The organism is Nocardia sp. NPDC002869 (assembly GCF_046764065.1).
Taxonomy (GTDB): Bacteria; Actinomycetota; Actinomycetes; order Mycobacteriales; family Mycobacteriaceae; genus Nocardia; species Nocardia rhamnosiphila.
This window is the reverse complement of sequence record NZ_JBKOOL010000021.1, coordinates 1-52961: the sequence shown is the minus strand read 5'-3', so window position 1 is coordinate 52961 and position 52961 is coordinate 1. Positions and strand designations below refer to the sequence as shown.

At 70.3% G+C, this 52961-nt stretch carries 49 protein-coding genes and 6 pseudogenes; 22 read left to right on the top strand and 33 right to left on the bottom strand.

What is annotated here, in order from left to right; translation table 11 throughout:
- Positions 1-261 precede the first annotated feature (261 nt).
- Positions 262-732 (bottom strand): DUF6194 family protein, encoded by a 471-nt coding sequence (locus tag ACLML9_RS06605; RefSeq protein ID WP_411944638.1) that lies wholly within the window; start codon positions 730-732, stop codon positions 262-264.
- A 27-nt stretch (positions 733-759) separates the two neighbouring features.
- On the opposite strand from ACLML9_RS06605, the gene ACLML9_RS06600 reads away from it, so the two are divergent.
- Positions 760-1512, top strand: a complete 753-nt coding sequence (locus ACLML9_RS06600; RefSeq protein WP_411944637.1) for a MerR family transcriptional regulator — start codon at positions 760-762, stop codon at positions 1510-1512.
- A gap of 89 nt (positions 1513-1601) precedes the next feature.
- On the opposite strand, the pseudogene ACLML9_RS06595 reads toward ACLML9_RS06600, so the two are convergent.
- Positions 1602-1984: pseudogene (locus ACLML9_RS06595) on the bottom strand (globin domain-containing protein); the annotation flags it as partial.
- 265 nt (positions 1985-2249) lie between these two features.
- Between ACLML9_RS06595 and ACLML9_RS06590 the strand changes: the two are divergent.
- The 6 genes from ACLML9_RS06590 (at position 2250) to ACLML9_RS06565 (ending at position 11182) form a co-directional block, all read left to right on the top strand.
- Entirely contained in the window at positions 2250-2861 is a 612-nt protein-coding gene (locus ACLML9_RS06590) for a LysE family translocator (RefSeq protein WP_411944636.1), read from the top strand.
- A 169-nt stretch (positions 2862-3030) separates the two neighbouring features.
- Positions 3031-5181 (top strand): catalase, encoded by a 2151-nt coding sequence (locus ACLML9_RS06585; RefSeq protein WP_411944635.1) that lies wholly within the window; start codon positions 3031-3033, stop codon positions 5179-5181.
- A 218-nt stretch (positions 5182-5399) separates the two neighbouring features.
- Positions 5400-7424 (top strand): CocE/NonD family hydrolase, encoded by a 2025-nt coding sequence (locus ACLML9_RS06580; protein WP_411944634.1) that lies wholly within the window; start codon positions 5400-5402, stop codon positions 7422-7424.
- Positions 7411-8358, top strand: a complete 948-nt coding sequence (locus ACLML9_RS06575; RefSeq protein WP_411944633.1) for an alpha/beta hydrolase fold domain-containing protein — start codon at positions 7411-7413, stop codon at positions 8356-8358. Before ACLML9_RS06580 ends, ACLML9_RS06575 begins: the two co-directional genes overlap by 14 nt.
- Positions 8359-8468: 110 nt before the next feature.
- Positions 8469-9755: a hypothetical protein gene (locus tag ACLML9_RS06570; RefSeq protein WP_411944632.1), complete on the top strand. Its 1287-nt coding sequence runs from the start codon at positions 8469-8471 to the stop codon at positions 9753-9755.
- A gap of 89 nt (positions 9756-9844) precedes the next feature.
- Positions 9845-11182 (top strand): NAD(P)/FAD-dependent oxidoreductase, encoded by a 1338-nt coding sequence (locus ACLML9_RS06565; RefSeq protein WP_411944643.1) that lies wholly within the window; start codon positions 9845-9847, stop codon positions 11180-11182.
- 209 nt (positions 11183-11391) lie between these two features.
- Here ACLML9_RS06565 and ACLML9_RS06560 read toward each other — a convergent pair.
- From ACLML9_RS06560 to ACLML9_RS06545, 4 genes and pseudogenes are all read right to left on the bottom strand, one after another.
- Positions 11392-11670, bottom strand: a pseudogene (locus ACLML9_RS06560) (thiolase C-terminal domain-containing protein); the annotation flags it as partial.
- 20 nt (positions 11671-11690) lie between these two features.
- On the bottom strand, positions 11691-12188 hold the full coding sequence (locus ACLML9_RS06555) for a cupin domain-containing protein (RefSeq protein WP_411944631.1): 498 nt from the start codon (positions 12186-12188) through the stop codon (positions 11691-11693).
- Positions 12189-12516: 328 nt separating this feature from the next.
- The gene (locus ACLML9_RS06550; protein ID WP_411944630.1) at positions 12517-13368 is read right to left on the bottom strand and encodes an alpha/beta fold hydrolase; all 852 of its coding nucleotides are present in this window, start codon (positions 13366-13368) and stop codon (positions 12517-12519) included.
- An 84-nt stretch (positions 13369-13452) separates the two neighbouring features.
- Positions 13453-14400 (bottom strand): TIGR03564 family F420-dependent LLM class oxidoreductase, encoded by a 948-nt coding sequence (locus ACLML9_RS06545; RefSeq protein WP_411944629.1) that lies wholly within the window; start codon positions 14398-14400, stop codon positions 13453-13455.
- Positions 14401-14462: 62 nt separating this feature from the next.
- On the opposite strand from ACLML9_RS06545, the gene ACLML9_RS06540 reads away from it, so the two are divergent.
- Both ACLML9_RS06540 and ACLML9_RS06535 read left to right on the top strand, forming a co-directional pair.
- Positions 14463-15098 carry a TetR family transcriptional regulator gene (locus ACLML9_RS06540; protein ID WP_411944628.1) on the top strand — a complete coding sequence of 212 codons (636 nt, stop codon included), beginning with the start codon at positions 14463-14465 and terminating at the stop codon, positions 15096-15098.
- Positions 15099-15366: 268 nt separating this feature from the next.
- Positions 15367-16110 (top strand): hypothetical protein, encoded by a 744-nt coding sequence (locus tag ACLML9_RS06535; RefSeq protein WP_411944627.1) that lies wholly within the window; start codon positions 15367-15369, stop codon positions 16108-16110.
- 79 nt (positions 16111-16189) lie between these two features.
- Here ACLML9_RS06535 and ACLML9_RS06530 read toward each other — a convergent pair whose 3' ends face one another.
- Both ACLML9_RS06530 and ACLML9_RS06525 read right to left on the bottom strand, forming a co-directional pair.
- The gene (locus tag ACLML9_RS06530; protein WP_411944626.1) at positions 16190-17062 is read right to left on the bottom strand and encodes a P1 family peptidase; all 873 of its coding nucleotides are present in this window, start codon (positions 17060-17062) and stop codon (positions 16190-16192) included.
- On the bottom strand, positions 17038-17787 hold the full coding sequence (locus ACLML9_RS06525) for an SDR family NAD(P)-dependent oxidoreductase (protein ID WP_411944625.1): 750 nt from the start codon (positions 17785-17787) through the stop codon (positions 17038-17040). The genes ACLML9_RS06530 and ACLML9_RS06525 overlap by 25 nt, the downstream gene beginning before the upstream one ends.
- Before the next feature lie 266 nt (positions 17788-18053).
- Here ACLML9_RS06525 and ACLML9_RS06520 point away from each other — a divergent pair, with 266 nt between their 5' ends.
- Complete coding sequence (locus ACLML9_RS06520) at positions 18054-18674, top strand: TetR family transcriptional regulator (protein WP_411944624.1); 621 nt, start codon at positions 18054-18056, stop codon at positions 18672-18674.
- Here the strand turns inward: ACLML9_RS06520 and ACLML9_RS06515 are convergent.
- The gene (locus ACLML9_RS06515; RefSeq protein ID WP_411944623.1) at positions 18664-20328 is read right to left on the bottom strand and encodes a class I adenylate-forming enzyme family protein; all 1665 of its coding nucleotides are present in this window, start codon (positions 20326-20328) and stop codon (positions 18664-18666) included. The genes ACLML9_RS06520 and ACLML9_RS06515 overlap by 11 nt on opposite strands.
- Positions 20329-20512: 184 nt before the next feature.
- Between ACLML9_RS06515 and ACLML9_RS06510 the strand changes: the two are divergent.
- The 4 genes and pseudogenes from ACLML9_RS06510 to ACLML9_RS06495 form a co-directional block, all read left to right on the top strand.
- Positions 20513-20990: pseudogene (locus ACLML9_RS06510) on the top strand (SDR family NAD(P)-dependent oxidoreductase); the annotation flags it as partial.
- Between the two features lie 195 nt (positions 20991-21185).
- On the top strand, positions 21186-22028 hold the full coding sequence (locus ACLML9_RS06505; protein WP_411944622.1) for an IclR family transcriptional regulator: 843 nt from the start codon (positions 21186-21188) through the stop codon (positions 22026-22028).
- A 27-nt stretch (positions 22029-22055) separates the two neighbouring features.
- Positions 22056-22497: pseudogene (locus ACLML9_RS06500) on the top strand (hypothetical protein); the annotation flags it as partial.
- Positions 22498-22729: 232 nt separating this feature from the next.
- Positions 22730-22975 (top strand): annotated as a pseudogene (locus ACLML9_RS06495) (TetR/AcrR family transcriptional regulator); the annotation flags it as partial.
- A 66-nt stretch (positions 22976-23041) separates the two neighbouring features.
- On the opposite strand, the gene ACLML9_RS06490 reads toward ACLML9_RS06495, so the two are convergent.
- The gene (locus ACLML9_RS06490) at positions 23042-23863 is read right to left on the bottom strand and encodes a SigB/SigF/SigG family RNA polymerase sigma factor (protein ID WP_411944621.1); all 822 of its coding nucleotides are present in this window, start codon (positions 23861-23863) and stop codon (positions 23042-23044) included.
- 467 nt (positions 23864-24330) lie between these two features.
- On the opposite strand from ACLML9_RS06490, the gene ACLML9_RS06485 reads away from it, so the two are divergent.
- Complete coding sequence (locus ACLML9_RS06485) at positions 24331-25278, top strand: helix-turn-helix transcriptional regulator (protein WP_411944620.1); 948 nt, start codon at positions 24331-24333, stop codon at positions 25276-25278.
- 116 nt (positions 25279-25394) lie between these two features.
- Positions 25395-25801 (top strand): annotated as a pseudogene (locus ACLML9_RS06480) (four-helix bundle copper-binding protein).
- Between the two features lie 51 nt (positions 25802-25852).
- On the opposite strand, the gene ACLML9_RS06475 reads toward ACLML9_RS06480, so the two are convergent.
- Positions 25853-27226, bottom strand: a complete 1374-nt coding sequence (locus ACLML9_RS06475) for a cytochrome P450 (RefSeq protein ID WP_411944619.1) — start codon at positions 27224-27226, stop codon at positions 25853-25855.
- 263 nt (positions 27227-27489) lie between these two features.
- Between ACLML9_RS06475 and ACLML9_RS06470 the strand changes: the two genes are divergently transcribed.
- Complete coding sequence (locus ACLML9_RS06470) at positions 27490-27843, top strand: UBP-type zinc finger domain-containing protein (RefSeq protein WP_411944642.1); 354 nt, start codon at positions 27490-27492, stop codon at positions 27841-27843.
- Between the two features lie 84 nt (positions 27844-27927).
- On the opposite strand, the gene ACLML9_RS06465 is transcribed toward ACLML9_RS06470, so the two are convergent.
- Complete coding sequence (locus ACLML9_RS06465; RefSeq protein WP_411944618.1) at positions 27928-28896, bottom strand: ADP-ribosylglycohydrolase family protein; 969 nt, start codon at positions 28894-28896, stop codon at positions 27928-27930.
- Between the two features lie 67 nt (positions 28897-28963).
- On the opposite strand from ACLML9_RS06465, the gene ACLML9_RS06460 reads away from it, so the two are divergent.
- Together ACLML9_RS06460 and ACLML9_RS06455 are read left to right on the top strand one after the other, a co-directional pair.
- On the top strand, positions 28964-29338 hold the full coding sequence (locus tag ACLML9_RS06460; RefSeq protein ID WP_411944617.1) for a hypothetical protein: 375 nt from the start codon (positions 28964-28966) through the stop codon (positions 29336-29338).
- A 290-nt stretch (positions 29339-29628) separates the two neighbouring features.
- A complete protein-coding gene (locus ACLML9_RS06455; protein ID WP_030525115.1) occupies positions 29629-29955 on the top strand; it encodes a histone-like nucleoid-structuring protein Lsr2 in 327 nt (108 codons plus the stop codon).
- A gap of 45 nt (positions 29956-30000) precedes the next feature.
- Here ACLML9_RS06455 and ACLML9_RS06450 read toward each other — a convergent pair whose 3' ends face one another.
- Complete coding sequence (locus ACLML9_RS06450; RefSeq protein ID WP_030525116.1) at positions 30001-30657, bottom strand: hypothetical protein; 657 nt, start codon at positions 30655-30657, stop codon at positions 30001-30003.
- Positions 30658-30675: 18 nt separating this feature from the next.
- On the opposite strand from ACLML9_RS06450, the gene ACLML9_RS06445 reads away from it, so the two are divergent.
- The gene (locus tag ACLML9_RS06445) at positions 30676-30909 is read left to right on the top strand and encodes a hypothetical protein (RefSeq protein ID WP_411944616.1); all 234 of its coding nucleotides are present in this window, start codon (positions 30676-30678) and stop codon (positions 30907-30909) included.
- Positions 30910-30929: 20 nt separating this feature from the next.
- On the opposite strand, the gene ACLML9_RS06440 is transcribed toward ACLML9_RS06445, so the two are convergent.
- From ACLML9_RS06440 to ACLML9_RS06430, 3 genes are all read right to left on the bottom strand, one after another.
- Positions 30930-31598 (bottom strand): hypothetical protein, encoded by a 669-nt coding sequence (locus ACLML9_RS06440; protein WP_411944615.1) that lies wholly within the window; start codon positions 31596-31598, stop codon positions 30930-30932.
- A gap of 114 nt (positions 31599-31712) precedes the next feature.
- Positions 31713-32483, bottom strand: coding sequence for a VOC family protein (locus ACLML9_RS06435; protein ID WP_265807776.1), 771 nt, complete (start codon positions 32481-32483; stop codon positions 31713-31715).
- A gap of 294 nt (positions 32484-32777) precedes the next feature.
- Entirely contained in the window at positions 32778-33311 is a 534-nt protein-coding gene (locus ACLML9_RS06430; RefSeq protein ID WP_411944614.1) for a winged helix DNA-binding protein, read from the bottom strand.
- Between the two features lie 76 nt (positions 33312-33387).
- Here ACLML9_RS06430 and ACLML9_RS06425 point away from each other — a divergent pair, with 76 nt between their 5' ends.
- Positions 33388-33801 (top strand): MarR family winged helix-turn-helix transcriptional regulator, encoded by a 414-nt coding sequence (locus ACLML9_RS06425; RefSeq protein WP_411944613.1) that lies wholly within the window; start codon positions 33388-33390, stop codon positions 33799-33801.
- Between the two features lie 105 nt (positions 33802-33906).
- Here the strand turns inward: ACLML9_RS06425 and ACLML9_RS06420 are convergent, their stop codons facing one another.
- The 13 genes from ACLML9_RS06420 to ACLML9_RS06360 all read right to left on the bottom strand — a co-directional run bounded on the left by ACLML9_RS06420 (position 33907) and on the right by ACLML9_RS06360 (position 49040).
- Positions 33907-34263, bottom strand: a complete 357-nt coding sequence (locus tag ACLML9_RS06420) for a hypothetical protein (protein ID WP_411944612.1) — start codon at positions 34261-34263, stop codon at positions 33907-33909.
- Between the two features lie 485 nt (positions 34264-34748).
- Positions 34749-35876, bottom strand: coding sequence for a glycosyltransferase (locus tag ACLML9_RS06415; RefSeq protein ID WP_411944641.1), 1128 nt, complete (start codon positions 35874-35876; stop codon positions 34749-34751).
- A gap of 86 nt (positions 35877-35962) precedes the next feature.
- Positions 35963-37294: a glutamate-1-semialdehyde 2,1-aminomutase gene (locus ACLML9_RS06410; protein WP_411944640.1), complete on the bottom strand. Its 1332-nt coding sequence runs from the start codon at positions 37292-37294 to the stop codon at positions 35963-35965.
- A 20-nt stretch (positions 37295-37314) separates the two neighbouring features.
- Positions 37315-37875, bottom strand: coding sequence for a YdcF family protein (locus ACLML9_RS06405; RefSeq protein ID WP_411944611.1), 561 nt, complete (start codon positions 37873-37875; stop codon positions 37315-37317).
- 1 nt (position 37876) lies between these two features.
- Complete coding sequence (locus ACLML9_RS06400) at positions 37877-39256, bottom strand: glycosyl hydrolase family 28-related protein (RefSeq protein WP_411944610.1); 1380 nt, start codon at positions 39254-39256, stop codon at positions 37877-37879.
- The gene (locus tag ACLML9_RS06395; protein WP_411944609.1) at positions 39253-40722 is read right to left on the bottom strand and encodes a hypothetical protein; all 1470 of its coding nucleotides are present in this window, start codon (positions 40720-40722) and stop codon (positions 39253-39255) included. The genes ACLML9_RS06400 and ACLML9_RS06395 overlap by 4 nt, the downstream gene beginning before the upstream one ends.
- A complete protein-coding gene (locus ACLML9_RS06390) occupies positions 40719-42140 on the bottom strand; it encodes a hypothetical protein (RefSeq protein WP_411944608.1) in 1422 nt (473 codons plus the stop codon). Before ACLML9_RS06390 ends, ACLML9_RS06395 begins: the two co-directional genes overlap by 4 nt.
- A gap of 24 nt (positions 42141-42164) precedes the next feature.
- The gene (locus ACLML9_RS06385; protein WP_411944607.1) at positions 42165-43169 is read right to left on the bottom strand and encodes a glycosyltransferase; all 1005 of its coding nucleotides are present in this window, start codon (positions 43167-43169) and stop codon (positions 42165-42167) included.
- Positions 43166-44638 carry a lipopolysaccharide biosynthesis protein gene (locus tag ACLML9_RS06380; protein ID WP_411944606.1) on the bottom strand — a complete coding sequence of 491 codons (1473 nt, stop codon included), beginning with the start codon at positions 44636-44638 and terminating at the stop codon, positions 43166-43168. Before ACLML9_RS06380 ends, ACLML9_RS06385 begins: the two co-directional genes overlap by 4 nt.
- Positions 44635-45789, bottom strand: a complete 1155-nt coding sequence (locus ACLML9_RS06375; RefSeq protein WP_411944605.1) for a glycosyltransferase family 4 protein — start codon at positions 45787-45789, stop codon at positions 44635-44637. Before ACLML9_RS06375 ends, ACLML9_RS06380 begins: the two co-directional genes overlap by 4 nt.
- On the bottom strand, positions 45786-46841 hold the full coding sequence (locus ACLML9_RS06370) for a glycosyltransferase family 4 protein (protein WP_411944639.1): 1056 nt from the start codon (positions 46839-46841) through the stop codon (positions 45786-45788). Before ACLML9_RS06370 ends, ACLML9_RS06375 begins: the two co-directional genes overlap by 4 nt.
- Positions 46842-46870: 29 nt before the next feature.
- Complete coding sequence (locus tag ACLML9_RS06365; RefSeq protein WP_411944604.1) at positions 46871-47707, bottom strand: glycosyltransferase family 2 protein; 837 nt, start codon at positions 47705-47707, stop codon at positions 46871-46873.
- Positions 47708-47876: 169 nt separating this feature from the next.
- The gene (locus ACLML9_RS06360; RefSeq protein ID WP_411944603.1) at positions 47877-49040 is read right to left on the bottom strand and encodes a class I SAM-dependent methyltransferase; all 1164 of its coding nucleotides are present in this window, start codon (positions 49038-49040) and stop codon (positions 47877-47879) included.
- A 14-nt stretch (positions 49041-49054) separates the two neighbouring features.
- Between ACLML9_RS06360 and rfbC the strand changes: the two genes are divergently transcribed.
- Entirely contained in the window at positions 49055-49618 is a 564-nt protein-coding gene (gene rfbC / locus ACLML9_RS06355; RefSeq protein ID WP_411944602.1) for a dTDP-4-dehydrorhamnose 3,5-epimerase, read from the top strand.
- Here rfbC and ACLML9_RS06350 read toward each other — a convergent pair.
- From ACLML9_RS06350 to ACLML9_RS06335, 4 genes are all read right to left on the bottom strand, one after another.
- Positions 49602-50630 (bottom strand): NAD-dependent epimerase/dehydratase family protein, encoded by a 1029-nt coding sequence (locus ACLML9_RS06350; RefSeq protein ID WP_411944601.1) that lies wholly within the window; start codon positions 50628-50630, stop codon positions 49602-49604. The two genes, rfbC and ACLML9_RS06350, sit on opposite strands and share 17 nt — an antisense overlap.
- A gap of 2 nt (positions 50631-50632) precedes the next feature.
- Complete coding sequence (locus ACLML9_RS06345) at positions 50633-51283, bottom strand: PIG-L deacetylase family protein (protein ID WP_411944600.1); 651 nt, start codon at positions 51281-51283, stop codon at positions 50633-50635.
- Positions 51280-52062 carry a glucose-1-phosphate cytidylyltransferase gene (locus ACLML9_RS06340; protein ID WP_030525143.1) on the bottom strand — a complete coding sequence of 261 codons (783 nt, stop codon included), beginning with the start codon at positions 52060-52062 and terminating at the stop codon, positions 51280-51282. Before ACLML9_RS06340 ends, ACLML9_RS06345 begins: the two co-directional genes overlap by 4 nt.
- Positions 52059-52961: methyltransferase domain-containing protein (locus tag ACLML9_RS06335; RefSeq protein ID WP_411944599.1), on the bottom strand; the 903-nt coding region annotated here is incomplete at its 5' end. The genes ACLML9_RS06340 and ACLML9_RS06335, both read right to left, overlap by 4 nt.

Here is a 52961-nt window from a genome sequence, read left to right as displayed (position 1 = left end):
CGCTGCGACGTCCTGTTCGCCATGCTCAAGACCAAACAGCCCTACCGAACCCCAGCAGCGGCCGCCGCTTGACAAGAACCATAGGGGCACCCCCCTGAGCGAGTATGTGGGTGTCGCACAGCGCCCGGTTGTGGCCTGAGTCCGGAGCGACCGGACCCGGGCCGGGCCGGTGGTACTCGGGTTATGAGCCCGTGCGGCGTCGGTGAGGCCGCGAGGCCGACTTCCGTGACGCCCCCTCGCTTCCGAGGCGGGCCGGGCGGGTCACCGGGTCCCGGACCGCCGGTGGCTTCGTGCCCGGGCACGGTGGTAGGCGACCTCCAGAAGTTCCCGCACGGTTTCGGCGGTGTTCGGACCCGGCGCCACCACGGCCAGCCAGCCGAGCTCGCCGTACACCGGATGGGCGATCACGGTATCGGTCACGGCGGGGTCCGTGCCCGTGGGTTCCGGGTCGCGGGGAGCGCGGCCGGTCCAGATGGTGAACAGTTCTCTACCGACGTGGAGGTTCGCCCGGAAGACGCCGGCCCGGTCGAGCCGGGACCGCTCGTCACCGGGGTAGTTCTTGGTGACGAGGGTCGCGAAGGGCTGGGTATTGGCCGGGACCGCGCCGTCGGGCGCGTAGAAGAAGAACGCGTCACCCCACGCGATCTCGGGGGTGCCGTCGCCGGGGCGGGGTTGCTGGATCAGTACGCCGTCGCGGGCGCCGAGGTATTCGATGATCTCGTCGAACGTCATGCCTTCGAGCGTTACATTGAAGTGCTTATGGAGAGTTGTGACGAGAACCGGCCGGAAACAGCGACCCGAAGTCGCAACTCCGCAGGTCTGCGGACCGCCGATATCGCCCGCGCTACCGGGTACTCGGTCCAGCAGATCCGCAACCTCGAACGTGACGGTGTGCTCCCGCCCGTGCCGCGTACACCCAGCGGGTACCGGGTGTACAGGGAAGCCCACCTGTGGTCGGTCCGGGCCTATCGCGCGCTGGCGGCCGGCGTCGGCCCGGTCGAAGCGAAACGGATTCTGCGCGAGGCGCGGGAGCGGGGCCCATCCCGGCTGTTCGCGCTGCTGGATCACGCACACGCCGAGCTGGACCGGGAACGCCGGGACCTCGCGTTCGCGCGGGAGGCGGCCCGATCCATCGCCGGCGAGCCGCTCGGCGATATCCGGCCGGCCGACGACATGAGCATCTCCGAACTGTCCCGCGCGCTCGGGGTCCGGCCCTCGACCCTGCGGCACTGGGACGCCGAGGGGCTGGTCGTGCCGCAGCGCGCCGAGGGCGCGACCCGCCGGTACCTGCCCGGTGATGTCCGGATCGCGCGGCTGGTCCACCAGCTCCGCCTCGCCGGGTATGGCATCTCCGCGCTGCGGGAACTGATTCCCTCGTTGCGGGGCGCCCACGGCTGGGACGAGATCGGCCGGGCCCTGGCGGCACGGGACTCCGGGCTCGACGCCCGGTCCGCGGCCCTGTTCGAGGCCGGTGCGGCGTTGCACATGCTGCTGCGTACGGAGCACGGCTGACTCCTCCGGGTCAGGCGGTGCTCTCCCGCCGGCCGGTCGGGCCGAACTGCTCGGTGCGGATCCGTCCGGACGGGATGCCTTCGCCGGTTCTCCTGGGCGATGAGCGCGTCGGCCATCAGCCAGTACACGCGGTCCCAGGCGGCGGCGATCGGTTCGGTGACCACCTCGGCACCGAGAACCGCGACGAGGGCGGCAAAGAGGTGTTCGTGGACCACGTCGTACTGCTCGGCGGTGATCCCGAGCGATGCGTGTTTGTGGCCGATCCGGGCGAGCATCGAATCCGGTTGCGGGGCAGTGGGATCGACCAGCCGCGCGGCGAAGCGGGCGATGGACGCCGCCAGCGCGCGCGGTGGCTGCCCTGGGCCTGGTCGCCACGGTTGAACAGGTCACGGCCGAGCTGCGGATGCCGGTCGAACAGGTCGCGGTAGAAGGCGGCGGTGATCGCGTCGAGATTCGCCTCGACCAGTGGCAGCGTGGCACGGACGATTTCGGCGTGCCGGGCATCGAGTCCGGGCGGCGTGGTGGTCATATCGGTGTCCTTCGCTCCACCGCAGCGCTTGCCTGCGGCTTGTACCCACGGCGGTTGTATTCAATGGATCAAGCATTTACATAGTGGCCTATATGTCCAGCTGCTCCGAGTTGATTGTCGAGAATTGCCGGTCACTTATCCGATCTGTTCGCGATCGAGGAAGCCCTGACACGCCGATTCGGCTTCCGCCTGCGGGTAGTCCGGCGAGGTGACAGTGCACGAATATGTCGGCTACCTCGCGGTCGTGGTCCTCGTTGTGCTGGCGCCCGGACCGGATACGGTGATCACCCTCCAGCACTCGGTACTGGGTGGACTCCGCGGCGGCGCCCGGGCGGTGACAGGTATCTGCGCCGCCAGCCTCGTACAGGGCAGTGCGGCGGCATTGGGTGTGGGAGCGCTGATCACCGGATCGCAACCGGTGTTCACGGCGTTGCGGTGGCTCGGCGCGGCCTATCTGTGCTTCCTCGGGGCGCGGGCGCTGTGGTCCGCCTGCCGCGGTGACGGTCCCGGATGGGCGGCCGACGGCGGCAGTGGTGACCGCGCGTTACGGGCCGGATTCCTCAGCAATATCACCAATCCGAAGATCCTGGCCCTGTATCTATCGGTCCTCCCGCAGTTCCTGCACGCGGATTCCGGTGTCGCCCAGGCATTGCTGCTGGCCTACACCGTGGCGGTGCTCGGTTCGCTGTGGTTGCTGTGCCTCGCGGCATTCGTCCACCGGGTCCGGCCCTGGTTGGCCCGCCGGGTGGTGCGACGGCTGCTGGACGCCGTGGCGGGGGCGGCGCTGGTGACCTTCGGGGCGCGCCTGGCGAGCGACTGAGCCCGGTCCCCGGCCGGGTGCGAGGGCGCCCGCCCTGGACCGGCGAACCGCGGGATTCGGGCGCTCACCGGGCACTGTTTAGCACCGCCCCTGCGGGGAAGCCGCCCGACCAGGGCGAGTTGCGCCCGGATCGGGGACACCAGGTCATCCCGCCAGCGAGGAGGACACCATGGACCGAACATCACAGCCGTCCGCCGACCCCGCCGCGTCCGATGCGCAGCAGCAGGTGCTCGGCGAAGGGCGCGGGGGCGACGACCCGAAACAGCGGCAGCTCGATCCGCTGCGGCAGGATCGGGAGAGCGGGTACCTCACCACCCAGCAGGGGGTGCGCGTCGACCACACCGACGACGCCCTGACCGTCGGCGAGCGCGGCCCCACCCTCGTCGACGATTTCCACGCCCGGGAGAAGATCACCCATTTCGATCACGAGCGAATTCCGGAGCGGGTGGTCCATGCCCGCGGTGCGGGCGCGTACGGATACTTCCGCCCATACGATGATTCGCTGGCCGATTACACGGTCGCGAAATTCCTGACCGATCCGCAGCTGCGCACGCCGGTCTTCGTCCGGTTCTCCACGGTCGCCGGGTCCCGGGGTTCCTCCGATACGGTCCGTGACGTGCGCGGATTCGCCACCAAGTTCTATACCCCGCAGGGGAATTACGATCTGGTGGGCAACAACTTTCCGGTGTTCTTCATCCAGGACGGCATCAAATTCCCCGATTTCGTGCACGCGGTGAAGCCCGAACCGCACAACGAGATCCCGCAGGCCCAGTCGGCCCACGACACGCTCTGGGATTTCGTGGCCGCCCAGCCGGAAACCCTGCACGCCATCATGTGGCTCATGTCCGACCGCGCGCTGCCGCGGAGCTACCGGATGATGCAGGGTTTCGGTGTGCACACCTTCCGGCTGGTGAACGCCGAGGGGCGGGGAACTTTCGTGAAGTTCCACTGGAAGCCGAGTCTGGGTGTGCACTCACTGTTGTGGGACGAATGCCAGCAGGTGGCGGGCCGCGACCCCGACTACAATCGGCGCGATCTCTGGGACAATATCGAGGCCGGTAACTTCCCGCGCTGGGAACTGGGCGTGCAGCTCGTTCCCGAGGAGCAGGAATTCGACTTCGATTTCGACCTGCTGGATGCCACCAAGATCATCCCGGAGGAGCAGGTGCCGGTGCGCCCGGTCGGCGAGCTGGTGCTGGACCGCAACCCGGACAATTTCTTCGCCGAAACCGAGCAGATCGCCTTCCATACGGCAAATATCGTGCCCGGTATCGATTTCACGAACGACCCGCTGCTGCAACTGCGCAACTTCTCCTACCTGGACACCCAGCTGATCCGGTTGGGCGGCCCGAATTTCGCGCATCTGCCGGTGAACCGCCCGCTGGCCGACGTCCGTACCCATCAGCAGGACGGATACAGCCGCCACGATATTCCGCACGGCCGGGCGTTCTACACCAAGAACACGCTCGGCGGCGGCTGCCCCGCGCTGGCCGACGAGGACGTCTATCGCCACTACACGCGCCGGGTGGAGGGCGAGACGATCCGGGCCCGCAGCGAGAGCTTCAAGGAGTACTACCGGCAGCCGCGCATGTTCTGGCGCAGTATGACCGAGCCGGAGGCCGCCCATATCGTCGAAGCGTTCGCCTTCGAACTCGGTAAATGCCGGGAGGTCGAGATCCGGACCCGGGTGCTGGACGAGCTGGTTCGCATAGACCCCGACCTGTCCGGCCGGGTGGCGAGCGAGCTGGGCCTGCCGGCCCCGGCCGCGCAGGAGGTGTCCGAGGTCGCGCTGTCACCCGCGCTGTCCCAGCTGAAGGATCCCCCGCAGACCATCGCCACCCGCCAGATCGCGATCCTGGCCACCGACGGGGTGGATACCACGAGTGTGGAACAGTTGCGCAGCGCCCTCGCCGATCGCGGTGCCGTCACCGAGGTCCTCGCACCGCACGGCGGTGAACTGCGCGGAACCGGCGGGAATGCCCTGGCCGTGGACCGAGCCCTGGCGACCATGGCCTCGGTCCTCTACGACGCCGTCGTGGTCGCCGGGGGCGAAGAGTGTGCGCGCGCACTCGCCGCGGCGGGTCCGGCCGTGCACTTCGTCACCGAAGCGTACAAGCACGCGAAGCCGGTCGCCGCGCTGGGCGCGGGCATCGAGGTGTTGCGGGCAGGCGGTATCGCGGAGCCCCCGCAGCCGGACACCCCCGCCGACGGGGTACTGCGCAGCGGTGACACCGTGTCCGACGGTTTCACCGAAGCGTTCGCCACGCTGCTCGCGGGGCACCGGATCTGGGAACGGGACACCCACAGCATTCCGGCCTGAGGCCGTCGTACCGGTGCCGTCTCGTCTGGGGCGGCACCGGTACAACGCACACCGCGCCGGCGCTCCCGGTGTAGCCGGGGCGCGCGCGGGTAGGCGGTGTGCGGGTTCGACGAGAAGTGAAGATCCGCGCCGGCCACCGCACGGACGTTGTCCGCGTGCGGTGGGTAGTCGTGCCCTCGGCGCGGCCGGGCGGATCGTGAGCACGACGAGGAGGATCGATGCGGACAGTGACATCGCTGCCCCAGCAGATCACCGTGGACGAACACCTGTGGATCCCGATGTCGGACGAAACCAGACTGGCGGCCAAGGTGTGGCGGCCGGTCGCCGCCGACGACCGGCCGGTCCCCGGCATCCTGGAATACATTCCCTACCGGAAACGAGATCTGTCCGCGGTCCGGGATTCCATTCACCACCCCTACATGGCGGGCCACGGATATGCCTGCGTCCGAGTCGATCTGCGCGGTACCGGGGAGTCCGAGGGCGTACTCGTGGACGAATACCTCGACCAAGAGCATCGCGATGCCGAGGATGTCATGGAGTGGATGGCCGCGCAGCCCTGGTGCGACGGCCGGATCGGGATGATGGGTATCTCCTGGGGCGGGTTCAACTCGTTGCAGATCGCGGCGCGCAAACCGCCGCACCTGCAGGCGATCGTCATCTCCTCGTTCACCGACGATCGCTATTCCGACGATATGCACTACATGGGCGGCGCACTGCTGTCGGACAATATCGCCGAATCCGCCACCATGTTCGCCTACAGCACTCTGCCGCCCGATCCGGCACTGGTCGGCGACCGCTGGCGCGATATGTGGTTCGAGCGGCTGGAGAACTGCAGTCTGTGGGCGGCCAACTGGCTCGAGCATCAGCGGCGCGACGACTATTGGCGCCGGGCCTCGGTGTGTGAGGACTATGCCGCCGTCCAGGTGCCGGTTCTGGCCTCGAGCGGGTGGGCCGACGGGTATTCGAACGCGGTCGGCCGGCTGCTCGCCAACCTGGACGTCCCGCGGAAGGGACTGATCGGTCCCTGGTCGCACAAGTATCCGCATCTGGGCGAGCCCGGACCCGCCATCGGGTATCTCCAGGAAGTCGTGCGCTGGTGGGATCACTGGCTCAAGGACGTCGACAACGGTGTGCTCGACGGGCCGGTATTGCAGACCTGGATGCAGGAGAGCGTGCCGCCGTCGACCGCCTACGAGGACCGGCCCGGCCGGTGGGTGGGGGAGCCGGAATGGCCCTCGCCGAATATCGAGTTCACCGAATTCCCGCTGGGGCGGTACCGCATCGCCGAGCCCGGCGAGGAGGTGGCCCAGGTGGCATTGCCGGTCGAATCGCCGCTGTCGGTGGGGCAGTTCGCCGGGAAGTGGGCGTCCTACAACGCCCCGCCCGATCTGCCCTACGACCAGCGCGAGGAGGACGGCGGCTCACTGGTGTTCGAGACCGACGCCCTCGCGCAGCGGTGCGAGATCCTGGGCGCGCCGACGGTGACCCTCGAGGTGTCGGCGGACAAACCGGTCGCCATGGTCGCGGCCAGGTTGTCCGATGTGGCGCCGGACGGCCGGGCGACACGGGTGACCTACGGCCTGCTCAACCTGACCCACCGGGACGGTCACGACGATCCCCGGCCGCTGGAACCCGGCGAGCGGTACCGCGTCACCGTGCAGCTCAATGCCGTGGCCCAGGCCTTTCCGGCGGGCCACCGGATCCGGCTGTCGCTGTCGACGTCGTACTGGCCCCTGGCCTGGCCGCCGCCGGAGCCCGCGCAGGTCACCGTGCACACGGCGGGGAGCAGTCTGCGGCTGCCGATCCGGCCGATGGCCGGTGCCGAGGAAGGATCGGTGCAGCCGTTCGGTGAGCCCGAGGGCGCGCAACCGATGGCGGTGACCCATATCAGCCCCGGTGAGCAGAAATGGACGGTCTCCCGTGACCTGGTCGACTATCGGTCCGCCCTGGAGATCGTCAAGGACGCCGGCCTGGTCCGCTATGACGAACACGAGCTGGAAGTGGACCGGAAGGTCCGGGAACGCTACGGCTGGCAGGCCGACGACTTCTGCTCGCCGACCGCGGAGACCTCGTGGTCGATGAGTTTCGGCCGCGGGGAGTGGCGCATCAGGACCGAAACCCGCACTCGGGTCACCTGCACGCCCACCCATTTCCTGGTGCACGCCGAACTCGACGGTTTCGAGGGCGAGCAACGCACCTTCTCCCGGAACTGGGACAGGAGGATCCCGCGTGACCACGTCTGAGGTGCAGCCGGCGGTGCCCCGGGAGTCCGCCGCGACCAGTCTGCGCGGCCGGATGCTGATCGCCGCCCTGCGGCTGACCCGGGCCGGTAAACCCTTCTCCAGTGCCGAGGCCCTGCACGAGAGCATCCGCAAGAGCCAGCAGCCCGCGCGGGACCGGCCGCCGGCCGCGCTGGGGCGGCGGCACCGGGTCGGCTGCCGGGAGATACACGGGCGGCCGGTCTACACGATCCGGCCACGAGCCGCGGGTACCTCCCGGCACGTGATGTACCTGCACGGCGGCGCCTACGTCCACCAGATCCAGCGGGACCACTGGAAATTCCTGTCGCGATTGATCGACGAGACCGGCTGCACGGTGACGGTTCCGCTCTACCCGCTCGCCCCGGAGAACCACCCCCGCGACACCTTCTCCATGGTGCTCGCCGCGCACGACGCGGTCTTCGCCGGCACCGCGTCGCACGACAAGGTGCTGATGGGGGATTCGGCCGGGGGAGCGCTGGCGCTGGTGCTGGCCCGCGCGCTCGGTGCGGCCGGTGGGGTGGAGCCGAAAGAGGTGGTGCTGATCTCCCCGTGGCTCGATGTGACCATGACCGACCCGTGGGCCCGGGAGCTCGATCCCCGCGACCCCTACCTCGGTGTCGCGGGCCTGACCGAGGCCGGCCGGTTGTACGCGGGGGATCTCGATAGAACCGATCCGGTGATCAGCCCGCTCTACGCCCCGGCCGCGACGCCCGGCGAGTTGAGCCTGTTCATCGGCACCAGGGATGTCCTGCTCGCGGACGCGCGCCGGTTCCGTGCACGGTGTGCCGCCGAGGGCGTCGCACTCGAATATCACGAATTCGCCGGAATGTTCCATGCCTGGCCGCTGGCCGATATCCCGGAGGCCCGGCGGGCGCTGGGTGACCTGGTTCGAATCGTGAATCGTCCGCCGTCGTGACAATCCTTCGCGCCCCCGGCGCCCGCTTCGTTCTACGGACGGTTCCGGGGGCGCGATTTCGTTCACCGGCCGAAGTGTTTGAGCCCGGGACATATGGTTAGCCGGTCTGCGTGAGGAAAAATATTTTCGTACCTGCTCTGACCGATTCCCAGCGCGATGAGATCTCGACCGTGGATGTTCCCGGTGGATTTTCTCTGCACGGCTTGCTCGATTACGACACCTTGATCACGGCCGACGACTTCGACTTCGACGAGCTGCTCGACCGGGCTCGGGCGGAGCTGCGTGCCTTCGACGGCCGGGTGGACGCGATCATCGCGCACTGGGATTTCCCCACCAGTGTGCTCGTGCCGATTCTGGCGGATGAATTCGGATTGCCTTCGCCCAGTTTGGAAAGCGTGCTGAAGAACGAGCACAAATACTGGAGCCGGGTACTACAGCGGGAATCGGTGCCGGAATGTGTACCGGATTTCTGTGCCTTCGATCCGTTCGACCCCGATGCGCTGGACAAGATCGATATTCCGTTCCCCTTCTGGGTGAAGCCGATCAAATCCCATTCCTCGCAATTGGGATTCGAAGTGACCGACGCCGAGGTGTTCGCCACCGCCATCGCGCAGATCCGCGCCGAGATCGGCCGGATCGCCGACCCCTTCGACCGCGCGCTCGAACGGGTGGACCTGCCGGAGGAGATCCGCGTGGCGGGGGGACGCACCTGCCTCGCCGAGCAGGTGGTCACCGGCACCCAGGCCGCGCCGGAGGGCACGATGTTCCGCGGTGAATACCATGTGCACGGCCTGTTCGATATGCGCAAGGACGCGGCCGGGCACAGCTTCGACCACCTGGACTATCCGGCGCGCACCGTCCCCGAGGACGTCCAGCAGCGGATGATCGACGTCACCGAGCGCTATCTGCGGCATACCGGATACGACAACGGTTGCTTCAACTCGGAGTTCATGTGGGATTCCGAGACCGGGAAACTGTGGTTGATCGAGGTCAATACGCGTATCTCGCAGTCGCACAGCGACCTGTTCGCGAAAGTCGACGGTAGCTCCAACCACAGTGTCGCCATCGATATCGCCCTGGGCAATCGGCCCCGCATGCCACATCGCAAGGGCGAATTCGCGGTCGCCGCGCAGTGCATGGTGCCCCGGTACGAGGACGGGATCGTGCGCGCGGTGCCCGGCGAGGCCGATATCGCCGCATTGCAGCGCCGTTTCCCGGGCACACTGGTGCACATCGAAGTTCAGCCCGGGGATCGTCTCTCCGACCTGCCCAACCAGGACGCCTACCGGTACAAGCTCGCGACCCTCTATATCGGGGCACCCGACGCGGACGAGCTGGAGCGGCGATACCGCGAAGCGATCGACGCCCTGCCGTTCGAATTCGCCGAGGCCGACTGAGGGGCGCCGCCGCCCGGATCGCCGCCGCATGTTTCGGCGGCGATCTCGCGGGAACCGCCGAGGGAACCGAGACGAAGGAGGAGGTGGCCGTGCCGGACGTCAAGAGTTCTGTCGACCGCAGTGCCGGACCGCAGCGGGTGCTGATCGTGGGCAGCGGTTTCGCCGGGTTCACCTGTGCCCGTCACCTGTGCCGTCTGCTGGCGAAGCAGGAACGCGATACCGAGGTCGTACTGGTCACGCCCAACGACTACATGCTGTACACACCGCTGCTGCCGGATGTGGCCGGCGGGCTCGTCGACCCGCGGTTCGTGGCGGTGTCGCTGGCCGACGCCCTGCCCCGGGTCCGGTTGGTCGTCGCCACGGCCGAATCCATCGATCTCGACAACAAGACGGTCACGGTGACCAGCGAACACCACGTTCCGCGGGAGTTGTCCTGGGATCGGCTCGTGCTGACCCCGGGGTCGGTGACCCGGCTCTTCGACATTCCCGGCCTCCCCGAGCACGGTCGCGGCCTCAAAACGGTCGCCGAGGCGTTGTACCTGCGGGAACAGTTGCTGCGGCAACTGGAGTTGGCCGACCACGAGGAAGACCCGGAGCTGCGCCGGGCGCGCCGGACCGTGGTCGTGGTCGGTGCCTCCTATGCCGGCACCGAGCTCGTCGCGCAGTTACGGGCCCTCGCCGACACCTATGCGAAGCGCCGCGAACTCGACCCCGCCGAGGTCCGTTTCGTGCTGCTCGACATGGCGGACCGGGTGATGCCGGAGGTCGGCGAGAAGCTCAGCGACAAGGTACTGACCGTGCTGCGCGACCGCGGTATCGATATCAGGCTCGGAATGTCGCTGAAGGAGCTTGCCGAGGACCATGTCGTGCTCACCGACGGCACCCGGATCGCGACCCACACCGTTGCCTGGGTGACGGGCGTGACCGGCGCGCCCGTGCTGGGCACCCTGGGACTGCCGATGGAACGTGGGCGGCTGAGCGTCGACGCCGATCTGCGAGTACCCGGCCACCCGGACGTTTTCGCCGGCGGGGATGCGGCCGCCGTCCCGGATCTGACGAAGCCGGGCAAGATCACCCCGCCGACCGCGCAGCACGCCACCCGGCAGGGCAAGGTCCTCGCCCGCAATGTGGCCGCCAGTATGGGGATCGGCACGCAGACGGTGTACAAACACCGCGATATGGGGCTGGTGGTGGACCTGGGGCCCGGCTTCGCCGTCGCGAACCCGGTGGGTGTCCGGCTCTCCGGGCTGCCCGCCAAGGCAGTGACCCGCGCCTATCACACCTACGCCCTACCCCGCGGAATCAACCGCTGGGCGATCACGCTGACCTATCTGACCAACGCGTTCGCCTCGCGCCCCCTCACGCTGCTCGGGCTGGTCGGCGCGGAGGAGGCGAGCTTCGTCAGCAGCGAGGGGATCCGCCACTGAACACACACCGCATTACCGAGCGGCGCACAGGTTGTTGCCAGGTTCGGCGGGAAAGGTGGACCGGGAAACCGTACGAGGAGGTTCCCCATGATGGTCTACGCGACGGCTGCCGCCGGGTTCGCAGTGCTCACGCTGATGGTGTTGTCCAGCCATACGGCTGCCGTGGCGCCGCGCACCCTGGTTCGGGTGCGCAACCGCTGACCTGCGGTTCAGCGATGGATCGATCCGGTATTCGCGTACAGCGGCACCACCGTCGCGCCGCCGAGCCCCACATTGGGTTGTAAGGCCAGGTACGCGTAGTCGACCTGGCGGGCACCGGCCTGGCCGCGCAGTTGCCACACCAGTTCCGCGCACTGCGCCACTCCCGTCGCACCCAGCGGATGGCCTCTGGCCGGCATGCCGCCGGAGGGATTGGTCACAACCTGCCCGCCACAGGTGTTGGCCGCGTCGGCGGCAAATCTTTCCGCAGTCCCCTCCGGCGTGAGGCCGCTGCGGGGCATTCGGGCAATCAGATCCGGGCGAGTTCGTCGCGCCAGGCCGGGCTGTCGACGTAGTTGTTGTCGTAGCGCTGCGAGCTGGCGCGGATCTCCTCGACGCTCGCCTCTCCGCGATGAACCCGCTCGAGCAGCCGGTAGTAGTCGAAGCGGTGCAGCCCCGGGGTGAAGACCACGAGCAGTTCCGCCTCGGCCCCGGCGGCCGGGGCGAAGGCATGCGGGACCGTGGGCGGCACGGTCAGGAAATCACCCCGCTCGAGGCGCACGATCTCCTCGCCGAGCAGGATCCGCACCGAACCGTCCAGCACCAGGAACATTTCGGTCGCGGCGGTGTGGAAATGCGCGGGCGCACCGGGCGAACCCTTGTGCAGGGTCGCCTTGTTCGCGGTGAGAGCACCCCCGGTGGCGCCGGCGTCGGCGAGGAGGGTGATCAGGCTCAGCGCGCCGTCCTGGAGGGTCTCGGCCTCGGCGGAACGAACGAGGATGGGAGCGGTCTGGGCGGAAGCGGTCATCGGAACTCCGTAGGTCTCGGCGGGTGCGGTACCCGTTTCTCGTCTGCTGCAGAGTCGACGGAGCAGCCTCACCGACTGTGACATCCCAGCAGCCGGGGCATCGCCGCCGCGGAAAGTGGTTCGGGCGCGGCGCGGTCCGCCACCGCGTGGTAGAGCTCCACCGGCCACTCACTTACGGGGCGCCGCCATCGTGGACAGCGTTGTGGACCACCGCCCCGGCGCTGCGCTGTCCGGGAGGGAAATCCGCGCCTGCGCCGACCGGCTGCCCCGGGGCCGATGTCTACGTCGTGGGACCGGCCGACGGTGGCCGCCTCGTGGTCTCGGGCGATCACGCGAAGAGTTGTTCGAGGATCTCGTAGCCGTGTGTCCACAGCAGTGCGGCGCCGCTGTCGGGCAGGTAGTGCCGGGTTGCGTTCGGGATCCGGCCGGCGAGAGTGGCGCCGTGATCGGGGGAATGGGTGGGGTTACCGTCCTGCCCGCCGTACCAGAGGTGAACGCGGGCAGTGAGCTCCTCGACTCGGAACGGCCAGCGCGCGAAGTGCAGGACCGTATCGCGGGCATAGCCGGCCGGGCCGTGCGCGAAGCCGGCATCCAGCGCACGACGGAAGGCCCGGGCGAAGTCCGGTCGCCGGTAGATCTCACGGTCGGCTCGGGAGCTGCCCTCGATGCTCAGCTGCCATAGGGTCTCGGCGCTCCCGAAGCGCGCGAATTCGCGCTCGGCGCCGGCCGGGTCGGCGGCCACCAGCTCGACCAGCCGCCGGACCTCCGCCGGCAGAGCTGTTCCCGGATAGGCGAGCTCGTCACCGCCGGACACGATCGCCACCGAGGAGGTGAGCCCTCGCGCTGCCAGGGCGAGGGCGAACGGGGCGCCCTGCGAGAAACCCACGACCGCGGGGTCGGCGAAATCCAACTGGCCGATATCGTCGGCCCAATCCAGCAGTGTGCGCCCCGGCATCCCGGTTGATTCCCCCGAACCGGGCCGCTCCACCGAGACCAGCCGGACGCCCGACCGGGCCGGCACTCCGGAGCCGAACCCGAGCCGGCGCCCCCACCCTGCCCCGGAACAGAACACAACCGGGCGGCCGTCGACAGGGCCCCACTCGGCCCACGCCAACCGGCGGCCGTCTCGCAACTTCGCTTCCCCGATCCGGGCAGGATCTTCCACATTCGGCACGGCCATACGGGCCATGATCGCCCGTACCCCGGCGGTCGGCGCCAACGGTTTTCTCCAAGCCGCGAACCGGACCGGGGCCGGAGCGGGTGTTCAGTGGCTGCCGGCGCTGCTGAGTTCGCCGAGTAACGCCCAGGTTCGCTCCTCGTCACGGTCCGAACCCAGGGCGGTGAGCCCGAAGATCAGTTCGTCGGCGCCGGCTTCGGCGTAGCGGGACACCGCGTCCGCCATGGTCTGCTCGTCGCCGATCACGGCCAGTTCGGCCGGGTCGGTGATGTTCTCGCGGTCCAGTAGCGCCCGATACGCAGGCATCTCGCCATATCTGTGCATCTGCTGTGCCGCTCGCTCGCGTGCGCCTGCCACGTCGGCTGTCACCACGCCACCCACCATGCCGATCACCCGGGGCATCGACCGGCCGGCTGCCGCGGCTCGTCGGGCGAGTGTGGGAATGGTGAAGTCCGCCAGTGTCTTCGGCCCGGTGAGCAGCGGGAGGGCTCCGTCGGCGAGTTCGGCCGCGACCCGCAGCGTCAGCGGGCCGGAGGCGGCCAGCAGTATGGGCACCGGCGAGTGGAGGGCCGGCATGGTGCTGCGGGCCGGAGATCTGGCCACCAGCGTCTCGCCGGTGTGGTCGACTGTGCCGGTGTGCAGCAGTTCGCGGAGGGCGGAGAGGTATTCGCGCAGGTATCGGATGCGCGGGTGGGTATTGCCGTAGCCGGCGGCGATCTCCGGCAGGGACAGGCCCAGGCCGAGTTCGAATCGGCCGCCACCGGCCGCCTGCGCTGTCTGCGCCTGCATGGCCAGCGCGTTGGGGTGGCGCGGGTGGATGGGCACGATCGCGGTACCGACCGTGGTGTCGGGAAGTTCCCGGCCGATCAGCGTGGCGACGGCCAAGGCGTCGTAGTCGAAACGCTGGGTCAGCCACACCGCGGAGACGCCGAGTTCGACGAGCTTGCGGGCCTGATCGAGTAGGTATTCGACGGGATTCACGCCGGGAGTGAGTTGTTCGTAGTAGTCGGTGGGCAGGGCAACGCCGATTCGCATCGCACAAATGTATACCAAGTTTACTTATTTACCCGGTCTATATTTCGGCTAGGCTGTCCGGTATGAATCCCGAGCCGGGTCTCCGTGAGCGCAAGAAGCGTCGAACGCGCGCGGCCATCTCCGATGCCGCCCTCCGGTTGTTCCTGGCCGACGGGTTCGATGCGGTATCGGTGGTGGACATCGCGACGACCGCGGAGGTGTCCAAACGCACCCTCTTCCAGTACTTCCCGTCCAAAGAGGACCTCGTCGTACACCGATTCGCCGACCACATCGACGATGCGGCGCGAGTAGTACGGGATCGGGCGAGGGGGCAGACACCACTGGACGCGCTCCACGCGGCGTTCCGCACCGGCCTGGACAACCACGAACCCGCCACGGGCCTGTGTGACACACCCGAAGTGGTGGGCTGCTACCGATTGGTGCTGGACACTCCGGCGCTCATCGCGCGGCTCGCCCACTTCCTCGGCGGCGGTGAGATCGCACTCGCCGCAACCCTCGGCCCGCCCGATGATCTGGATGCGCGATTGGCGGCGAGCGCGATCACCGCGGTGCGCCGCAACCTGTGCGAGGCCAACTGGCGCGAGATGGCTGCCGGGCGCAGCGCGGCACAGCGGCACCCGGTCGCGCTCGCCGAGGCCGACCGCGCCTTCGAACTGCTCGCCGAAGGATTCGCGCGGACGGTACCGACCGCGGAGTGAGACGCGGACCTCGCCTTTCCGCCGTGCCCCGGCCCCGGACCGATGAACAGCATCCGAGCGAACATGGTCCCGAGCGGCCTCGGCGGTCCGCGCATCCACCGCAGTGTCGCCGACGGCCCGGTTCGGGCGTGAGCCGGTCCCGGGCGCGCCTACCGCCGGGACCCTGTCACGCCGGCCCGCTGGTCTGCACTCGGCCACGGCCCAAGGGAACCAACCGTTAACGGTGGGTCCTCCGGGGTGCGATGATTCCGGGCGGGAGGAGGATTCGATGTCTTCGACAGATCCACGGGAACCCCGGCCACGGGTGTCGATCGGCGAATGGGTCGCGCGGGCCCTGGCGGTGGTGCTGCTGGTGCCGGTGCGGTTGCTCTGGGAGGGGGTGAAGTTGTGCGGTCGGGCGGCCGTCGCGACGGGCGTCTACGCACTGGAACGGCTGCTGGCGCCGGTGGGCCGATTTCTCTGGTACTGGGTGGTGCGCCCGCTGTGGCTGTTCGTCAAGGATGCGGTGTGGGGGTGGGCGCTCCGGCATGTGCTGTGGGGCAGGGTGCTCACGCCGTTGGGGGCGCTGCTGATGGACTGGCTGCTGCGGCCGCTGCGGCACGCGATCGAACGATGGCTCTGGCGGCGGCTGCTGCTTCCCGGACTCGAACTGCTGTGGCGCCGGGTCCTCCGACCGGTGCTGGGTGCGATCGCGTCGACCGCGGAGTGGCTGTGGCGGTGGTGTGTGGTGGGGCCGCTGCGGCAGCTGTGGCGCTGGGTGTTACGGCCGTGCGGGATGCTCCTCGCGACGATCGTGTCCTACGGCTGGCGCGGGGCGACCGCTGTGGTGCGGGTGCTGGTCGTGGTGCCGTGTGTTTTTGTCTATCGGACCGTAGTGCGGCCGGTGCTGCGTGCGCTCGCGGCAGTATGGGATTTCGTCGTCGTGCGCCCGCTCGGTTTCCTGAACCGGCGGGTATTGGTGCCGCTGAACCGGGCCGCGGCGGAGGTGCTGAACACGGTGTTCGGCCGCTGAATCCACAGACCGGCGGCGGCCCGGCCCGCCTCCGGTGGTGACGTCCCGCGGCGCGCTCGGGGTGAAAGTCCGGGCCGGTTCAGGTTTCGCGGGTGGCGACCGAGCGGATCGCGTCGACGACGGCGGCCAGCGCCATCAGCCGCACCGTATCGACATGTGCGTCGACGGTGCCGGTGGCGGCGGCGATGAAACCGTCCCCGTCGAAGCGGGTGTGCGGCGGTGTCAGGGCCCGGGAGAGACCGTCGTGGGCGCCCTGGGCGACGATGCGGCAGCCCGGTTTGTCCAGCCGGGCATTGGTGATGACAGCGCCGATGGTGGTGTGGTCGCGGGTGCGCGCGAAATCGAACCCACCCTCGAGCCGCAGCACCGCGTCCAGCGAGACATCCGCCGCACCGAGGTCGATATCGCCGAACGCGTTGACCGCGCACAACGCACCGACCACCAGATCACCCAGCCGGCGCTCGGCGTAGCCCAGGCCGCCCGGCCGGCGCAGCTCCGGCCCGCGCCACTGAGAGGTGTGGGCGCCGGTGCCCGCGCCGACGCGGCCCACGAGAATCTGCTCCCCGGCGGCCGCCCTGGCCGCGAAGTAACCGGACTCGGGGGTGGGCCGGGCCGCGGGATCGCCCGCGCCCAGGTCGAACAGTGCCAGCGTGGGGACGATCGGGACGCGCCCGGCGGGAGTAGGGACGCCGCGATCCTGTTCTTCGAGGTAGCGCATGACGCCGTCGGCCGCGGCGAGACCGAAGGCCGACCCACCGGTCAGGACGACGGCATCGATGGAGACCACGGCTTTGTCCGGGGACAGGGCATCGAGTTCACGACTGGCCGGGGCGCCGCCGCGTACCTCGCACGAGGCGACGGTGCCTGCCGGTAGCAGGAGCACCGTACAGCCGGTCCGGCCCACCTCATCGGTCCAGTGACCGACACTCACCCCGGAAATTCCGATACCCACCCGGCGGCCTCCGTTCTCCCGACTGTGCCCGCGGAAACCGGGCGCTGCACAGCGATCATCGCACCGATGGTGCGCGGCCGTGTGGAAGGTGCTGTCGCGGAACGGGGACCGCGAGGTGACACGCGCCGGCCCGGGGCCACGGAGTTCACCGTGATGCCGTGCGGGGCGAGCTCCATCGCCGGCGATTTGGTCAGGCCGATCACACCCCATTTGGAGGCCACATAGGAGGCCATGTCCGGGCTCGCGCCGCGTCCCGTCATCGACGAGGTGGTGATGATGCGGCCGTACCTGCGGGCGATCATGCCCGGGGTGACCGCGACCAGCGTGTTGAACACCCCGGTGAGGTTGCTGCCGATGACTTCGTGCCAGAGCTCGGTGGGGTGTTCACCGATCGGCGCGACCCCGGTGACCCCCGCGTTGGCGACCGCGATATCCACCGACCCGAGTTCGTCTTCGGCCCGCCGTACCAGCGCGTCCATCGCGGCCCGGTCGGCGGTATCGGCCCGCACGCTCACACACCGCCGGCCGAGCGCGGTGACCAGTTCCGCGGTATGCGCGAGGTCGGCGCGGGTGGCGAGCGGGTAGTCCAATGCGGCACTGTCCTCGCACCGATCACACAGGACGATATCGGCGCCCCGCTCGGCGAACGCGAGTGCGTGCGCGCGACACTGACCGCGTGCGGCGCCGGTCACCAGCGCGACCCGGCCCTGGAATTCCTGTGACATCGGTATCCTCCTTCGGGTGCGCGACCCGCGCACAGCAGTGGGTTCGGCCACGACCTGCGCGTGGACCGCGGCGCTCACGGTAGGGGTGCGCGGCCGGCGCCGCGGCCGGCATTCTCACTGGCCGAGACCGCGACCACCGGGCGGCGATACGGGGTCGGTAGCGTCGACTCCGCGGCGGGCGGTCCCGCCCGAGGAAGAAGTCCGCCGCCGGTCTCGGGCGGTGCCGACGCGACGGATACCGGGCGGTGGGACGAGGAAGGGGAGTTATGCCGAGGATCGCCGAAACGCGCGATGCCGCGGCACCGAGTTCCACCGAGCAGCATGCCCGGGTGGTCCGCATCCTCGACGCCGCCGCCACGCTGGCCACCGAGAAGGAACTCGAACGGGTCCAGATGCACGAGGTGGCGAAACTCGCGGGGGTCGCGGTCGCCACCCTGTACCGGTACTTCCCGTCCAAAACCCATCTGTTCGTGGCGGTCATGCTCGATCAGATCGACCGGATGCGCGCGAAATACGCCCGGCGGCCCGACCCGGAACAGAGCGCCCGGGACGCGGTCCACGACAGGTTGCTCCAGGTGGTTCGCGTGCTGCTGGGCCGGCCGCTGCTGGCCACCGCGATGATCCAGTCCAACAGCGCGGCCCGGGCGTCCGCGGTGCCGGATACGGCCGGGGTGGACCGCAATTTCCGGCACCTGCTGTACGACGCCGCCGGGAACGAGCAGGTGACCGAACGGGATGCCCGGTTGCTGCGGGTACTGATCCATTCGGTCTTCGGCATCATCCAGTCGTGTCTCAACGGGCGGATCACCATCGCGGACGCCGAAGCGGACCTGCGCATGGCGTGCGATCTGCTGCTCGCGGAATGGCCGGAGTCGTTCAGGCGGTGAGACCGCGCCGGATCACCTTCCCGGTCGCGTTGCGGGGCAGCGGGTCGGTGCCGATCCGCCAGCGGCTGGGCACTTTGTAATACGACAGCCGGGCGGCGGCGTATTCGTGCAGTTGCGCCTCGTCGACGGTCGCACCCGGGCGTACCACGACGATCGCCGCCACCTCCTGCCCCAGATCCTCGTGTGGAACACCTACGACAGCGCACTCCGCGACCGTCGGATGTTCGTCCAGGCACTGCTCGATCTCGGTGGGGTAGACGTTCTCGCCGCCGCGCAGGATCAGATCCGAGCGGCGGCCGGTCAACCGCAGCCGCCCGTCTTCGAGGACGCCGAAATCGCCGGTGCGCAACCAGCGGTCCGGGGTGATCGCGGCGGCAGTGGCTGCCTCGTCCGCCCAGTAGCCGAGCATGACGAAGGGGCTGCGCACGCACACCTCGCCCTCGGTGCCGTCGGGGACACGCTCCCCGAACGGGTCGCGGATCTCCACCGATACGGTGAGAATCGGCCGGCCGAGCGTGCCGGGGTACTGCTCGAGCTCGGCGGTCGTGGCGACCGCTATGGCGGTACTGCATTCGGTGAGCCCGTAGCTGTCGACCAGGGCGTCGCGGGCGAACGGGAACCGCTGCCGCAGCCGGTCCTTGAGCGCGATCGACGACGGGGCCGAGGCGAGTGCGAACGCCGTCAACGACGAGAGGTCGTAGTTGTCGATATCGCCGTGCTCGAGCAGGCGTGCGGCCATGGTCGGCACCGCGCCCCAGTTCGTGACCCGTTCCCGTTCGATCAGTCCCAGCACCGGATCCGCGGCGAAAGCGCCCTGATACATCACCACGGTGCCCCCGGTCGCCAAGCGTGGCACCACCAGGTTGTGCAGGCCGGCGATATGGAACAGCGGTGAGGTCAGCAGATAGCGCAAGGGACTCGGCTCGGTCTCGGAATAGGCGCGCCCGGTGAACGCCGCCGCCATGGCGTCGGAGAAACGGTGGTAGTCGACGACCGCGAGCAGGTTGCGCTGGGAATGCAACGCGCCTTTCGGCCGGCCGCTGGTGCCGCTGGTGTAGAGGATGACCGCCGGATCGTCCTCGTCGACCTCGGGCCGGGGCAGTTCGGCGCCGGAGTGGGCCGCGACGAGCCGCGGAACGTCTGTCTCGACGGTGAGCACGGCGATCTCCGCGGTATCGATATCGGCCAGGAGCGCGGCGCGTTTGGCATCGACGATCAGCACCCGCGGCCGGCTGTGTTCGAGTCCGTACTCGATCTCCCGGGGCGTCCACCAGCTGTTCAGCCCGACGGTGACGGCGCCCAGGCACTGCGCGGCCCAGAACGCCGTCACCCATTCGGGACAGTTGGCGGCCAGCAGCGCGACCCGGTCGCCCCGGCGTACGCCGTACTCGTCGCGCAACGCGGTGGCCAGCGCGGCGACGGCATCCGCGTGCTGCGCATAGGAGATACGGCGGTCGGCGGTCACCAGGTAGTCGCGGTCCTGCCAGGCCCGGGACGCGGCCACCAGGTCGCCGACCGCGCGCCCGCGCTGCCGCAGCACGGGCATGGTGGCGCCGAGCACCTGTTCCGCGGTGATCTCGAACCGGCCACCCGGCCCGGTCAGCTGCGTGATGACTTCGTTGAGGCGCTGCTGTGCGTCTGCCGGTGTCGTCATGGTGGCGACCCTCTCGTTCACGGTGCGTAGCGGCTGACAACCTCTCACGGCGTGCCGGAAAGCCGGGCGGTCGTTGCCACTGAGCGAGACCACCGTCCGCGGTCGAAACCGTGGCGCGGCCACCGTCCGCGGCACCATGCGCCGCACGGTGCCGCACACGACGAACAGTGGGAGACGATCGACAATGGGTTCATCCGAGGGCAAGGTGGCCATCGTGACCGGCGGCGGTCAGGGCGTGGGGCAGGGTATCGCCTACGCGCTCGCGGCGGAAGGTGCGGCGCTCGCGGTGATGGGGCGAACCGAGGCCACCCTCCGCGCCACCACCGAGCACATCCGCGCGGCCGGGGCCGGGCCGCGCCCGTGGTGTGCGATATCGGCGGGACCGATCGGCTGGAGCCCTTGGTCGAGCAGGTGGCCGAGCTCTTCGGCGGGGTGGACATCCTGCGGCTGATGCAGGCCTGCCATCCGTATATGAAGGCCCGGGGGCGGTGGGGCGATCGTCACTATGGTCACCTCGGCGGCGGTGCGCTGGGATGCCGGCGGATACGTGTCTGTACGCGGCCACCAAGGAGGCGATGCGTTCGCTGACCCGGACCGCCGCCAGCGAATGGGGCCGGAACGGCATCCGGGTGAACGCGGTCGCCCCGCACGCCCTGTCACCCTGCGGACGCGGGCAGGTTCACGGGGGAGAGGTACGCGCGGCGGCCGCCGGACTCGTCCGGGCCGGATCATGAGCTGTGCTCGCGGGTAACTCGTCGTTTCCGCTCCGGGGGAGCCGGCGAGTGTTACTGTGGTTCGAGAATCAATTTCAGTTTTTGCCTATAAAAGGCTTCTGAACAGCTCTCTTGGAGAAGTCGATGACCATCATTGATTCGGGGAACGGCACTGCCGAGCAGACCGGCGAACCGGACCTGCCGCTGTCCATGGTCGAGCGGATGACCCGGATCCTGGATGCGTTCGACAACCGGAGCTCACGGCTGCCCCTCGAGGAGGTCGCGCGGCGCGCGCGGCTGCCGCGCTCCACCGTCTACCGCATCCTGCATCAGCTCACCGAGTCCGCTTGGGTCGAGCACACCTCCCTCGGCTACGCGCTCGGCCGCCGCGCACGCGGTCTCGGCGGGGACGGGCACGACCGGATCCGGGCGGCGGCGGCCCCGCTACTGCACGAACTGCACCTGCGGACCGGCCTGGTGGTGCACCTGACGGTGCTCGACGGCGGCGACACCGTCTACCTCGACAAGGTCGGCGGGCGGTTCGCCACCCGGCTGCCCTCCCGGGTGGGCGGGTCCGCCCCGGCCTATGCCACGGCCGGCGGAAAAGCGATCCTGGCGGCTCTGGAACCGGAGTCGGTCGACCGCCTCTACCGCCCGTCCCTGCCCCGCCGCACCGGCCGGACGATCGCCGAGCGCGCGAGCCTGCATTACGAACTCGGCCGCATCCGGCTGCGCGGCGGGCTCGCCTTCGACGACAGCGAATCGGCGCCCGGGGTGGCCTGTGTCGGCGCCGCGGTGCGCGGTGACGCCGGTCCGGTCGCCGCGGTCTCACTGTGCGGCGACGCGAGCACCGCGCGGCTCGACCGGGTCGCGCCACTGGTGATGAACCTGTCCCGCGAGATCTCGCGCACCCTGTTCCCCGGTCCTCGCGACCGGACGGAGCCGACCGCAGGCGTTCGACCGCTGGAAGCGCTGGGCTCGCACTGAGCCACCGGCCCCGGTGATCGTCTCGCTCACCGGAAGGCTCTCGGACAGAACAGCGAAACGACCGGCAGCCTCGGCGTCGGGACGGCGTGGGTCTTGCTCGCCTTCGCCGATCCCCGGCTGCAGGAGGAGATCTGGGGTGCCGATCCGGACACCTGGGTCGCGTCACCGTACGCGCCGATGGGCGTGGCCACCCCCGTCGCCGGCGGCTATCTGCTCAACGGACGCTGGTGGTTCTCCTCCGGGACCGACCACTGCCAGTGGGCGTTCCTGGGTGCGCTGGTCGGCGATGCCGCCGGCAAGCCGGTCCGGTGGCGGAGCGCTGCACTACCGGTTCCCCATGCGGCGGTTCTTCCGTGACCCGCACGCCGGGCCGGCGCACGCGATCCATGTGCCCGGCTCCATCTTCCACGCCTCGGCGTTGACGCAGCTCGGTGGAGAACCGCAGGGCATGCACCGCTCGATGGTCTGAACCGGGCAGAGTCCGGGTCCCGTCAGCGCCGGTGGGTCATCTCGGCGAGGCGCAGGTCGCGGGTGCGGGATTGGTGGGTCTCCACGGTTTTCGCCGCACGGTCGGGGTCGCGGTCGCGGATGGCCTCGAAGATCTGCGGGCGACGGTGGCCTCCAGGGCGATTCGGGTTTCGCAGATATCGAGGATCTTCTCCGGCGTGCGGAGCCGGACGACGAAACCGCGTGTCTCCTTCGTCGGCGTCGAACTCGACGCGTACGCCGAGCGGGTCCGGGATATCGAGACCGCAGCCGTAACCCTCGTACTGCGTGCGCACGGTGTCGATCTGGAGCGCTTCCCGCCCGTCGTGGTCTCGATGCTGCTCACCGGCGCGGCGCGCATCCTCGGCAACGAAGGGGCGGTGGGGATGCGGCGGGGGCATGCCGAGCTGCGGGCGTTCGTCGAGGGGCTCATGGGGCAGTACGCGATGCCCGCGAAGTGAGAACCGTTCGTCGTCACCGGTGACCGACGCTCGGCCGGAGCAGTGTCGTTTGTGGTCGGCGGGCGGTCAGTCACGCAGGGCGCGGTCGCGCAGGAGCGCCAGCGTGCGCGACAGAATGCGCGAGATCTGCATCTGGGAGACATTCAGTTCGGCCGCGATCTGCGCCTGGGTGCGGTTCTCGAAGAATCGCATATGCAGCACCCGCTGGTCGCGCGCCGGGAGGTCCCGCAGCAGGGGTGCGATGGTCAGGGCGTTCTCGGTGAGCTCGTAGGACGGATCCTCGTCGCCGAGGGTGTCGGCGCTCTTCGCCGCCGTCCCGCTGCTGTCGTTCTGCTCCACCGAGGCGTCGAGCGAATCGGTGCGATAGGCATTCCCGGCCAGCAGCGCCTGGGTGACCTCGTTGAGGTCGAGATTCATCGCCACGGCGATATCGAGCGCGGTCGGGGTGCGGCCGAGTTCCTGGCTGAGGCGTTCGATGGTGGGGCCGAGGGCGAGCTGGGTTTCCTTCAACCGCCGCGGGACACGGACCGCCCAGGTGTGGTCGCGGAAATGGCGGCGGACCTCACCCATGATGGTGGGCACCGCGAAGGCCAGGAAGCTGGCGCCCCGGGTCGCGTCGTACCGGTCCACGGCCAGCACCAGGCCCAGGGAGGCGATCTGGTGCAGATCCTCGTAGGTTTCCCCGCGGCCGGTGAACCGGCGCGCGATGTGATCGGCCAGCGGCAGACAACGCCGCATGATCTCCTCGCGCAACTCCGGTCGCCCGGGGTCGTCGCTGTCCATCTCCGCGAGCTGCTCCAAGAGCGGCTCGATCCCGTCGTAGCTGTCGGTACCGCGGCTGGCCCGCCGCGCGGTGGTGGGGGAGTCGTATGCGGCCACAGTCGTCATCGAGAACCTCGCTTTCCGTTGCCTCCGCCTCGATCGGCGCCGTCGGAGGGCGACACAATCCCCGGCTACCGCCTCGCGGCGTCGGCAATCAAGATCGACCCGCTTCTTTCGTTTTATGGATCGCCTAGGCCGGTGGGCTTCGTTTTCCGGACAGTGGCTGCGGTCGGCCGGTCACTCCGCTCATGCGGGCGGCCGCGGTCGCGGATACTGGACGCCTCCGGGCGTTCTGTCCGGGGGCGACAGCACGACCGGTAATGCGTCAGCCGTTCGGCTCGGTGCGTGGCGGTCATGAGCGTGGTGCGGGCTCCTCCCAGGAGCCGCCCGCCGGGAATCGGCGGGTCGTCGGGGCCACAGCGTTCGTCGGCCGGTTTGATCCGGGCGAGTACACAGGGTGTCGTACAAGAGAACGACCATCGTTCCACTTGCGCGACCACCGATGGTGCGTTCGACCCGACGGAAGGCTGTTCATGCAGAGTCTGGCGTTCGACAGCGAGGACCTCGGTGCGACCGAGGCATTCCTCAACGACGCCTACACCCGGATGCAGATCGGCAACGACAGCCCGCGCGGGGTGCGCACCCGCATCCGCCGCGACATGCTCGGCACGGTCAGTCTCGACCGGCTGGACCTGGGTTTCGATATGGCCTACGACGCCGACCCGCTGAACAAGGTCTGCCTGGTGACGGTGCACTCCGGGACGGTCGAGGAGGATTACCACGGTGCGGGCCGCGACACCTTCACCCCCGGCGACTCCGGCCTGCTCACACCGCACGATCTGCCGTATTCCGGGGTGATCCGCTCCGCGCGCTACGACATCACCATGTTCGGCCCGGAGCTGCTGGACCGTCTCGCGACCACCGCCGATCCGGCGGATCCCGTCCGGCTCAGCGGCCACCGGGCAGTGAGCCAGGCGGCGAACCGGCAGCTGACGGCGGTGATCACCCACCTGCAACGGGTCGCCACCGACCCCGCCACTGCGGACAGTCCACTGCTCGCCGCGACCGGTGCCGACTATCTCGCCGCGACCGTGCTCGCCACCATGCCGACCACGGCGGTGACCGATGCCGCGGCCGCCGACCGCCGCGACGCTCACCCGGAGACGGTGCGCCGCGCGGTGGCCTATCTCGAATCGCATCTGCACGAGGATGTGACGATCACGGAGGTGGCGGCCGCGGCATTCGTGACGCCGCGCGCCCTGCAGCTGGCGTTCCGGCGCCATCTCGGCACGACACCGCTGCGGTACCTGCGCAGGCTGCGGCTGGCCGGCGCGCACGACGACCTGCGCGCCGCCGCGGCCGGGGACGGGCGGACCGTCGCGACCATCGCCTACCGGTGGGGTTTCGCCCATCCGGGCCGCTTCGCGATCGCGTACCGCCATCACTACGGGCGCCACCCGTCGGAGGTTCTGCACACCTGAGTCCGGCGCCGCGGTTTGCGGTACCTCGCCGGGGCCGCCGCCCCGGCGGAGGTGTGCGGGCCCGGTCGCTGGGTAGCACGCCGGGGAAATCCGCCCACCGGACCGAGGAGTGCACCATGACGCATGCGGCCGAAATGCTGGACCTGTACCCGCACGACCTGGACGGAATCGACCGCACCGCACTGACCCGGTGCATCGAGGAATGTTCTCCTGCGCGCAGGTGTGCACCGCGTGCGCGGACTCCTGCCTGAGCGAAGCCACGGTCGCCGACCTGGTCACCTGTATCCGCACCGACCTGGACTGTGCCGAGATCTGCGATACCACCGGTCGCGTGCTCACCCGGCACACCGGCGGTCGCGCCGCGCCGACCCGGCCATTGCTCGAGGCCTGCGCCGCCGCATGTGCGGCGTGCCGGGAGGAATGCCTGCGGCATGCCGGTATGCACGAGCACTGCGAGGTGTGCGCCGAGGCATGCCGCCGCTGCGAGCAGGCCTGCCGGAACCTGCTCGCGACGCTCGGCTGACCGGGGCGTGGCGGCCACCCGGGACGAGCCGGTGGGCCGCTGTGGCCGTGCTCATCGCGGCGTGGCGTCCGCGATTCTCGGGGCCTCGGTGCCGGGCACGACCGTGAACTCGAGCCCATAGTTGTTCAAGGTGGCGGGCAGCGGTGCGGCAGGGCCGAGCGGCGGATGCGAGCGCAGGCGTAGTTCGGGCCCGGACACCAGATGCGCCAGCAGTGCGCTGGTGACGAACAGGACCAGATTCCGTCCCGGGCATTCGGCGGGGCCGGCGCTGAACGGCACCAGCTGCGGATACTCCTGGGCGCGCCCGTCCAGCCAGATCTCGGGTACGAACCGGTCGGCGAACGGCAGCGTGTCGCGATCGCGATGGAAGGCCGGAGCCACGATCACCAGTGCCGCCCCGGGCTCCAGCGCGAACTCCGCCGAGCCGGACCGCCACCGTGTCCACTCGGTGGTATCGCGCAGGATGACCGGAGTGGTGGGCCACAACCGGATCGATTCGAGCACACAGGCCCGGAGGTAGGGCCGCAGCCCGGCGGTGCCGGGGTCCTCGGCTTCGGCGCGGGCCCGCGCCCGCTGGTCCGGATGGTCGGCCAGCAGGGCCAGGGTCCGCGAGAGCGCTATCCCGGCGGCGTCGAAGGCGAACAACCACTGCGGCATCTGACCCACCGGGTCGATCGCTCCGGCAGCGGGTACCGCGGCCAGCGCGCCCGCCAGGCTGTCCGGTTCCGCCGACTCCACGTAGTCGTACAACCGGGCGAGGAACCGGTCGCGGCGTTTGCGGTGCGGAGGTGCCAGGAACGACCAGTTCGCGGCCGACCGCAGCCGCCACAACTCGTCGGTGATCGCGTCATCGTGCCGGGCCCGCTCACCGAGCGCGATCCGCCGCACCAGCCGCCACCACGCGGCCGTGAACGTTCCGGCGTCCAGCACCCCGCGCCCGCGGGCGCGGGTGAGCAGATCGTGTGCCTCGTCGGCGACCTTCGCCGCGAACGGCGTCGCGAGCCGGTGCAGGGGTGCGCCGGTGTCGAGTGCCGCCTCGTTCACCGCGCGCCGCCGTTCGCGGACCGGTCCCTGCGACACCAGCACGCCGTGCGGCTGGAACTGTCCCAGCGCGGCGCGTTTCTCCCGATTCGCCGGGTCGAACGGGGTGGGCGCTTCGTCGAGTACGCGGCCGACATCCTCGGGGTCGAGGACCACGATGATCCGACGGCCGGGCACCACCAGTTCGACCGGTCCGCGGCCGAACTCCGCGCGCAGGGCGCGGATCCGCTCGATCGCGCGTTCGTCGGCACGGAGACGTTCCAGCAGCCCGAGCATCGGCCGGCGGCGCGCGATCACCCCCGCGGCGATCGCCGGGAAACCCAGATCCACCAGGGTGGTGGCCGCCCGGATTCCGGTGAGCCGGTGTCCGTGCACATCCGCCATGCCGTTCTCCTCCCGTTGCCCTGGCCGGCGACTGCCGGCGTCGGGCGCGTACCCGGGGGCGGGCCGGTGAAACGGAACACGGCCGCTGGGCAGGCCCATCGACCTCGGACGATCTCTCCGCGTGTGCGACGATCGGCATTGCGGACGCGATAGGGTTCCGGTCGTGGCCGGGCGGCGTCCGCATCCCCGCTATCGGCCCCGCGCTGCTCCCGGGCGGCGTGCGGCGCGATAATGGTCCCCATCGGCATTTGCGGAGGTACATGATGTCTCAGGCGATCGAGGGCATCGACCCGGCCGTGCCGCCCAGCGGCCCGGGGTGTGTCGAATGCGAACAGGCGCGGGGCTGGTGGGTGCATCTGCGGCGGTGTGCCCAGTGCGGTCATATCGGCTGCTGTGATTCGTCTCCCGCCCGGCATGCCACCGCGCACTTCACCGCGACCGGGCACCCGTTCGTGCAGAGTTACGAACCGGGCGAGGACTGGTTCTGGGACTACCGGTCCGGTGAGATGTACGGGGCCGGCCCGGAACTCGCGCCGCCACGGGAGCATCCGGGCTCGCAGACCGTGCCCGGGCCGCGGGATCGGGTACCGGCGGACTGGCAGGACCATATCCACTGAGATCGCCGGCCGGCCCCGCCTGTGCCGACGAGCCGCGAAATTCGATCGGCGAGAGTCGATGAACAGGGTGCGCTCGGCGGTCCGTCACGAGCCGCCGGGCAACCAGCGGCGCACGCGGGCGAGCCCCGTCGGCCGGGGCGGCCGGCGTTCCGGGTCGAACCAGCGGGGCAGCGGTTCCCGCGCGGTGAGCCACTGCCGTGGCACCACACCGGCCCGGCCGGAGCCCGTGCCGGTGTGGGCGGCGACGATACCGCCGGTGATGGCGCCGGTGGTGTCGATATCGCCGTCCGCCGCGATACAGGTGGTGATCGCGGCGGGGTAGTCGTCGAGGGTGGTCGCCGCCACCCATATCGTGAACGGCACCGTATTCTGCGCGGTGACCAGCGAGCCGTTGCCGAGTTCGTGCGCGGCCTCCGCCGCGGAGACGCCCAGCATCGACCGGGCCCGGTGGATCAGCCGGGTCGTCTCGCTGTCGGCCAGCCGGTCGAGAACGGCGGTGATGAACTCCGCCGGGGTGGGCCGGACACCGGCCCGCCGCGTGTGGGCGGCCAGGCCGGCGGCGAGCGCCACCGCGACCGCGCCGGCGATACCCTCCGGGTGGGTATGTGTGACCTCGGCCGATCGGGCGGCCTCGGTGACGATCCGTTGCGGATCGCCCGCGAAGCAGGCGCCCAGCGGGGCGACTCGCATGGCCGCCCCGTTGCCGCGAGATCCCTGGTGCTCGAACAACTCTCCGGCCGCGTCCCGCCAGGGTGTACCGGCACCGATCCGGCGCAGTACCCCGACCGTGTTGAACCCGTAGTCGCGGTGCGGCTGGAACCGGCGCGCGAAAGCGGTGGCGAGCCGATCCTGGTCGATCGCACCGTTGCGCAGCAGTTCGGCGACCACGCTGCAGGCCATTTCGGTGTCGCCGGTCCACGCCCAGGGCCGCTCGGTGGGCAGCTCACCCGCGCGGAGGTCGTCGATGGACCGGCGCATGACCGGAAACTGCTGGCCCAGCGCATCTCCCACGGACAGGCCGTCCAGCGAATCGAGCATCGAGTCGATGTGCATCGCGTCGAATGGTAGCCGGATCGGGTACTCGTCCGATCACCACCACAGTGAGCGACCTGGAGGCGGCGTGCACGGCAAGGCGGACGAGAACACCAGCGACGGCGTCCATACGTTCGCCGAGCTGTATCACTATCGGATGTTGTACAACGCGCTCGTATTCAACGAGTGGGCGCGCGGCGGCCGATACGACGTGCACAAGAGCATCCGGCACAGCGACGGTGAACTCTGTTTCGGCGGTGGCTGGTTCGTCGTGTACGCGACCTTGCCGACCGGGCAGATCGCCAACCACTACCGGATGCGGCACTGGGGACTGTTCCGGATCCCGGAACGGCAGGTGCCGGCCGTATGGGACGGGCACAGCGCGCGCGAGGCCGCCGAGCGGATGCTCCGATTCCTGCGGGAACCACCGCCGCCGGAATGCGGCCGGGCGCAGGTGTCCTGATCGGTGCCGCGCGCAGCGCCGCCGGCACATGCCTGACGGCGCTGTATGCCGAGGTGAGGGCCTCGCCGCCGGAGTCGGGGCACTCCCGGACACGGCAGCGCCGGAGCCTTTCCGGGGCGGCAGGGCCACCCTTCCGAAGTCGCCGCGGCGCTCCGGCGCTGTCGGACGAGAGTCCAAGTGCCTCTTTCTCATTGGTTTCTCAGCGTTTCTGAGGCGGTATCCGAGGGTGGGACCAGTACGGTGTCGCGTGCCGGGTCGGCCGGTGGTGTAGTGAGTGAAGGGATGTGGGTGTGGCGCGCAGGGTAATTGTCACAATGGTCGATGATCTGGACGGCGAATCCGTCGCGGCGGAGACGGTGTCGTTCGGAGTCGACGGACTGCTGTACGAAATCGACCTCTCCGAGGAGAATGCGCGGGAATTCCGCGCGGCACTGGACAAATGGGTGCCGTTCGCCCGCAGAGTCGGCAAACAGCGCCGGGCGAAAGGACAGACACCGGACCGTCCGCAATCGGCGAAGGCGGTGCGGGAGTGGGCTCGGCGCAACGGGCACGAGGTGCCCGATCGCGGCCGCATCCCCGGTGTTGTGCTGGAGGCGTATCAGCGCGCCGCCGGCTGACGCCCGGGCGCCACGGTAGGCCGTGGCAGTCCCCGGCCGGCGATCTCAGTTCGCCGGCTCGGGCGGGGCATGGACGGCGATCTCACCGCTGAGCGTACGGCCGCCGCTGAGCCGCAGGCGGTCCCCGCTCCAGAATCGGCCGGGGTCGTACCAGTCGGGGCTGCGGGTATCCGGGAGCAGCCCCATCGCCTGGTAGGTGGCCGCCACGATCTCCGCGCAGTAGGCGTTCTCCACCTCGCGGGCAGCGGGCGGGCGGGAGCGGCGGCGCGGCAGCCGGACCCGGCCGCGGAACCAGCGCCCGGCCAGGGCGGCGGTGGACGGGAACGGGGTGCCGTCGAGTCGCGCCACCGTGCGCAGCACGCCGTCCTCCATCTCCCGGGTCGCGGGCGGTTCGAGCTGGCGCAGCCATGCCTGCTGACCGTAGCGGTTCGCCCAGGTCAGTACCGCGTCGCGCAGATTGTGCAATTGAGCGCCGCGGTGCGCGGTGCCCGACCACATATCGGGGAGCGACCGGCCGAGTTCGGCGTGCCAGATCAGCGCGGGAAGATCGTCGATCACCACCGACATACCCACATGGTTGACCGGACTGTTCGTCGTCATCCGGATCATCCGATCGGCCGTGGAATGTCCACGGAACAACCAGATATCGCCCGTCCTGGTGATCTCGACAGCCCGGTCGAGATCGAGATCCACACCCGCCATGGACGTAGCCTATGCGTTATGAGGTGGTGGAAGGTATTGGGTTTGGCGGGGGCGGCCGGTGTGGTGGCCACCGGTGTGGTGGTGGTGCGCGCCGAACGCCGCCGGCGCGCCTACACTCCGGACGAGGTCCGCGAGCAGTTACATGCCCGGTTCGCGCAGGCGGTGGCCGCCGAGCGGGCGGTCGAGGTCCCGGAACCGGAATCACGCGCCGCCCGGGTCCGCGCCCGGGTGCGCCGGCTCTTCCGCCGCTGACGTCCGGGCGCGGCCACCGTTCAGACGACGGTGGCGGCCCGGGTCTGCGCGTAGGTGATGACCTCCTCCGCGAACTCCGACGCCGTGCGGTCGGCGAAGCAGGTCCGCAGCCGGTGGATCGCCAGGTCGAGCTCGGGCCCTGGCCCGCGGTCGGCGAGCAGGACGACGATCGCCTCCCGCGTGCCGATCCGGTCACCGGGTTGCGCCAGCAGTTCGGTCAGGTAGCGGTCGGGGTCGGCGAGCTGAATCGCCCGGCGCGCGTACGCGTGAACCCGGCGGGGGAGTTCGGCGCGGATGGTGTCGAGATCGGTCTGTAGCGCGTGCCCGCCCGGTTGCTCCGGATCGACCCGCAGCGACCACGGCCGGGTGAGTTCCTCGGGTAGGCCGTGGTCGTCGATCAGATCGGGGCCGGTGGCCTCCTCCAGCGGGATCGGGTCGAGGCCCAGGCGTTCGTTGCGCCAGTTGCCGAATTCCCACCATGCCCGCGGCGTGGCGTCGAGATGCAGGCCGAACCGCAGGACCTGCTGACCGTCGGCCCAGGTCCGCGACACCCGGGTGCGGCCGACGGACGCGACGCCCTCCGGCTCGACCCGCACCCAGGGGGCATCGGTGCCGTGAAAACCGTACGGCTGTAGCAACTTTCCTGTTTCGCGCAGCAGGCGCCGCAGTGCCGGATCCGGTCTGACCATTCCGGCAGACTATCGATTCGCCCCGACACCTCGTCGCACCCGGCTCGCCCGGCGGGGTCGGCACCCATTCGGCCGGACGGTACTCGGGACGCCGAGGCGGCCAGGGTGCCGGTATCAGTCGTAGACGTACTGGCCCAGGCCGAGCAGGTTTCCCTCGCTGTCGCGGAACCAGGTGGCGCGTTCCCCGGACGCGCCGGTCGACGGGTAGTGCCCCCGCACCTCGACGATCTCGCTCTCGAATTCCACTCCGCGTTCCCGCAACTGGGCGACGGCCGAATCGAGATCGGGCACCGTGAACCCCATCTGCGTGTGGTCGCCCGAGGCCCGGCCGGCCGACGCGAAGACCACGAATTCGGTACCGCCGCATCGGTAGCGCAAGCCACCCTCACGTTCTTCGGCGGGCTCGAGTCCGAGCCGTCGCGCGTACCAGCTCCGCGCGCGTCCGAGATCCTGCGCCGGCAACCGGACCGCCGCCCGGGCGTGGTCCAGCGGCCCGGCGGTCGCTCCCGCGCGGCGCTTCTTCTCGGCCCAATAGGTGGGCGTGGTCTGGATCAGCTGCACATAGTTGCCGTCGGGGTCCTCGACCGTGGCGAACCACAGTCCCGCCTCGCGGTACTGCACGCCGGATACCCAGGGGACTTCGAAAGCCTCCAATCGTCGCGCGGCGGCGTGGATATCGGGCACGTGATAGTTGATGATCACCCGTCCCGGTTCGGCGGTGCGCGGGGCGAGATCGTCACGGGTGTCGGTGAGCACACCGACACCACCGAATTCGAGGAAGCCGTCGATATCCGGCGTGACACCCAGCACCTGGGCATACCACGCGCGGAGACTGTCCGGGTCGGTGCTGCCGAGGAGAATGCTCTCGATCGAGGTCGCGCTCATACTGCCCTCCGGGTCACGGGTCACGGGTCACGGGTCACGGGTCACGGGTCACGGGTCACGGGTCACGGGTCACGGGTCACGGGTCACGGGTCACGGGTCACGGGTCACGGCCCGTCACGCGTCGACCGTGACCGAGTGGTGCCGCCGCGTACGCGCTCGACGGACGACTCGCCGGCGCGCCCGGCGCGGTACCGGTCCGTCGGTGGGACCGTTCCGGGCCGCCGGAGGGTCGGCGGGGCCGGAATCGCGCATCCAATGATAGGCGCGCGAAACCGGGCACCGCCGTACGGACGCTCAGGCGGTGGTGGCCCGTTCGAGGTTGCCGATGATGCGTGCCATGACGTCCATCATCTGTGTGAACTCCTGCTCGCTCACGCCGTCCGCCGAGAGGTCGCGGATGCGGCCGACCGAGTCGGCGGCTGTGGCCCGGGCGGTGCGTCCGGCTTCGGTGAGGGTGTACCGCCCGTCGCCGTCCCGGCCGACCCATCCGCGCTCGGTCAGCGTGGCGACCACCTCGCGTGGGTCTTCCTTCTCGACCTCCCAGAACGGGCGGAGCGCGTCGGTCAGTTCCGTGTCGCCGGCCGGGCCGGCGGCGAGGGCGTTGAGGGTCTGCCATTCGCGCCGGGAGAGCCCGGCTTCGGCGACCAGTCGGTCGAAGGCCAGGTCGATCAACTGGTCGAGACGTTTGACCTGGTAGCCGATGAGCCGGTGCTCGCCGGCGGGTGCCGGTTCCACCGGCGAGCGGTCGGCGGAGGGATCGCCGCAGGCGGCGGCCAGCGGGATGAGTAGCGCGGTGGCGGCGCCGAGTAGCAGGGTGCGGACGTTCATCGGACTCCTGTCGGATACATGACTAACTATAAGTAGTTGTCATTTAACATGTACATGTCCGTAATAACATGTCCCGGTGGACGATGTCGAGCGCGTAGAACGAGCGATGGTCGCGATCCGCCGTCGGCAGACCCGGCGAGCGCTCGCGAAGGAGGGAGAACCGGCCGGGCAGTCCTTCGAAGTGCTGGACGTGATCGAAGCGAAGCCGGCCCCCACGGTGTCGGTGGTGGCCGCCGCGCTGGCCGTGGACCAGCCGCGGGCCAGCAAGCTGGTAGCGGCCGCGGTGGCCGAAGACCTCGTCCGCCGGGTCGCCGATCAGGCCGACGGTAGACGTTCGGTACTGGTGCTCACCGAGCGCGGCCGGGAGATCCTCGAGCGGTCCCACGCGCGGCGCCGAGCCGCCTTCGATGCCGCCATGGCCGGGTGGACAGCGGGCGAGCGCAGCGAATTCGCGCGGTTGCTCGATCGTTTCGTGCGGGCGATGCCCTGACACCCCGGCGCGTGGAAACGCCGGGGTGTCAGTGTCATCCGGGATCCGGTTTCGCCCGGTCGCGGTGAGCCGGGTCGGCGCCGCTCCGGAGTCCGCGGGGCCGGGTCAGGTCCGGGCGGCCAGGTGCCCCGCCTGCACACTGTCGCGGAGCCCGCGCCGGAACTTCCGCTGGACCAGGACGGCCGCCGCCCCGGAACCCAGGCACAGGCCGAGCCGGATACCGGGACCGTGCCGGCCGAGCGCGATACCGAACACCGCCATCGCGGGTACGCCGAGGGCGAAGTATCCGATGAGGGTGCTCTGCATACCGGCCTTCGTGTTCCCGATACCGCGCAGCAGGCCGATGCGCAGATTCTGCGAACCCTTGCAGTACTGCTGGACGATGGCGAACCACAGCAGGGTGGAGGCGGCCGCGAGCACCGCGATGTCGTCGCGGTGCGAGCCGAGGAACGGCGCGAGCACGAGATGCGGCCGCCACGGCCCGGGTCGCCAGGGCGTGCGCCACCGGGATATCGGTGATGACCATTCCGCTGGAAAAGGCGAACACCCGGTCGTCCGCGCCCCGCCGGCCCGGGGCCCGGCCCGCCACGATCTCGGGGAGTTCGGCGTCGATGACCAGTTCGCCGTCTGCGCCCCCCGGCCGGGTTCCGGTGACGCCCAGCCGGCCGGTGCTGGTCGCGATCGGGTAGTCCGCGGCACGCAGGGCGCCGCTCTCGACTCCCTTGCTGGCCACCGAGATCAGCAGGCCACCCGGCCGCGGCCATTCGTTGCGTACCTTCGGGTGTGGGCGCGCCCGGAGGCCACCACGATGATGTCGGATTCGGCGATCGCCGCGGGCACATCGTCGACGAGTTCGATACGGTGGATAGTTGACGATACATAGATATGCGCATCAATCTATGTCGAACGGAATCGATCGACGGCTGGTCGGCCGCACGATCGAAGATCTAGGGAACAGAAGGGGCGGAGTTTGTGAGCGCCTGGCTCACGGCGTCCGCCATGCGCGCCCGGAACACCGGGGGAGCGAATGTTTCCGCGTGCGCACGGATCCGGGCCGGATCCAGATCGGTGGTGGACGGGTCGCGCAGGGCGGCAGCGAAACCGTCGATCACCTCCTCGTCGGTTCCGCCCGCGATATGTCCGCCGGTGTGCCCGGGGATCACGGTGTCCAGGGCGCCACCTGCCCCGACCGCCAGGACGGGCGCCCCGCAGGCCATCGCCTCCACCGGCACGATTCCGAAATCCTCCACCCCGGGCATGAGCAGGGCCCGGCAGCTGCGGTACATATCGGCCAGGACGGCGTCCGGGGCGGCGCCCAGGAAGGTGGTCTCCGGACCGGCGATCGCCTCGAGCCGGCGGCGGTACCGGCCGTCGCCGACCACCACCAGGCGCAAGCCGGCCCGCTGGGCGGCACGAATGGCCAGGTCGGGACGTTTGTAGGGGACCAGGCGGCCGGCGAACAGCAGAAAATCCTCACGCGGTACCGCCGGATTCGCGGCGAAGCGGTCCAGGTGCACCGGGGGATAGACGACTGTGGCGGGCAGCCCCCACCAGTCCCGGACCCGGTCGGCCACCGCGCGGGAATTGGCTACCACGGCCGCCAGCCGGGGCGCCGCGGCGGTTTCGGTGCGCCGGGCCAGCACGCCGAGCGCGGCGAGCGCGGCGCGCCCCGCGGGTCCGTCGGCTTCCCGGGCCCGGAACGCGGGATCCCATGCCCAGCGCGCGGGGCTGTGTACGTAGGCGATAACGGGTGCGTCGGTGGCGAAGACCGCCTGGGTTGCGAAGGCATGATGGCTGACCACCACCGCGTCGTACTCCGCGCGCAGGGGGAGCCGGCGCAGCGCGCGCGGGACCAGCGGCAGCAGTGGTGCGTGGGAACGTTTACCGGTGAGCGCGTAGAGGCGGGACAGCCGGGTTCCGGAGACGGTGTCCCACGGTGGATGCGCGATCGCCGGGGCGGCGGCGGGATCGACGATCGGGGCGAACACGCGGGCGCCGGGCCAGGTCCGGCACAGTTCACCGACGACCGCTTCCGATCCGCCGTATTCGGTGAATCGTTCGTGCACGATCGCCAGCCGGGGGCCGCCCGGCCGATCGGTCGCCGTAGGCCGTTCGCTGGAGTCGGAGTGGGTGGCCGGGCCGGGAGCGGCAGCGTTCGCGGTCACCGGGCGACCTCGGTGAGCAGCCGGCGGGGTGCCGCGTGGGCGCGTAGCGCGGGGGCCACCGGGCGGCCTTCGAGCAGGCCGGTGACCGTGCCCTGGTCGAGGGCCCGCCGGTAGACCGCGGCGGCGTGGCGGCACGCCTCGATCGTGTGGTCGATATCGCGGTCGGTATGCGCGGCGGAGGTGACGAACGATTGCCCGAGTACGCCATGTCGCAGCAGTTCCTGGAGGAAGAGTGTGCGGAACTCCTGGGACGGGTGGCCATCCGGATCGAGTGTCCGGAACAGCAGGCACGACGGGCGTCCGGCGAGACACAACCGGTCGCCGATACCCAGTCCGGCGGTGATCTCCTCGATCCCCGCCCGCAGTCGCCGGCCGGCGGCCTCCATCCGGCCCACCGGGTCGGTGGTGGCGTAGGCGTGGACGACGGCCCGGAAGGCGGCCAGTCCACCGGTTTCCGGGCCGTGGGTCGTCGACAGCAGGAACACCCGGTCCGCGTCGGTCCGCAAACCGCCCAGTTCGAGGTATTCCCGGCGCCCGGCGAGGGCGGCGATCGGGAAACCGTTACCCATCGCCTTGCCCCAGCACGACAGATCCGGCACCACGCCGTACACCTGCTGCGCCCCGCCGGCTGCCCACCGGAACCCGGTGATCATCTCGTCGAACACCAGCAGCGTTCCGTAACGGTCGCAGAGCTCTCGCACGCCGAGCAGATAGCCGGGCGGCGGTTCCTGCAGCGCGGTCGCGGCTTCCATGACCACGCAGGCGATCTCGCGCCCGGCCAGCACCTGTTCCAGGGCGGGCAGGTCGCCGTAGGGGAAGGAGACGGTCGGCTGGGGTGGAATCCCGGCCGACATGGCGGTGGTCCCGATGAACCAGTCGTCCACGGAGAAGAAGGGCTGCGCGCAGACGGCGACGGTGATCCGGTCGGTCACCGCGCGCGCCAGCCGCACCGCGGCGGTGGTGGCATCGGAGCCGTTCTTGGCGAACTTCACCATGTCCGCGCCGGGGACCAGCGCCAGGAAATCCTCGGCGGCGGCCAGTTCGGTGACCGTGGGCCGGGAGAAGCTGACGCCGTCGGCGACGGCGGCGGTCACCGCGTCGACGACCGGGCGGTAGCCGTGCCCGAGCGTCACCGAGCGCAGGCCCATCCCGTACTCCACGAATTCGTTGCCGTCGCAATCGGTGACCCGGCAGCCCTGTCCGCGCACCAGTACCGGCGCCATATGCTCGGGGTACTGGTCGGCGCCGCGGGCATAGGTGTGCGCGCCGCCGGGCACCAGGTCGTGCAGCCGCGCCTGGACGCCGGCGCTGCGGCCGAAATCGGTGATCACACTCGCTCCTTCGCGGCTCAGCAGCCGGATTCGGTGAAGGCCTTGAGGTATCCGGCGGTCTGCCGCACATACATCCAGGCCTGGAACACGGGGTCGGTACGGCTCGGGCTGGCGATCATGGTGAGTTCACCGTCGAAGCAGCGGCCGACGATATAGCGGGCCCGGGAGACGTGCGGGGTGAAGGTGACGACGATGATGTGCCGCCAGCCGCCCGCTTCCGCCCGGCGGCGGATCTCCTGGGCTTCCCCGCGGGTGGTCCACGGGTGGGGTTCGAAACAGGTGACCCGGAACGGGTATCCGTTACGGCAGTATCGGTCCATCCGCGGATCGTCGAGTCCGGTGGACGCGGCGATCAGCAACTCCGGCGCCCACTGTTGCCGGGCCAGTTCGAGTCCGACATCGAATCGTTCGTACGGGGTCCCGCCGAGTACCACGATGGCGTCGGCGTGGCGGAGCGGGTCCACCTGCGGCCGGACGAACACCGGCCATCCGGCGACCGCCGCCAGCGTCGCCAGGACGAGGAGAGCGACCGGCACCCGCCACCGCCGGCGGCGGGTGCCCGGGATAGGTGCGGTCATCTCAGCGCACCGGGCGGTCGCGGCCCAGCGGGGCGGTGCGCAGGGCGCCGTCGGGGGAGACCACGAGGCGCCAGTACCCGCCCTCCGGATCCCGCAGGACGACACCGGCGTCGGCGTGGTCGGACAACCACGCCCCACTGGCCAGTACCGAGGCCAGGCCCGCACCGTCGGGGGCGACGGCACGCAGGATCTCCTCCGCGCCCTCGGCGCGGGCGGTGACCGGACCGGTGAACGTCGGCCGGTGGGTCTGGCCGCGGCCCAGGACCTGCCAGTTGCTGGGGAACACCCGCGGGCCGATCTCGGTGCCCGCGCCGGAGATCAGATTCACCGCGATACCCTCCGGGCACCCGGCCTCGGCGATCCGCAGTTCGGCCGGGCTGCCGCCGGGGTCGGCGTCGAAGGCGATATTCGCCAGATACGGCTGCCGGCAATAGATCAGGTCGATATCGCACGAACGTGCCGCGACCTTGCAGTTCACCATGCCGAACTGGGACGGGCCGCCCTTGCCCGCGGCGCCGACCTGCACCGCGATATCGGCGCCCTCGAACCACACATTGGTGAGCCACCAGTTGTTGGCGGCGCCGTCGACGAACAGGTGGCGGTCGGTGGTCGCCGGGTCGTTGTCGGAGACGAATTCGACATTGGTGAGCGACAATCCGGCGTTGTGGTCGTTGCCGGTGCCGAGCACCCCGATGCGATTACCGGAGAACTTCGAGGAGGTGACGTAGTTCTGGATACAGGAGGTGGCCAGGCCGACACCGAAATTGTTGATATCGCAGTCGATGAACGAGGTGCCGCCGGTGTTCGCCTCCAGCACCACACCCGTCTGCGCGGCGTAGCGGGGATAGTTGTCGGCGAGATGGTTGCCGCGGATGAGGACGGTATCGAAACTGCAGCGGAAGCATTCGGTGAGCCGGACCGCGGTGGCCTGCGGCCCGGACAGATAGAACCCCATGCGCGCGAACCGGACCCGCTGTTTACCCTCCAGATCGACCAGAGTGGTGTCCTGGTCGCAGAACACCGTGGTCACATCGGCGCCGTCGCCGTAGACGACGGAATGGTCGGGCAGGTCGGGCCACGCGGTGACCCGGTACTCGCCGGCGGGGAGATACACCACCGGTGGGGCGCCGTCGGTGCGGCACGCGGCGGCCAGCGCCTCGGTATCGTCGGCTTGCCCGTCGCCGACCGCCCCGAACGCGCGGATATCGCGCACGGTCGGCGAGGCGGTGCCGGTCGCCAGCACGATGGGCGCGGGCGGGCCCGACGCGACCAACGGGACTGTGACGGCGCCGATTCCGGCGGCGCCCAGGCTCGCCGCGAGCAGATCGCGCCGCTGGATCCGCCGCTTTCCGTCGTCGCGGCGCGCTCGATGTTCGCTCACGAGCGCCGCCACCAGGTCCGGCGGGGCGCCACCGCGACCACCCCGGAGACGGTGGCACCGGCCGCGGTCAGCGCGGTGAGCGCCGACTCGATCCGGTCGCGCCGGCCGCGACCGAGCCGCACCACCGCGACGGTGCCCGCCGCCTTGGCCGCGACGGCCGGGGCGTCGGCGGCGGCGACATCGACGATCACGCGGTCGAAGCGTTCGGCGACCTCGCCGAGAATCGTCTGGAAGCGCGCGGAGGCCAGCAGATCCGGTGTCCGTTCGTCGGGGCTGCCCAGGGCCAGCACGACCACCGATCGCTGCGGCCAGGCGACGAACGTCTCATCGAGATGGACATCCTCACGCAGGACGGCGGCCAGCCCGTCCGCCGCCCGGGCGCCGGTCTCGGTGGGGACCGCCGGCGCGGGCGCCGGGAGCTCGTCGAGCGCCGCGGCCGGCTTGCCCCGCAGATCGAGTTTCACCGTCGGCGGGTCGAAGATCTCCCCGCGGATCGCCGCGGAGGTGCGGCCGGACGCAGCGGTCACCAGCTCGCGGGCCTGCTTCCCGTCCCGGACCGGCCAGTCGCCGGTCGTCGCGGGCGACTGGAGTGCGGATTCGGGCAGCAGGGCCGAGACACCGTGACCGGTCGTGTTCGCATCGATCACCAGGACCTGTGCGCCGGTGGCGCCGAGTACCGAGGCCGAGCCGAGGACGAGGGCGGGTTCGGGCTTCGCGTCCAGTGCCGTGAAGATCAGCGGTTTCCCCTCGGGCAGGCGGGCGCGCAGCGCCCGCAGCTCGCCCGGCTCCCGGTGGGTGCCCGGCGCGACCGTGCCCAGCACCGGCTGTCCCAGCGCCGCGAGTTCCGCGCTGTCGCGGACCCGGGTGTTCAGCCGATCCAGCAGGTAGGCCAGGCCCGCGCCGAGCAGCAGGCCGGCGAGTGCGCCGACCGCGTACAGCCGGGACCCGCCCGGGCCACTCGCCTCGACGGGCGCCTGCGCCGCGTCGACGACCGCGACGCGCGCGGCGGGGGCGGCCGTGACCTCGATGGTCTCCAGTTCGTCGACCAGCGCGCGGAACTGGGCGACCACCTGGTCGGTGAGCACCCGGCTGGTCTCGGGATCCTCGTCGGTCACCGAAACCCGCAGCAGCGAGGTGGCCGGCGGGGTGTCGGCGGTGATCGCGGCGGCCAGTTCGTCACGGTCCAGGTTCAGCCCGAGCTGACCGATGACCCGGTCCACCACATGGTCGCTGGTGACGAGCTCGAGATAGGACCGCACTCGCTGCTGGGCGGCCAGCCCGCCCTGATAAGAATCGGCCACCGAGGTACCGGTGGCCATCGATACGTAGAGGGTGCTGGTGGCCGTATAGGTGGTCGGCGTCGATTGGACCTGATACGCCGCCAGGCCCACACCCAGCGCCACACCCGCCAGCAGCATCGCCCAGTAGCGGCGCAGCAGGCGCAGGTAGTCGGGCAGTTCCATCATTGTCTTCCTTCACTTCCCACGCTTGCGCCGACCGGTACCGCGACGGGTCCGGCCGGTGGTTGTCCATCGGGTGCACCGGGCGGCCCCGGCGGTCCGTGTATGCGCCGCCACTGGCCCACGGCCAGCCGGACCAGCCAGGCCAGCACCACGACCTGCAGATATTTTCCGAGAGTTTCGGCGCTGCCGAGCATGCCGCGTTCGAAGACGACCGGTACCTCGATCAGCGCGACACCGAACAGCACCGGCACCGGATGCCGCGCGTACAGCGACCGCGCCCAGCCCACCAGGACCACCGCGGTGAACGCGACTCCGGCGACGACCCCCGGCAGGCCGCCGATCACATAGCCTTCGCTGATATTGCCCTCCGCCAGCGATACCGACACCTGGCTCATATCCACCGAGGCGCCGCGTACCTCGCTCGCCCAGGCGGTTCCGGCGTGCAGCTTCTCCTCGGCCAGCAGTTGCGCCGGCACCATACTGCGCGCCAGATGCCCGACCACCTCGCCGGGGCCCAACCAGGAGTTCGGCCCCACGTAGTAGGCGTCGGTGGCGGCTTCGAGCAGGTCGAACCGGCGCAGCAGACTCAGGAATGGGCGCACGCTCTCGGGGTAGGCCCCGTCCACGGCCGCCGCTTCGGCGCGCAGATACGGTGAGGTCTTCAGCGACTGCAGCCAGTCGAAGCCGACGATACCGGTCACCGAGACCGCCCCGATTCCGAGCACTTTGTCCCGGGTCCAGCCGGTGAGCGCGAAACGCACCGCGACCGCCAGCGCGGCCCCCAGGATCGGCGTTTTCGATTCCGTGGCCATGGTCCACCACAGTTCGCCGGCCATCAGCACGCCCAGCACCGCGATGGTGCCGGACTGCCGAGGCGGCCGGGCGAAGACGATCAGTCCGATCGCGCCCAGGATGGCGGGCATGGTGAGCAGGCTCAGCACCGGTGAGGCGCTCTGCACATCGCCGGCCTGCCCGGCGGCGCCGGTGGCCACGCTGAGCAGCCGGGCGAAGGTGCCCAGGACGTAGAGCACCCACAGGGTGGCGATCAGATCCGGATCCCCGGCCAGCGGCGCCCGCCCCGGCCGTGGCCGGCTCCGGGTCCACAGCGCGAAAACCAGCACGATCAGCGCGTAGACGGTGAGACCGAACGCCACCGGACGCAACGCGGCCTCGATCCCCACGTCGTATCCGATCTCGGCCAGCCGCGGGTCGGCGACATTGTCACCGAAATGCGGATCGGGTCGGACGGTCAGCAGCACCACCGGGCGTGCGACATAGGACATCGCCCAGTACACCGCCTGCGCGATCAGCAGCACCCGCAGGACGCCGTGGGTGAGCAGGGCGGCGCACACCATGGTCGCCAGCGCCGCGACGACGACCAGCAGCGGCCCGTTCGAGGTGATCAGGTCCGGGATCACCATCGGCACCGTCGCGCGGTCGGCGGTTCAGTCCAGCGCACGCAGGATCTCCTTCGCCCGGTCGGTATAGGTGTGACCGCCCTCGACGATCCGACGGTATCCGGCCTCGGCGGTCTTGGCCGCCTGATCCGGGTACAGCGCGCAGCGTTCCAGGATCTCGTCGAGCTCGTCGCGGCTGGAGAACAGGAAGGCCTCGGTGCCGTCGTCGAGCAGTTCGGCGTGTTCGTCGGTGCGTTCACCGACGAACAACCCGCCCGACGCCGGTACCTCGAAGGTGCGGCAGGTGTGGGTATCGCGGTTGGCGGAGTTGAGCAGCACCAGGTTCGCCGTCACCGATGCCACCGCGATCGCGAAATCCTCTCCGTACACCGGTCCCGCGACCGCGGCGCGGGTGGTCTGCAACTGGCGTACCCGGCGCCAGCCCGGCCCGCGCACCAGCAGCTGGGACCCGTAGGTGCGGGCCAGGGAGACCATGCCGGGCCGCCGGTCCGGGCGGCAGGCGCCGATGAAACCGACCAGGAACTGCCGGGTTCCGCGCCGGGCCGCGGGGTGATGCCAGGCCGGATCGTAGGCGCTGCGCACGAACAGGGTCCGGGAGACGCCGCGGCCGGTGAGTTCGGGGAGGTTGTGGCGTTTGGTGGTGACCACCATGTCCCATTCGGACTCGTGCGCGAGATAGTCCGCGGTGGTGTTGGCCGGATTCGAGACATCGTCGGGGCTGTAGTGCACGTGGTGCGCGGCCGGGATCTCCAGCAGCCGGGACTGGTCGAGATACACCGATTTGAAACCGAACACCAGGTCCGGATGCAGTTCGGCGGCGGCCCGCTCCAGCCGGGTGTGCACCCGGTCCACCGTCCACGGCGCCCGGCGTTCACCGGTTTTCGCGTACAGCCACGACGGCGTCAGCCGCGGCGGCAGGGTCACCGGTGTGGAGTCGACCACGATCACCTCGTGGCCGAGCCGGCGGAACCCCTCGGCGAGCGAGCGGGCGTTGCTGCCCAGCCAGTCGTCGCCGACGAACAGAATCCTCATCGCGTCCCTCTCCTCTGCGCACCGGCGGGCTGCGCAGCGCCCGCGGTGCGTTCCCGCACGATCAGTGCGCGCATCCGCGCGAGATACCAGATCGCCACCGCGAATTCCGCGGCCACGATCCCGGCCGCCAGCGTCCATACCGAATGGGTGCGCAGGGTGAGCAGCAGCGCGCAACCCGCCACGACGGTGCCGGTGGCCGAACCGATCAGCACTCCGACGGTGTCCTGCCGGACCGGCAGGACCGCGGTGGTGACGAACGAGGTGACGGTGGTGGCCGGCAGGATCAGCGCCTCGAGCCGCAGTACACCGGCCGCGCCGCCGAACTCGTCGCCGAACACCAGCCCGATGACCAGCGGCGCCGCCACCCACAGCGCCGCGGTCGCGACGCAGGCCGCCGCCACACAGACGCCGAGCGCGCGCAGCGCGTCCGGCCAGAACCGTTCCTCACCATTCCGTTTGGCCATCCGCGGCAGCAGCGCGAAACCGATCGGGTCCAGCAGCGACTGCACCGCCCGCACCAACCGGTCCGCGGCGGAGTACAGCCCGAGCGACGCCGCGTTCAGCACCGCGCCGTAGACGGCGGCCGCGCCCTGCCCGTAGCTGGTGGTCAGCAGCCGTCCCGTCACCACGGGCAGTGCCGCGCGGATCAGTTTCCACGCCCCGCGCGGACGACCGGGCGGACCGAACGCACGCCAGGTGTCCCACCAGGTCAGGGCGAGGCTGATCACCGAGGAGGCGAGCAGGCACAGCATGGCCATCGCGGCGGTCGGGAACCGGGGCAGCAGGGTCAGCAGCGCGACGAGATAACCCACGCGGGCGACCGATTGGTAGAGCGTGGACGCACCGAAGCGGCCCTGGCCGATCAGCACCCAGTCCTCCGACATCGACCAGAAGCCGCCGACGAACAACCCCAGCAGCACCATGCCCAGGTAGTCCGGTGCGCCCGCGGACACCGCCGTCACCAGCGCCGCCGCGAGCACGCCGAGGATGCCGCCGCGGATCGCCAGGTAGGTGCCGCGGGTGTGGTTCACGACCTCCCGGTCGGTACCCGACTCCTGGATGCGCGCGGCCAGATAGGAGGTGATACCCAGGTCGACGATCAGCGAGCCGAGGAAGTACGCCGACATCCCGATGGCCAGCAGCCCCATCCCGGAGGTGCCGAGCAGTCGCGCGATCAGCGGCAGGGTCGCTACCGTGACCAGGTACTGGCCGTATTTGCCGAAGCTGACGTAGGCGATATCGCGCAGGACCGTCGCCAGTTCCCGCAGTCGCGCCGCCCTGGTCCGCGGCTCCGTCTCCGCCGGCGGGATCGTCGTGATCAGCGGGAGTTTCTCGGTCGGCCAGTCGGCGAAGGCCGGGATGATCTCGGTCGGCAGGTCGTAGTCGGGAACGCGCAGGCCGTCCATCGCCACCGGATAGTGTCGGTGGACGATACGGATCGGAATGGTGTGCGGGTCGGCAGGGTTCATCGGGCGCGTACCGCCCGTCGGCCGGTGACCTGTTCCAGTAACCCGGTGACCGCTCGGGCGGTCGCGGCGATCCCGAACTCGGCGCTGCGTTCCTGTGCTGCCGCACCCAGCCGGGTGCGCAGGGCCGGGTCGGCGATGAGCCGGTCCAACGCGGCCGCGAGCGCGGCGGGGTCGCCCGGTGGGGTCAGCAGACCGTCGACCTCGGACCGCAGGATTTCGGCCGGACCGCCCGCGTCCGCCGCCACGACCGCACACCCGGCGGCCATGGCCTCCACCACCACTTGTCCGAAGGGTTCGGCGAGCACCGAACAGTGCACCGCGATATCGGCCCGGGCGAAGTAGGGTCCCGGATCGTCGACGTGACCGGTGAATTCGACCGGCAGTCCGAGTGCGGCGGCCGTGTGTTCCAGTTGCGTGCGGTAGTCCTGTTCGCCGAAGAACGTGCCGCCCACCAGTTGGACGACGGCCGGTCGGTGGCGCAGCAGGGGGAGGGCGCGCAGCAGGACGTCCTGCCCCTTCCACGGGGTGAGGCGGCCGACCATCGCGATCCGTACCGCGTCCGGTTCGCGCGGGGCCGCCCGGTGCGGGGCCGCGAGGGGCTCGACGCCCGGATAGGCGATCACCGCGACCCGGCCCCGGGTGTAGAGGGTGCGCAGGGTGGACCGGCTGTTGGCGACGATGCCGCGCGCGACCGTCCAGCCCAGCACCCGCAGCGCGAACGCCAGGCCGCGGCCGAAATATTCGCCGCTGACCCGGTCGTGGACCTGCCAGACCAGCGGCACTCCGGCGCGTCGGGCGGCCACGGCACCCATCAGCAGGGCCTTGGTGCTCTGGGCGACCACCACATCGGCGCCCTCGGCCCGGACGATCGTCCCGAGGCGGGCGCCGAGCCGTATCAGGCCGCCCGCCCCGGTGAGCAATCGCAGCGGTCCGGAGCCGTCGACGGTCAGCGAGCGGCTGTCGAACGCGTTGCCGCACACGGTGACCGGTATCCGGTGGGCGCGGAACCGGTCGACCAGCGGCCCGGGGGCGGTGAGCAGCATCGACGCGTCCACCGTGCCGCCCGCGCGCAACGCGGTCAGCAGCCGCAGGGTCGCGAGTTCGGCACCGGAGGGCTCGGCGGTATGGGAGAGGAATACGGCGCGGATCATCCGGTCAGCTCCCGGTAGAGAGCGATATGCCGGTCGGCGGCAGCCGACCACGAGAAGGTTTCGGCATGCGCCCGGCAGCGGCCGGGGCCGGGGACCGCGCCGTCGAGCGCGGCGGCCAGCCGGGCGGCCAGCGCGCCGACCTCGCCCGGGGCGACGATCAGCGACGGGTCCAGGCCGCGGACCGAATCCGGCAGGCCGCCGCACGCGGTGACGACCGGCGCGCGGCCCGCCGCCAGCGATTCCAGCGCGATGAGCCCGAAACCCTCCAGCGCCACCGACGGCACCACGGTGACCGTGGCCCGCCCGTACCAGCCGGTGAGTTCGGCGTCGGTGACCCGGCCGGTGAAGGTGACGCTCGACCCCAGATCGCGCGCCTGTTCCCGCAGCGACGCCTCGGCCGTACCGGTGCCGACCAGTACCAGCCGGGCCTCCGGGTGGGCGGCCCGCACCGCGGGCCAGGCCCGCAGCAGCACATCGATACCCATCCGGTGTTCCAGCCGGCGCACGCAGAGCACCAGTGGCGCGGCGTCGCCGGGCAGCGGAGCGGGGCGGAACCGGTCCAGGTCGACACCCGGCGCGATCACCGCCACCCGGTCCGGTCGCACCCGGTAGTCGTGCACCAGCAGGTCCCGGAAGTGCTCGGACAGGACGACGAACCGGTCGGCCGGGCGGGCGCGCAACCGTTCCAAGGCGTATTTGGCGCCGGCGGCCAGCGCACTGCCGCCGGCCGCCCGGCTCTCCGCCGCCCACGGCCCGTGGAAATGCACCACCAGATGCCGGGTGCGGGCATCGGGCGGTCCGTACAGCGCGAAATGCCGGTCCAGTACGGTCGCCCGGCCGGACGCGGCGGGCCGGTCGTCCCGGAATGCGGTGCGGGCGCGACGCCATGTAGAGCCCCCGACCGGTCCCCACGACCGCCCGCCCGCCGGTGCGTCACCGAACGCGGCGGCCGAGACCTCGACCTCGGGCCGGTCGGCCAGCGCCGCGAAGAGATCGGTGAAGTAGCGGTTCAGCCCGCCCGCCGCGGTCCCGAACCACTCCGATCCGGTCATATGAACCCGCGGCACCGCGGCCGGCGCGCTCATCGGCGCGACCCGATCCGGGCCCGGGCGAACTGTCCCGCCCGCACCCGCAACCGTTCCAGTGCCGTCCGCGCCAGCCGCAGATCGCCGAGGGTCACATCCAGCGGCGAGACCAGCGGCGGGCAGTCCCGGGCCAGGCGGTGGTGGAACCGCAGGGTTTCGCTGAGTTTGCTCACCGTCGAGGTGCGCGCGCAGAGATTGAACGACGAGGCCCGCCAGGCCGCGGCCACCTCGGTCAGGCCGAAGAACAGCCCGAACTGCCCGACCCGCGCGAACAGGTCGACATCCATCGGGAACACCAGGTCCCCGCGTAATCCGCCGACCCGGTCGAAGTGTGCGCGCCGGAACATCGCGGCGGCGGTGGGACCGAATTCGGCGGGCCCGCGGCGCACAATGGTGCGGGCCAGTGCCCGGGAGGTGCGGACCCCGTCCAGACCCGGCAGGCCCAGCCCGGTCTCCACCAGCTCGCCCTGTTCGTCGATCACCTGGAATCGGCTCGAGCTGATGGCGAATGCCGGATCGGCCATCACCTCGAGCTGCGCCGCGAGCGAACCGGGCAGCAGGATATCGTCGGCGCACACCACTTTCACCAGCTCCCCGGTGGACAGCGCGATGGCGCGATTCCAGTTGTCGCCGATGGCCAGCGTGGTGGCGTTGCGTTCCACCCGGATCCGCGGATCGTGGAAGGACGCGGCGATCTCGCCGGTGGCGTCGGTGCTCGCGTTGTCGAGCACCACCAGTTCGAAGTCGACGTCCTGACTCAGAATCGAACGCAGCGTCTGTTCGAGTGTCCGCGCGGCCTCGTAGGCCGGGACACAGATCGACACGCTGACCACTGGTGATCCTTTCGATGGAATGGAAGGGGATACGCCGGGGATGACGGCGTATCCGAGGCAACGGTTTTCTGCCCGTGGATCGGTTGGCCCGATCGCCGGAACGTGTGGTTTCGCGGAACCGTCCGGGGTGTGAAGGAGCAGTGGTTCGCACGCCCGCGGGCTGGGGGTACTACCGGATGGGCCGCTCCCACGCCGGGTCGGCCGGATCGTCGATGAACCAGCGTCCGGCCAATTCGGGGAACCGCTCGGAGACCTCGGGGAGCAGGTCGGGCACCGTCAGCAGCACCCGATCCGGCCGGGCGGCGACGAGGTCGGCCGGGGCGATGATCGGCACATCCGTCCCCGGCATCCGCCGGCCCTGCTTGGCCGGTGCCGCATCGGCGACCCCCGCCAGCAGTTCCCGCCGCACCCCCGCCCGGCAGAACAACGCCACCGCGCGCGAGGCCGCTCCGTAGGCGTACACGCGCTCGCCGCGCGCCGCCGCGGATTCCAGGGTGGCGCGCAGGCTCTCGGTGTGCCGGTCGGCCGCTCGTTGCAGACCGCGCAGTACATCCGGGTCGGCCGTGCCGGCCTCTCTGTCCAGGATCCGCCGCACCGCCGCACCGGGTTCGGCGGTGCCGTGCACCGCCGCCAGCAGCACCGTGCCCCCGTACAGGTCGAAATCCCATGCATCCACCACCGACATTCCGGCGCCGTGCAGCAGCGCACGCAGTGCGGGCAGGGAGTAGTACGCGAAATGGCCGTGCCGCAGCGCGTTCCACTGGTCCTGCGTCACGATCGTGTGCAGCGGGTGGTACTGCAGCAGCAGCACCCCGGCGGGCGCGGTGGCCGCCGCCCGGCCGGCCACGGCCGCCGCCTGATCCCGCTCGTGCATGAGACCGAACGAATCCAGCACCACATCGGCGGCCCCGTCGGAGACGGCGAACCCGTGCTCGGCCAGCAACTCCAGCCAGCTGCCCCCGTGCGGGCTGGTGAACTCGCGCACGGTCCGGCCCCGCAGCAGACCCGCGCCGGCGACCCGCCGCACCGCGTCGGCGGCCTGTTCGCGCAGTGCGCGCGGCTCCACGCCGCGCGGTTCGGCGGTGACGGTGTCGTCGTGCGCCAGTTGCGCCAGCCCGCAGCCACGGCAGACCACCATCGCCAGCGGGTGGGCGGCCTCGTCCGGCCGCGGGGTGGTGTCGGCCGGCGGAAAGTGATCCGCCGCCGGCATCGCCCCGAGATCCAGTACCGTCACCAGCTCCGCGCCGCGGCAGGCCCGGCAGCCCGGTGGGTCGGCCGGGGGCGGTTCGAGCAGGGCCGCGCGGCCGCCGCGCGCCGTATCGGATCCGCTCATGGCACCATCACCCGGTGCGAATCGAACAGGCGGACCTCGCCGATGTGCTGATCCTGGTGCCCGAACCCTTCCGCGACGCCCGCGGCCTGTTCACCCGCACCTTCGATACCGAGATCTTCGACGCCCACCTCGGTCCCGGCGCGTCCGCGGCGTTCGTGCAGGATTCGCAGTCGCGGTCGGCGCGCGGGGTGGTGCGCGGTATGCACGGACGCGGCGGGCGCGGTGAGGCCAAACTGGTGCGCTGCGCGCAGGGCGCGGTGCACGACATCCTCGTCGATATCCGGCCCGATTCGCCCACCTTCGGTCGTAGCCAGGCGTTCCTGCTCGACGACGCGGAGTTCCGGCATCTCTACGTGCCGGCGGGGTTCCTGCACGGTTTCCAGGCGCTCACCGACACCGCGGACGTGTGCTACCGCATCGACCGACCCCACGATCCGGCCGAGGACCTCGCCGTCGCCTACGACGATCCCGATCTCGCACTGACCTGGCCGCAGGAGGTCACCCTGGTCTCCGCCCGCGACCGAGCCGCGGGCAGCTGGCGGGAACTGCTCACCACACACCTCACACACCGGTCCTGACCCGCCGCAGCGTCTCGTCCACCGCGCCCGACTCACCCAGTTGCCGCAGCCGCGCCAGGCGTACGAACCGGCCCGAGAAATCGGCGGCGGTCAGTCCGCCGGCGGTGTACTCGGCGTAGAGCTGCGCGGCCCCCTCGGGGATGGTCCAGCGCGCCTCGAACCCCAGCTCCCGGCGCGCGGCGCCGAAATCGACCCGGTAGGACCGCGGATCGGCCCCCGACTCCCCGGTGATCAGTACCTCGGCGCCGGGCACCACCTCCGCGACCGCCTGCGCGATCTCGGCGACCGTGCGGTTGTTGGTCTCGGTGCCGATGTTGTAGGCCCGGGCGTGAATCGCCGCGACCGGCGCCTCCAGGCAGACCGCGAACGCTTCGGCGATATCCGCGGCGTGCACCAGCGGCCGCCACGGCGTGCCGTCGGAGAGCACTTTCACCACGCCGTCGAGTACGGCGTGGCCGACCAGATTGTTGAGCACGATATCGGCGCGCAGCCGCGGTGAGAAGCCGAACGCCGTCGCATTGCGCAGGAACACCGGTGCGAAACGGTCGTCCGCCATCGCCACCAGGTCGTCTTCCACCCGCACCTTGCTCTCGGCGTAGGGGGTGAGCGGGCGCAGCGGTGCGCTCTCGTCGACCAGTCCGTCGCCGGCCGCGCCGTAGACCGAGCAGGTGGAGGCGTACAGGAAGCGGCGCACCCCGGCCTCTTTGGCCAGTCGGGCCAGCCGCACCGACGCGTGATGGTTGATGTCGTGGGTGATCTCGGGGATCAGGGAGCCCAGCGGATCGTTGGACAGTGCCGCGAGGTGCACGACGGCGTCGAACCCCTCGAGCTGCTCGATCGTCACATCCCGTAGGTCCACGGCCAGCCGGGGCGGGTCCTGGGGTGCGGGACCCAGGACGCAGTCGGCGAACCAGCCGGCGTCCAGTCCGATCACCTCGTGCCCCCGGGCCCGCAGCACCGGGACCATGACGGTACCGAGATAACCCTGATGACCGGTGACGAGAACGCGCACTCCTACACACCTCCCAGATCGAGGACGGCTTTGGTCAGTTCGAAACCCTCCGCGTACTCGCTGTGGCACTGCACGCCACGGATCCGCGCCAGACCGAGAAACGCGGCCTCGTCGAACCAGTCGCGGTGTGCTTGCGAGGGATAGCATTCGGCCAGCAGCCGGGCCTTCTCCGCGGCGATCTCCGGTGCCACCGGATGCAGGACGACCGGCCGGGGCGTATCGGTCTCCCATTTGAGGATTTCGTAGCCGAGTACCAGATGATCACGGAACTCCGTGGTCACCAGTTCGGCCAGCAGACGGTGGTCTTGATGGGCGTCGCCACGCTGCGGGGCGAAGACGAGCTCCGGGTCGGTGTCGCGCCGGAACTCGGCGAGCGCGCTCTTGACCCGGTCCCAGTGCGCCGGAGCCCGCCCGTCCGGCACGTCGAGGACCGTCAGGTCCAGCTCGGCGTCCGCGCAGAAACGTTCGAGGGCGGCGCTCTCTTCCGACGCGCGGGCGGTACCGCTGCCGGACAGGACGAGCGCCCGCACGCGTAGTCCCGGATTCCCGCGGGTCAGGGTCAGCAGGGTGGCGCCCATTCCGATGGCGATATCGTCGCAGTGCGCGCCGAGCAGCGCGATCTCACCGAGTCGCGCGGGAGCGAGAGTGATCACGAAGCGGCCCGCTCCCAGACCATCCACGGGCGGTCGCCCCGGTGATATCCGGCGTCGAGTTCGGCGCGTTCCTTGAACGTATCGGCCGGTTTCCAGAAGCCGTCGTGCCGGTAACCGTAGAGCCGGCCGAGCGCGGCCAGCGCCCCGCAGCTGTCCTCCACCAGGTCCCCGCCTTCCGGCAGATGATCGAAGATCTCCTGGGTGAGTACGAAATAGCCGCCGTTCTCCCAGATCGGGAGCTTGCCGACCGCGGTGATCTGCTTGACCTCGCCACTGGGCAGCACATCCACGCAGTGGAACGACGACTGCGGCGGCACGATCATCATCGATGCGGCGGCGCCGGATGCGGTGAACCGGTCGATCATCAGATCCAGCGGGGCATCGGTGAGCACATCGGAGTAGTTGGCCAGGAACATATCGTCGCCCTCGAGGTAGGGGCGCACCCGGCGCAACCTTTCCCCGATGGCCGATTCCAGGCCGGTATCGACGAAGGTGATCGTCCAGTCGGCGATATCGGAGTGCAGTAATTCGACCCGGCCGTCGCGGATGACGAAATCGTTGGACATCGTCTCCTGATAGGTCAGGAAGAAATTCTTGATGTGGTGGGCGCCGTAGCCCAGGCAGAGAATGAATTCGGTATGCCCGAAATGCGCGTAATAGCGCATGACGTGCCAGATCAGCGGCCGTGGGCCCACCATCTGCATCGGTTTGGGCGGGCTGTCGTTCTCCCCGCTGCGCATCCGCATTCCGTACCCACCGCAGAACAACACGACCTTCATCGCGCGGCGACCTCCGCCGGGCTCGGGGCGACCACCCGGACGGTGGGCAGCGGGAACACCAGCTGTCCACCCCATTCCCCGATATGGCGCAGCTGCGCGGTGAGTTCGGTTTCCAGATTCCACGGCAGCACCAGCACGAAATCGGGGCGGTCGGTGTCGATCCGCTCCGGGGGATGGATCGGTATGCGGGTGCCCGGGGTGTAGCGGCCGTGCTTGTAGGGATTGCGGTCCACCGTGTACTCGAGCAGGTCGGGGCGGATACCGCAGTAGTTGAGCAGGGTGTTGCCCTTACCGGGCGCGCCGTAGCCGACCACTCGCCGCCCGGCCGCCTTCTGGTCGAGCAGGAAGCGCAGCAGATCCTGGCGTACCCGTTCGGCCTGTTCGCGCAGGGACCGATAGCCCTCGACCGCGTGCAGGCCGGAATCCGCCTCGATCGCCAGCAGTTCGGCCACCCGCGGCGAGGGTTCGGCCACCGCCTCGGGACGCGCCCAGATGCGCAGCGATCCGCCGTGGGTCGGCAGTGTTTCCACATCCGCGACCGCCAGCCCGGCCGTGGCCAGCGCCCGCTGCGCCGAGGCGAGGGTGTAGTACTGGAAGTGCTCATGGTAGATCGTGTCGAACTGGCCGTGCCGCACGAGGTTCAGCGCATGGTGGACCTCGATCGAGACCCAGCCGTCCTCGGCGACCAGCATGCGCAGCGCGCGGGTGAAACCGCGCAGGTCGGGGATGTGGGCGTACACATTGTTCGCGACCACCAGGTTCGCGGCACCGTATTCGGCGCGAACCCGGCGGGCCGAGTCCTCGGTCAGGAACTCGGTCAGCGTCGGCACGCCGGCCGTCCGCGCGGCCGCGCCGACGTTCGCCGAGGGCTCGATGCCCAGGCAGGGAATACCCGCCGC

What these genes read in the sequence shown, in the direction of transcription:
- ACLML9_RS06475 (WP_411944619.1), bottom strand. Translation starts at nt 27,226, where the DNA reads ATGGCGGATGTGCACGGACACCGGCTCACCGGAATCCGGGCGGCCACC.
- ACLML9_RS06535 (WP_411944627.1), top strand. Translation starts at nt 15,367, where the DNA reads ATGTCTTCGACAGATCCACGGGAACCCCGGCCACGGGTGTCGATCGGC.
- ACLML9_RS06445 (WP_411944616.1), top strand. Translation starts at nt 30,676, where the DNA reads ATGAGGTGGTGGAAGGTATTGGGTTTGGCGGGGGCGGCCGGTGTGGTG.
- ACLML9_RS06340 (WP_030525143.1), bottom strand. Translation starts at nt 52,062, where the DNA reads ATGAAGGTCGTGTTGTTCTGCGGTGGGTACGGAATGCGGATGCGCAGC.
- ACLML9_RS06585 (WP_411944635.1), top strand. Translation starts at nt 3,031, where the DNA reads ATGGACCGAACATCACAGCCGTCCGCCGACCCCGCCGCGTCCGATGCG.
- ACLML9_RS06515 (WP_411944623.1), bottom strand. Translation starts at nt 20,328, where the DNA reads ATGACGACACCGGCAGACGCACAGCAGCGCCTCAACGAAGTCATCACG.
- ACLML9_RS06490 (WP_411944621.1), bottom strand. Translation starts at nt 23,863, where the DNA reads ATGACGACTGTGGCCGCATACGACTCCCCCACCACCGCGCGGCGGGCC.
- ACLML9_RS06605 (WP_411944638.1), bottom strand. Translation starts at nt 732, where the DNA reads ATGACGTTCGACGAGATCATCGAATACCTCGGCGCCCGCGACGGCGTA.
- ACLML9_RS06580 (WP_411944634.1), top strand. Translation starts at nt 5,400, where the DNA reads ATGCGGACAGTGACATCGCTGCCCCAGCAGATCACCGTGGACGAACAC.
- ACLML9_RS06405 (WP_411944611.1), bottom strand. Translation starts at nt 37,875, where the DNA reads ATGACCGCACCTATCCCGGGCACCCGCCGCCGGCGGTGGCGGGTGCCG.
- ACLML9_RS06360 (WP_411944603.1), bottom strand. Translation starts at nt 49,040, where the DNA reads ATGAGCGGATCCGATACGGCGCGCGGCGGCCGCGCGGCCCTGCTCGAA.
- ACLML9_RS06395 (WP_411944609.1), bottom strand. Translation starts at nt 40,722, where the DNA reads ATGATGGAACTGCCCGACTACCTGCGCCTGCTGCGCCGCTACTGGGCG.
- ACLML9_RS06540 (WP_411944628.1), top strand. Translation starts at nt 14,463, where the DNA reads ATGAATCCCGAGCCGGGTCTCCGTGAGCGCAAGAAGCGTCGAACGCGC.
- ACLML9_RS06450 (WP_030525116.1), bottom strand. Translation starts at nt 30,657, where the DNA reads ATGGCGGGTGTGGATCTCGATCTCGACCGGGCTGTCGAGATCACCAGG.
- ACLML9_RS06385 (WP_411944607.1), bottom strand. Translation starts at nt 43,169, where the DNA reads ATGAGGATTCTGTTCGTCGGCGACGACTGGCTGGGCAGCAACGCCCGC.
- ACLML9_RS06390 (WP_411944608.1), bottom strand. Translation starts at nt 42,140, where the DNA reads ATGGTGATCCCGGACCTGATCACCTCGAACGGGCCGCTGCTGGTCGTC.
- ACLML9_RS06440 (WP_411944615.1), bottom strand. Translation starts at nt 31,598, where the DNA reads ATGGTCAGACCGGATCCGGCACTGCGGCGCCTGCTGCGCGAAACAGGA.
- ACLML9_RS06370 (WP_411944639.1), bottom strand. Translation starts at nt 46,841, where the DNA reads ATGACCGGATCGGAGTGGTTCGGGACCGCGGCGGGCGGGCTGAACCGC.
- ACLML9_RS06520 (WP_411944624.1), top strand. Translation starts at nt 18,054, where the DNA reads ATGCCGAGGATCGCCGAAACGCGCGATGCCGCGGCACCGAGTTCCACC.
- ACLML9_RS06545 (WP_411944629.1), bottom strand. Translation starts at nt 14,400, where the DNA reads ATGCGAATCGGCGTTGCCCTGCCCACCGACTACTACGAACAACTCACT.
- ACLML9_RS06485 (WP_411944620.1), top strand. Translation starts at nt 24,331, where the DNA reads ATGCAGAGTCTGGCGTTCGACAGCGAGGACCTCGGTGCGACCGAGGCA.
- ACLML9_RS06470 (WP_411944642.1), top strand. Translation starts at nt 27,490, where the DNA reads ATGTCTCAGGCGATCGAGGGCATCGACCCGGCCGTGCCGCCCAGCGGC.
- ACLML9_RS06550 (WP_411944630.1), bottom strand. Translation starts at nt 13,368, where the DNA reads ATGGCCGTGCCGAATGTGGAAGATCCTGCCCGGATCGGGGAAGCGAAG.
- ACLML9_RS06375 (WP_411944605.1), bottom strand. Translation starts at nt 45,789, where the DNA reads ATGATCCGCGCCGTATTCCTCTCCCATACCGCCGAGCCCTCCGGTGCC.
- ACLML9_RS06435 (WP_265807776.1), bottom strand. Translation starts at nt 32,483, where the DNA reads ATGAGCGCGACCTCGATCGAGAGCATTCTCCTCGGCAGCACCGACCCG.
- ACLML9_RS06465 (WP_411944618.1), bottom strand. Translation starts at nt 28,896, where the DNA reads ATGCACATCGACTCGATGCTCGATTCGCTGGACGGCCTGTCCGTGGGA.
- ACLML9_RS06430 (WP_411944614.1), bottom strand. Translation starts at nt 33,311, where the DNA reads ATGAACGTCCGCACCCTGCTACTCGGCGCCGCCACCGCGCTACTCATC.
- ACLML9_RS06525 (WP_411944625.1), bottom strand. Translation starts at nt 17,787, where the DNA reads ATGTCACAGGAATTCCAGGGCCGGGTCGCGCTGGTGACCGGCGCCGCA.
- ACLML9_RS06505 (WP_411944622.1), top strand. Translation starts at nt 21,186, where the DNA reads ATGACCATCATTGATTCGGGGAACGGCACTGCCGAGCAGACCGGCGAA.
- ACLML9_RS06600 (WP_411944637.1), top strand. Translation starts at nt 760, where the DNA reads ATGGAGAGTTGTGACGAGAACCGGCCGGAAACAGCGACCCGAAGTCGC.
- ACLML9_RS06380 (WP_411944606.1), bottom strand. Translation starts at nt 44,638, where the DNA reads ATGAACCCTGCCGACCCGCACACCATTCCGATCCGTATCGTCCACCGA.
- ACLML9_RS06555 (WP_411944631.1), bottom strand. Translation starts at nt 12,188, where the DNA reads ATGACCGCTTCCGCCCAGACCGCTCCCATCCTCGTTCGTTCCGCCGAG.